At 38.6% G+C, this 57,671-nt stretch carries 63 protein-coding genes, 1 tRNA gene and 1 other RNA gene (1 of these 65 running past the window's edge); 60 read left to right on the top strand and 5 right to left on the bottom strand.

Translation table 11 applies throughout. The features are described 5' to 3' along the window. Positions 1-251: 251 nt before the first annotated feature. Positions 252-1,547, bottom strand: a complete 1,296-nt coding sequence (locus AAIB49_RS12070) for a LysM peptidoglycan-binding domain-containing protein (RefSeq protein ID WP_343458166.1) — start codon at positions 1,545-1,547, stop codon at positions 252-254. Between the two features lie 84 nt (positions 1,548-1,631). Then, a complete protein-coding gene (locus AAIB49_RS12075) occupies positions 1,632-2,165 on the bottom strand; it encodes a cysteine hydrolase family protein (RefSeq protein ID WP_343458167.1) in 534 nt (177 codons plus the stop codon). Between the two features lie 90 nt (positions 2,166-2,255). Here AAIB49_RS12075 and tadA point away from each other — a divergent pair, with 90 nt between their 5' ends. The 6 genes from tadA to AAIB49_RS12105 all read left to right on the top strand — a co-directional run bounded on the left by tadA (position 2,256) and on the right by AAIB49_RS12105 (position 6,193). Next, positions 2,256-2,717: a tRNA adenosine(34) deaminase TadA gene (gene tadA, locus AAIB49_RS12080; RefSeq protein WP_343458168.1), complete on the top strand. Its 462-nt coding sequence runs from the start codon at positions 2,256-2,258 to the stop codon at positions 2,715-2,717. A gap of 65 nt (positions 2,718-2,782) precedes the next feature. Beyond that, positions 2,783-3,049: signal recognition particle sRNA large type (ffs, locus tag AAIB49_RS12085), an RNA gene on the top strand. Between the two features lie 177 nt (positions 3,050-3,226). After that, positions 3,227-4,918 (top strand): DNA polymerase III subunit gamma/tau, encoded by a 1,692-nt coding sequence (dnaX, locus tag AAIB49_RS12090; RefSeq protein WP_343458169.1) that lies wholly within the window; start codon positions 3,227-3,229, stop codon positions 4,916-4,918. Between the two features lie 97 nt (positions 4,919-5,015). Then, positions 5,016-5,336, top strand: a complete 321-nt coding sequence (locus tag AAIB49_RS12095) for a YbaB/EbfC family nucleoid-associated protein (RefSeq protein WP_186871084.1) — start codon at positions 5,016-5,018, stop codon at positions 5,334-5,336. Between the two features lie 17 nt (positions 5,337-5,353). After that, positions 5,354-5,950 carry a recombination mediator RecR gene (gene recR, locus AAIB49_RS12100; protein ID WP_186871085.1) on the top strand — a complete coding sequence of 199 codons (597 nt, stop codon included), beginning with the start codon at positions 5,354-5,356 and terminating at the stop codon, positions 5,948-5,950. Positions 5,951-5,965: 15 nt separating this feature from the next. Continuing rightward, positions 5,966-6,193, top strand: coding sequence for a YaaL family protein (locus AAIB49_RS12105; protein WP_211740786.1), 228 nt, complete (start codon positions 5,966-5,968; stop codon positions 6,191-6,193). Between the two features lie 122 nt (positions 6,194-6,315). Here the strand turns inward: AAIB49_RS12105 and AAIB49_RS12110 are convergent, their stop codons facing one another. Next, positions 6,316-7,167, bottom strand: coding sequence for an MBL fold metallo-hydrolase (locus AAIB49_RS12110; protein ID WP_343458170.1), 852 nt, complete (start codon positions 7,165-7,167; stop codon positions 6,316-6,318). Positions 7,168-7,513: 346 nt separating this feature from the next. On the opposite strand from AAIB49_RS12110, the gene AAIB49_RS12115 reads away from it, so the two are divergent. From AAIB49_RS12115 to rsmI, 12 genes are all read left to right on the top strand, one after another. Beyond that, a complete protein-coding gene (locus AAIB49_RS12115) occupies positions 7,514-7,780 on the top strand; it encodes a pro-sigmaK processing inhibitor BofA family protein (protein ID WP_339217590.1) in 267 nt (88 codons plus the stop codon). Positions 7,781-7,865: 85 nt separating this feature from the next. Continuing rightward, positions 7,866-8,060, top strand: a complete 195-nt coding sequence (locus AAIB49_RS12120) for a sigma factor G inhibitor Gin (protein WP_211740783.1) — start codon at positions 7,866-7,868, stop codon at positions 8,058-8,060. Positions 8,061-8,148: 88 nt separating this feature from the next. After that, complete coding sequence (locus AAIB49_RS12125) at positions 8,149-9,561, top strand: aminotransferase class I/II-fold pyridoxal phosphate-dependent enzyme (protein ID WP_343458171.1); 1,413 nt, start codon at positions 8,149-8,151, stop codon at positions 9,559-9,561. 22 nt (positions 9,562-9,583) lie between these two features. Continuing rightward, positions 9,584-10,219 (top strand): dTMP kinase, encoded by a 636-nt coding sequence (tmk, locus tag AAIB49_RS12130; protein WP_211740781.1) that lies wholly within the window; start codon positions 9,584-9,586, stop codon positions 10,217-10,219. Between the two features lie 17 nt (positions 10,220-10,236). Continuing rightward, on the top strand, positions 10,237-10,566 hold the full coding sequence (locus tag AAIB49_RS12135; protein ID WP_186871091.1) for a cyclic-di-AMP receptor: 330 nt from the start codon (positions 10,237-10,239) through the stop codon (positions 10,564-10,566). Positions 10,567-10,593: 27 nt separating this feature from the next. After that, positions 10,594-11,034 carry a YaaR family protein gene (locus AAIB49_RS12140; protein WP_211740780.1) on the top strand — a complete coding sequence of 147 codons (441 nt, stop codon included), beginning with the start codon at positions 10,594-10,596 and terminating at the stop codon, positions 11,032-11,034. Between the two features lie 119 nt (positions 11,035-11,153). Continuing rightward, entirely contained in the window at positions 11,154-12,140 is a 987-nt protein-coding gene (holB, locus tag AAIB49_RS12145) for a DNA polymerase III subunit delta' (protein WP_211740779.1), read from the top strand. Positions 12,141-12,146: 6 nt separating this feature from the next. Then, on the top strand, positions 12,147-12,974 hold the full coding sequence (locus tag AAIB49_RS12150) for a PSP1 domain-containing protein (protein ID WP_339217585.1): 828 nt from the start codon (positions 12,147-12,149) through the stop codon (positions 12,972-12,974). A 14-nt stretch (positions 12,975-12,988) separates the two neighbouring features. Then, positions 12,989-13,327, top strand: coding sequence for a DNA replication initiation control protein YabA (gene yabA, locus AAIB49_RS12155; RefSeq protein ID WP_186871095.1), 339 nt, complete (start codon positions 12,989-12,991; stop codon positions 13,325-13,327). Between the two features lie 182 nt (positions 13,328-13,509). Next, the gene (locus AAIB49_RS12160) at positions 13,510-14,250 is read left to right on the top strand and encodes a tRNA1(Val) (adenine(37)-N6)-methyltransferase (RefSeq protein ID WP_186871096.1); all 741 of its coding nucleotides are present in this window, start codon (positions 13,510-13,512) and stop codon (positions 14,248-14,250) included. Continuing rightward, positions 14,243-14,536 carry a GIY-YIG nuclease family protein gene (locus AAIB49_RS12165; protein WP_186871097.1) on the top strand — a complete coding sequence of 98 codons (294 nt, stop codon included), beginning with the start codon at positions 14,243-14,245 and terminating at the stop codon, positions 14,534-14,536. Before AAIB49_RS12160 ends, AAIB49_RS12165 begins: the two co-directional genes overlap by 8 nt. Next, a complete protein-coding gene (gene rsmI, locus AAIB49_RS12170) occupies positions 14,514-15,383 on the top strand; it encodes a 16S rRNA (cytidine(1402)-2'-O)-methyltransferase (RefSeq protein ID WP_211740778.1) in 870 nt (289 codons plus the stop codon). Before AAIB49_RS12165 ends, rsmI begins: the two co-directional genes overlap by 23 nt. A 116-nt stretch (positions 15,384-15,499) precedes the next feature. On the opposite strand, the gene AAIB49_RS12175 is transcribed toward rsmI, so the two are convergent. Then, positions 15,500-15,775, bottom strand: a complete 276-nt coding sequence (locus AAIB49_RS12175) for an AbrB/MazE/SpoVT family DNA-binding domain-containing protein (protein WP_343458172.1) — start codon at positions 15,773-15,775, stop codon at positions 15,500-15,502. Between the two features lie 363 nt (positions 15,776-16,138). Between AAIB49_RS12175 and metG the strand changes: the two genes are divergently transcribed. The 26 genes from metG (at position 16,139) to AAIB49_RS12305 (ending at position 41,262) form a co-directional block, all read left to right on the top strand. Then, on the top strand, positions 16,139-18,091 hold the full coding sequence (gene metG, locus AAIB49_RS12180) for a methionine--tRNA ligase (RefSeq protein WP_343458173.1): 1,953 nt from the start codon (positions 16,139-16,141) through the stop codon (positions 18,089-18,091). A gap of 157 nt (positions 18,092-18,248) precedes the next feature. Then, positions 18,249-19,019 carry a TatD family hydrolase gene (locus AAIB49_RS12185; protein WP_339217579.1) on the top strand — a complete coding sequence of 257 codons (771 nt, stop codon included), beginning with the start codon at positions 18,249-18,251 and terminating at the stop codon, positions 19,017-19,019. Between the two features lie 247 nt (positions 19,020-19,266). Further along, positions 19,267-20,448, top strand: a complete 1,182-nt coding sequence (locus AAIB49_RS12190; protein WP_343458174.1) for a ubiquitin-like domain-containing protein — start codon at positions 19,267-19,269, stop codon at positions 20,446-20,448. A 200-nt stretch (positions 20,449-20,648) separates the two neighbouring features. Beyond that, positions 20,649-21,215 (top strand): ribonuclease M5, encoded by a 567-nt coding sequence (gene rnmV / locus AAIB49_RS12195; RefSeq protein WP_339217575.1) that lies wholly within the window; start codon positions 20,649-20,651, stop codon positions 21,213-21,215. Further along, entirely contained in the window at positions 21,208-22,095 is an 888-nt protein-coding gene (gene rsmA, locus AAIB49_RS12200; RefSeq protein ID WP_339217574.1) for a 16S rRNA (adenine(1518)-N(6)/adenine(1519)-N(6))-dimethyltransferase RsmA, read from the top strand. Before rnmV ends, rsmA begins: the two co-directional genes overlap by 8 nt. Before the next feature lie 112 nt (positions 22,096-22,207). Next, a complete protein-coding gene (gene yabG / locus AAIB49_RS12205; protein WP_186871105.1) occupies positions 22,208-23,098 on the top strand; it encodes a sporulation peptidase YabG in 891 nt (296 codons plus the stop codon). Between the two features lie 422 nt (positions 23,099-23,520). Further along, a complete protein-coding gene (gene veg, locus AAIB49_RS12210; RefSeq protein WP_211740774.1) occupies positions 23,521-23,787 on the top strand; it encodes a biofilm formation stimulator Veg in 267 nt (88 codons plus the stop codon). Positions 23,788-23,860: 73 nt separating this feature from the next. Then, positions 23,861-24,211, top strand: a complete 351-nt coding sequence (locus AAIB49_RS12215) for an SCP2 sterol-binding domain-containing protein (RefSeq protein WP_211740773.1) — start codon at positions 23,861-23,863, stop codon at positions 24,209-24,211. 105 nt (positions 24,212-24,316) lie between these two features. Next, positions 24,317-24,490: a small, acid-soluble spore protein, alpha/beta type gene (locus AAIB49_RS12220; RefSeq protein ID WP_281413730.1), complete on the top strand. Its 174-nt coding sequence runs from the start codon at positions 24,317-24,319 to the stop codon at positions 24,488-24,490. 106 nt (positions 24,491-24,596) lie between these two features. Beyond that, positions 24,597-25,448 carry a 4-(cytidine 5'-diphospho)-2-C-methyl-D-erythritol kinase gene (gene ispE, locus AAIB49_RS12225; protein ID WP_186871109.1) on the top strand — a complete coding sequence of 284 codons (852 nt, stop codon included), beginning with the start codon at positions 24,597-24,599 and terminating at the stop codon, positions 25,446-25,448. 67 nt (positions 25,449-25,515) lie between these two features. Beyond that, entirely contained in the window at positions 25,516-26,325 is an 810-nt protein-coding gene (gene purR, locus AAIB49_RS12230) for a pur operon repressor (RefSeq protein ID WP_343458175.1), read from the top strand. Between the two features lie 221 nt (positions 26,326-26,546). Then, positions 26,547-26,834, top strand: a complete 288-nt coding sequence (spoVG, locus tag AAIB49_RS12235) for a septation regulator SpoVG (RefSeq protein WP_047986264.1) — start codon at positions 26,547-26,549, stop codon at positions 26,832-26,834. Between the two features lie 281 nt (positions 26,835-27,115). Continuing rightward, positions 27,116-28,501, top strand: coding sequence for a bifunctional UDP-N-acetylglucosamine diphosphorylase/glucosamine-1-phosphate N-acetyltransferase GlmU (gene glmU, locus AAIB49_RS12240; protein WP_211740771.1), 1,386 nt, complete (start codon positions 27,116-27,118; stop codon positions 28,499-28,501). Positions 28,502-28,516: 15 nt separating this feature from the next. Further along, complete coding sequence (locus tag AAIB49_RS12245; RefSeq protein WP_281413729.1) at positions 28,517-29,467, top strand: ribose-phosphate diphosphokinase; 951 nt, start codon at positions 28,517-28,519, stop codon at positions 29,465-29,467. A 129-nt stretch (positions 29,468-29,596) separates the two neighbouring features. Further along, the gene (locus tag AAIB49_RS12250; RefSeq protein ID WP_186871113.1) at positions 29,597-30,220 is read left to right on the top strand and encodes a 50S ribosomal protein L25/general stress protein Ctc; all 624 of its coding nucleotides are present in this window, start codon (positions 29,597-29,599) and stop codon (positions 30,218-30,220) included. A gap of 482 nt (positions 30,221-30,702) precedes the next feature. Then, a complete protein-coding gene (gene pth, locus AAIB49_RS12255; RefSeq protein WP_343458176.1) occupies positions 30,703-31,266 on the top strand; it encodes an aminoacyl-tRNA hydrolase in 564 nt (187 codons plus the stop codon). A gap of 150 nt (positions 31,267-31,416) precedes the next feature. Next, the gene (gene fin, locus AAIB49_RS12260; RefSeq protein WP_186871115.1) at positions 31,417-31,647 is read left to right on the top strand and encodes an anti-sigma-F factor Fin; all 231 of its coding nucleotides are present in this window, start codon (positions 31,417-31,419) and stop codon (positions 31,645-31,647) included. 125 nt (positions 31,648-31,772) lie between these two features. Then, on the top strand, positions 31,773-35,291 hold the full coding sequence (mfd, locus tag AAIB49_RS12265) for a transcription-repair coupling factor (protein ID WP_343458177.1): 3,519 nt from the start codon (positions 31,773-31,775) through the stop codon (positions 35,289-35,291). Positions 35,292-35,516: 225 nt separating this feature from the next. Next, complete coding sequence (gene spoVT / locus AAIB49_RS12270) at positions 35,517-36,053, top strand: stage V sporulation protein T (protein ID WP_343458178.1); 537 nt, start codon at positions 35,517-35,519, stop codon at positions 36,051-36,053. A gap of 153 nt (positions 36,054-36,206) precedes the next feature. Continuing rightward, a complete protein-coding gene (locus tag AAIB49_RS12275) occupies positions 36,207-37,742 on the top strand; it encodes a putative polysaccharide biosynthesis protein (protein ID WP_343458179.1) in 1,536 nt (511 codons plus the stop codon). A gap of 13 nt (positions 37,743-37,755) precedes the next feature. After that, a complete protein-coding gene (gene yabN / locus AAIB49_RS12280) occupies positions 37,756-39,204 on the top strand; it encodes a bifunctional methyltransferase/pyrophosphohydrolase YabN (RefSeq protein WP_343458180.1) in 1,449 nt (482 codons plus the stop codon). Positions 39,205-39,209: 5 nt separating this feature from the next. Next, complete coding sequence (locus AAIB49_RS12285) at positions 39,210-39,473, top strand: RNA-binding S4 domain-containing protein (RefSeq protein ID WP_339217555.1); 264 nt, start codon at positions 39,210-39,212, stop codon at positions 39,471-39,473. A 53-nt stretch (positions 39,474-39,526) separates the two neighbouring features. Continuing rightward, the gene (gene yabP / locus AAIB49_RS12290; RefSeq protein ID WP_186871122.1) at positions 39,527-39,829 is read left to right on the top strand and encodes a sporulation protein YabP; all 303 of its coding nucleotides are present in this window, start codon (positions 39,527-39,529) and stop codon (positions 39,827-39,829) included. After that, positions 39,826-40,425 carry a spore cortex biosynthesis protein YabQ gene (yabQ, locus tag AAIB49_RS12295; RefSeq protein ID WP_339217552.1) on the top strand — a complete coding sequence of 200 codons (600 nt, stop codon included), beginning with the start codon at positions 39,826-39,828 and terminating at the stop codon, positions 40,423-40,425. The genes yabP and yabQ overlap by 4 nt, the downstream gene beginning before the upstream one ends. A 4-nt stretch (positions 40,426-40,429) precedes the next feature. Then, the gene (locus tag AAIB49_RS12300; RefSeq protein ID WP_339217550.1) at positions 40,430-40,807 is read left to right on the top strand and encodes an FtsB family cell division protein; all 378 of its coding nucleotides are present in this window, start codon (positions 40,430-40,432) and stop codon (positions 40,805-40,807) included. Positions 40,808-40,878: 71 nt separating this feature from the next. Beyond that, positions 40,879-41,262, top strand: coding sequence for a S1 domain-containing RNA-binding protein (locus AAIB49_RS12305; RefSeq protein WP_186871125.1), 384 nt, complete (start codon positions 40,879-40,881; stop codon positions 41,260-41,262). 217 nt (positions 41,263-41,479) lie between these two features. Here the strand turns inward: AAIB49_RS12305 and AAIB49_RS12310 are convergent. Continuing rightward, a tRNA-Met gene (locus AAIB49_RS12310) sits at positions 41,480-41,553 on the bottom strand. Between the two features lie 160 nt (positions 41,554-41,713). On the opposite strand from AAIB49_RS12310, the gene AAIB49_RS12315 reads away from it, so the two are divergent. The 16 genes from AAIB49_RS12315 to dusB all read left to right on the top strand — a co-directional run. After that, on the top strand, positions 41,714-42,181 hold the full coding sequence (locus AAIB49_RS12315; RefSeq protein WP_339217546.1) for a DinB family protein: 468 nt from the start codon (positions 41,714-41,716) through the stop codon (positions 42,179-42,181). A gap of 373 nt (positions 42,182-42,554) precedes the next feature. Continuing rightward, entirely contained in the window at positions 42,555-45,002 is a 2,448-nt protein-coding gene (spoIIE, locus tag AAIB49_RS12320) for a stage II sporulation protein E (protein ID WP_211740766.1), read from the top strand. 89 nt (positions 45,003-45,091) lie between these two features. Further along, positions 45,092-45,826 (top strand): vWA domain-containing protein, encoded by a 735-nt coding sequence (locus tag AAIB49_RS12325; RefSeq protein ID WP_186871128.1) that lies wholly within the window; start codon positions 45,092-45,094, stop codon positions 45,824-45,826. Continuing rightward, a complete protein-coding gene (locus AAIB49_RS12330; protein WP_339217544.1) occupies positions 45,801-46,730 on the top strand; it encodes a protein kinase domain-containing protein in 930 nt (309 codons plus the stop codon). Before AAIB49_RS12325 ends, AAIB49_RS12330 begins: the two co-directional genes overlap by 26 nt. Before the next feature lie 48 nt (positions 46,731-46,778). Next, positions 46,779-48,173, top strand: coding sequence for a tRNA lysidine(34) synthetase TilS (tilS, locus tag AAIB49_RS12335; protein WP_211740764.1), 1,395 nt, complete (start codon positions 46,779-46,781; stop codon positions 48,171-48,173). Positions 48,174-48,183: 10 nt separating this feature from the next. After that, the gene (gene hpt / locus AAIB49_RS12340) at positions 48,184-48,732 is read left to right on the top strand and encodes a hypoxanthine phosphoribosyltransferase (RefSeq protein WP_211740763.1); all 549 of its coding nucleotides are present in this window, start codon (positions 48,184-48,186) and stop codon (positions 48,730-48,732) included. A 111-nt stretch (positions 48,733-48,843) separates the two neighbouring features. Further along, positions 48,844-50,814 (top strand): ATP-dependent zinc metalloprotease FtsH, encoded by a 1,971-nt coding sequence (gene ftsH / locus AAIB49_RS12345; protein ID WP_343458181.1) that lies wholly within the window; start codon positions 48,844-48,846, stop codon positions 50,812-50,814. 261 nt (positions 50,815-51,075) lie between these two features. Beyond that, positions 51,076-51,843 carry a type III pantothenate kinase gene (locus AAIB49_RS12350; RefSeq protein WP_343458182.1) on the top strand — a complete coding sequence of 256 codons (768 nt, stop codon included), beginning with the start codon at positions 51,076-51,078 and terminating at the stop codon, positions 51,841-51,843. A 25-nt stretch (positions 51,844-51,868) separates the two neighbouring features. Beyond that, positions 51,869-52,744: an Hsp33 family molecular chaperone HslO gene (gene hslO / locus AAIB49_RS12355; protein ID WP_343458183.1), complete on the top strand. Its 876-nt coding sequence runs from the start codon at positions 51,869-51,871 to the stop codon at positions 52,742-52,744. Positions 52,745-52,772: 28 nt separating this feature from the next. Further along, complete coding sequence (locus tag AAIB49_RS12360) at positions 52,773-53,672, top strand: peptidylprolyl isomerase (protein ID WP_343458184.1); 900 nt, start codon at positions 52,773-52,775, stop codon at positions 53,670-53,672. 131 nt (positions 53,673-53,803) lie between these two features. Further along, positions 53,804-54,730 (top strand): cysteine synthase A, encoded by a 927-nt coding sequence (gene cysK / locus AAIB49_RS12365; RefSeq protein ID WP_339217537.1) that lies wholly within the window; start codon positions 53,804-53,806, stop codon positions 54,728-54,730. Positions 54,731-54,955: 225 nt separating this feature from the next. Continuing rightward, positions 54,956-55,777 (top strand): dihydropteroate synthase, encoded by an 822-nt coding sequence (gene folP / locus AAIB49_RS12370; protein ID WP_343458185.1) that lies wholly within the window; start codon positions 54,956-54,958, stop codon positions 55,775-55,777. After that, the gene (folB, locus tag AAIB49_RS12375; RefSeq protein ID WP_339217533.1) at positions 55,777-56,136 is read left to right on the top strand and encodes a dihydroneopterin aldolase; all 360 of its coding nucleotides are present in this window, start codon (positions 55,777-55,779) and stop codon (positions 56,134-56,136) included. The genes folP and folB overlap by 1 nt, the downstream gene beginning before the upstream one ends. Before the next feature lies 1 nt (position 56,137). Further along, positions 56,138-56,638: a 2-amino-4-hydroxy-6-hydroxymethyldihydropteridine diphosphokinase gene (gene folK / locus AAIB49_RS12380; protein ID WP_339217532.1), complete on the top strand. Its 501-nt coding sequence runs from the start codon at positions 56,138-56,140 to the stop codon at positions 56,636-56,638. Further along, positions 56,620-56,832 carry a helix-turn-helix domain-containing protein gene (locus AAIB49_RS12385; RefSeq protein ID WP_339217530.1) on the top strand — a complete coding sequence of 71 codons (213 nt, stop codon included), beginning with the start codon at positions 56,620-56,622 and terminating at the stop codon, positions 56,830-56,832. The genes folK and AAIB49_RS12385 overlap by 19 nt, the downstream gene beginning before the upstream one ends. A gap of 3 nt (positions 56,833-56,835) precedes the next feature. Then, positions 56,836-57,671, top strand: partial view of a tRNA dihydrouridine synthase DusB gene (dusB, locus tag AAIB49_RS12390; RefSeq protein ID WP_339217528.1) — the 5' portion only. The gene runs 154 nt beyond the window's last position; only the first 836 of its 990 coding nucleotides appear in the window; it begins with the start codon at positions 56,836-56,838; its stop codon lies beyond the right edge, outside the window.

Raw genomic sequence — 57,671 nt, forward strand, 5'->3', positions numbered from 1 at the left:
TTCTCTGGTTGATATTTACAATGAACATCATTCCCAAAGGGAATAATCATGGAGGAGCCGTATGCGATGACCCGCACGTACGGAACTGCGAGAGGCGCATGAGTGATTCATGCGCCTACTCTATTTATTTGCTACGGTTTACCATTCTACCGTTTATTTTCCCATGGATACGTGTTTGGTTAGGACTACTATAGGTAGAAAACGGACCTTCGATTACCAGGACTCGATTAGATGCCAACCATGAACAACAACTACGCTTCATCATCCTTCGCAATTGTAAAATTATCCTGCAGCAACAGCCAGTTCTGTGGGAATGCAAGACCTAACTTCCAATAGCTAATCCCACGTAGATTAAGCTCCTTAATCAAATCAAATTTTGCTTGAATGGACCGTGCATCCTCAAACCATACCTCATGTTCATTACCTTCCTCATCCCAATAGTTGAAATGGGGTGCTTGTGCCGTAGTGTCATACTCAATGGAAGCATTATACTGCCGAGCTAAGGCAATCGCTTGCTGTGGACTTACCGCACGAGCATATTCTCCTCCTGGTTCGTATGATAATGTCCAATCGTATCCATATAAGTTTTGACCAAGTAATATTTTATTCGATGGCATTTCCGTTAATGCATATTCCACTACTCTACGCACTTGATCTAGCGGAGATACTGCCATTGGAGGTCCACCACTATATCCCCATTCATAGGTCATGAGCACCACAAAGTCTGCAACTGCCCCGTGTGCCGCATAATCATGCGCCTCATACCATGCCCCTTCCTGTGTCGCGCTAGTTTTTGGAGCTAGAGCAGTAGACATGAGTAGCCCTTCCTGGGAAAGACGTTCCTTTGCGGTTGCTAAAAAAGTATTGTAGGCTTCACGATCTTCCGGTGGTAAAAATTCAAAATCAAAATGCACATCTGAAAACCCAACTTGACGGGCGGTATTGACAATATTGTCTAACAACGTATTTTGTGCGGCTTGAACGGTGACAATAATATGCCCAAGTTCCGCACTAAAGGCTCCTTCTTCCAGATTGGTAACCACCATCATTAAGCTAGCGTTATTGGCATCGGCAATTTGTTTGAAATCATTCAGTGGCGGGGCATTTAAACTGCCATCTCGATTGACTTGATAGCTAAATGGTGCCAAGTAGGATAAATATGGGGCGTTTTTTCTTGCGGCGTTTTCTAATGCTTCTGATACAGTTCCACCTAGTGGCTCAATATAAGCATTGGAAATGATTTCAGGTCTCGGTCCTTGGGGAATATATAATCGTAATCCTACTGGTAAAATTCCATTAACGGAAATATTATTGACACGAGCAAGCTCCTGATAGCTCAGCCCAAACCGCTGTGCGATGGTATAGAGGCTATCTCCAGGTTGCACGAAATAGAACTGTCCGGTAATTGGAATGACTAAAGCTTGCCCAACAACCAACTGATTTGGCGTATCTAATTCATTTGCGTTAACGAGTGCCTCGATTGTTGTACCATATGTACTGGCAATGGTATATAAGGAATCTCTTTGTGAGACAACATGGATTTGCATAATCTCCCTCCTTAAAGTCATTCATATAAAAACTTGAATAGGATCTATATTCAACTTTATGAAGGGAGTATGTACGTTATGCTTTTAGATAGGATCAATATTAGCCTTCATGACCGTATTCATTAAATACAATGCATACTCATTGCCTTCTTTCTGTTCCGACGCTATACAATTTTTCGGAATATGCATGGAAAATTGATACATATAAGCATCCTTAGCTGAAAATAGTACACATATATCTCCAGCAATACCGGCCATGATGATATGTGTCTTACCTAATTCGCGGAGGAGAGACAATAATGGCGTTTGAAAAAAGGCAGAATGCTGTGGTTTAATGAGAAAGTAATCACTCGGTTTTGGTTTTACTTTTAAGATAATATGGTGATTGGCATCATTGGTACAATGCTGAATAATGATATCTGGACTGGATTGCCATAACCGATAATGATCATTTACATAAATAATAGGAAGGTTATGTTCTTCTGCAAATTGTCTGAGTTTCAATAGATTAGGTACAATTTCTTCCATGTTGCTACGCAGTTTTTCACCACCATGAAAGTTAAAATCATTGATTAAATCGATAAATAGTACAGCGGTATTCGCTAGTTGGTTATGCAAACAATAGAACACCTCCTAATAGTCTTGAATTGTTATTATGGTAAAAATATAGATAGATTATACAGATGTTGATAGAGAGCGGTGATAAGCATGAAGGATGCGTATTATATGCAACTGGCGATAAACGAAGCGGAAAAGGCTAGAGAGAAAAACGAGGTACCGATAGGAGCAATTATTGTGTATCAGGATGAGGTCATTGCATCGGGGTACAATGTACGAGAACAGTCCCAGGAGACACTATCTCACGCAGAGTTACTTGCCATACAAGAAGCCAATAAAAAAATCGGAAGCTGGCGTTTGGAGGATTGCACATTGTATGTGACATTAGAACCTTGTCCAATGTGTGCAGGGGCTATTGTTCAATCTAGAATCAAACGGGTAGTTTACGGTGCTAAAGATCCTAAGGCAGGATGTGCTGGTAGCTTGATGAATTTGCTAGATGATAACCGTTTTAATCACCAGGTGGAGGTTTGTTCTGGTATTCTGCAAGAGGAATGTGGTCAATTACTGACTAGCTTTTTTAAAACCTTACGAGAGCGGAAAAAACAATAAGCTGGAAAATATTCTTATAGGGCAGTCCATTGATTTTTTTGGTTAACATGTTATAATGGATATTACCGTGCTAGGCGGGGAGGTAGCGGTGCCCTGTAACTCGCAATCCGCTGTAGCGAGGCTGAATTCCCATCACGAGGTGAGTGACCATGTGGTCTGCCTTAAGGGATTGGTGTTGACGTTTAGGTCCTGCGCAACAGGAACCCATGAACCCTGTCAGGTCCGGAAGGAAGCAGCAGTAAGTGGTTACTCCTGTGTGCCGTGGGGTTACCTAAACTGAGCCATGAACTTGAGTAACGCATGGGGTCGCTTCATCGACGTTGGGTGCACGGCATACATAATGAGTTTAAAGCCTCTTGTCTTGTACAAGGGGCTTTGTCGTACCTCATTTTACAATCCTCAAGTAAAATACTTCCAATTACTTAAGTACTAGATTTCTTTTTCATTATCATTCACATTCCAACTTAAAATCGGTATAATTAGGTAGAAATCATAGAGGGGAATCAATTATGAGCTATCAAGCATTGTATCGCGTATGGCGCCCAAGGACTTTTGGAGACGTTGTAGGCCAAACCCACATAACTAGAACATTGCAAAATGCAATTGAGCAACAGAAGTTTTCACATGCTTATTTATTTACAGGCCCTCGTGGAACTGGTAAGACTAGTGCAGCTAAGATTTTTGCCAAAACCATTAACTGTGAAAAAGCCCCAGTAAAAGAGCCTTGTAATGAATGTGCAGCGTGCCGTGGCATTCAGGACGGTTCTATTTCTGATGTCATTGAAATCGATGCTGCTTCTAATACAAGTGTAGATGATATTAGGGAAATACGTGATAACGTGAAATATGCTTCTAGTGTTGTCCCATATAAAGTGTATATCATTGATGAGGTACACATGATTTCTGTTAATGCATTTAATGCATTACTGAAAACCTTAGAGGAACCACCAAAGCATGTCGTATTTATACTAGCAACCACAGAGCCGCATAAAATACCACTGACGATTATTTCAAGATGTCAGCGTTTTGACTTCAAGCCGATTTCCAACCAAGCTATTGTGGAGCGGATGCAAACGATTATAGATGCAGAAGATGTCAAGGTGACAAAGGAAGCATTGGATGCTGTCGCTCTAGCTGCTGAAGGCGGAATGCGTGATGCGTTAAGTATACTTGACCAAGCGATTTCCTATAGTGATGAACAGGTCGAATTAGAGGACGTACTAGCAGTTACCGGTGGTGTTTCACAAAAAATTCTAACCGATATCGTAGCGGCAATGCATGAGAAAAATGTACAATTAGCATTGAAAATGTTAGATCAGCTTATTCAAAATGGAAAAGACCCGGCTCGATTTGTCTATGATATCATTTATTTCTTACGGGACCTACTACTGTACAAAAGTGCCCCGTCGCTTGAAGGGATACTAGAAAGAGCTATTATCGATGACGACTTTAAGCAGTTATCAGAACGTGTACCAGAGCCTTGGATTCAGCATGCTATTATGCAATTAAATCAAACCCAGCAAGAAATGAAATGGTCTAATAATCCGAAAGTATTTATTGAGATTGCCATTATTACCATTTCTAATCGTTATCAGGATAAACTAGAGTCAACGGATTCTGTTTCCTCTGAAGCGGTTATGCAATTAACACAAAAGCTCGCTAATCTGGAAAAAGAAATGACCAACTTGAAGCAAGCACCACCACAAGTAAATACAGGAACAAAAGCTCAGCAGCCTGAAAGACGAAGAACACAAACAGGTAAATCTAAGAATAGCTATAAGATTCCATATGAGCGAATTCGTAATGTCCTGAAGGAAGCAGAAAAGCCGGCACTAAAGGAAGTTCAGTCTGTGTGGGCAAACTTCTTAAGTAAATTAAAAACAACTAGTGCACCAGCACATGCGACCATTCAGGATTCGAAACCGGCAGCAGCATCCGAGACATCTCTTGTTGTTGCATTTAAATACGAAATACACTGTTCATTATTTTTAGATAACTGTGAGCTAGTTGAATCTGTACTAACAAGTGTATTAAATAAACAACTAACCATTATTCCAATCCCGAATAATGCATGGCAAGAATTACGAAGTGAATATATTAATAATCAAGAACCATCTAACCCAGAACAAACGAACACCGACCCAATCGTCGATGAAGCAAGAAAGCTATTTGGGGATGACTTGATTGAGATACATGATTGAACATGAGGCTTTTTTAGATTAGATTGTTGCGTAGGTTGATTAACGACAACGATCAGGCCAAGAGCTGAAAATTAAACTATCAAAGGAGGCGTTTTCCATGAAAGGTATGGGAAATATGGGCAATATGATGAAACAAATGCAAAAAATGCAAAAGAAAATGATGCAGGCACAGGAAGAATTATTCGAAATGGAATTTGAAGCATCAGCAGGCGGTGGCATGGTTACCGTTAAAGCAAACGGAAAAAAAGAAATTATCGATGTTCAAATTAAAGAAGAAGTAGTAGATCCAGACGACATCGAAATGCTACAAGACCTAATTCTTGCAGCAACAAATGATGTGATTAAACAAGTGGATGACAAAACAAATGAAACAATGGGACAATTTACCAAAGGATTAAACATGCCAGGCATGTTCTAATTCTAGGAGGAAACTTCATGTATTATCCAGAACCAATTTCAAAGCTGATTGACAGCTTTACAAAATTGCCAGGTATTGGGCCAAAGACGGCTGTTCGTCTGGCTTTTTTTGTATTAAACATGAAAGATGATGATGTACTAGAGTTTGCTAATTCACTCGTCAATGCTAAGCGAGAACTAACACATTGCTCCATCTGTGGTCATATCACCGACCAAGATCCATGCGCTATTTGTTCGGACACAACCCGGGATAATTCGGTTATTTGTGTGGTTCAGGATCCAAAGGATGTAATAGCAATGGAAAAGATGAAGGAATTCCATGGGAAATATCATGTCCTTCACGGTGCCATTTCACCAATGGATGGAATTGGTCCTGAAGATATAAATGTTCCAGATTTGTTAAATCGTTTAAAGGATGAACAAGTGAATGAAATTATTTTGGCAACCAATCCTAATATCGAGGGAGAAGCCACTGCAATGTACATTTCGCGTTTAGTAAAACCTTCTGGAATCCGTACAACAAGAATTGCACACGGATTACCGGTTGGCGGCGATTTAGAATATGCAGATGAAGTCACATTATCAAAAGCTTTAGAGGGTAGGAGAGAACTGTAAAGTTAGGTGACACTTGTGGGAAAAAAGAGAAAGCAAAAGCAAAAGCGAGAGGTCGATGAGCTTTTATTGGATGCTATTTTCTCCGTCGAAAAGGAATGGAAACAAATAAAATCTCTTATTGATCGTTCCATAGAGCCGACATTCGAGGGAAATAGCACAGAAAAGCTAGCTCGGTCGAAGTATTTATTTTTATTAAAAGAGGCAAAGCACCGAAATATTAGTGCGATACGATATAGTAAATGAGATATAGTAGTAACGAAAACAGAGCGCTTAGAAAATTTGAGCGCTCTGTTTGCATGTTGTCTGTACGACTAGATGTCGTTCGAATAGCTTATTTTTAGTTGGCTTAAATGAAATACCGATTTTTATCGTGACTGAATTCGTTGGTCATTTACAAATGCTTTTAAAAAGAAATGCTCATTAGAATTTGGAGTCCTACTATACGCCAGCTCAAAATTCGCAACGGCCTTTTCTAATGATGTGGAATTGGTTACGTTGCTGGTGGAAATCAGTTCTTTCCAATAGCGATTCATCTCCTCCAAATCACAAATTGATTCATGTCCGAGTAAGTAGTAATTAGCATCATATTTTTGAATATCCTCGATCATAGGCAATAAAAGTGATTGTTTGATATGGAATAAACCATTTGTAGTTGTACCATAAGCACTATCTCCTAAGAAAAGCACTTTATCATCAGGAACATAAATAATCGTTGAATCATTGCTATGAGTACTCCTAATTTTTTCAAGTACACAAACTTTGTTCCCTAAGTCAATAGTAAGCGACTTTTCAAACATAATATCTGGAGCATGTAATCTAAATGATTCTCTCGCTGGTATTTCACTTTTTATCATTTCCATACATTTAGATGACATCCATTTAGAGTCTACATATGTTTGAAGCGATTCATCATCAAATGAATAGTTTTGCCATGTAGTTAAAAATTCATTTGTCCGGTTATTTACGATGATGATGGAAGAATCAAACTCATTTAACCCTAGAAAATGGTCCCAATGTCCATGGGTAATGACCAAATATTTTACTGGTGGTACAGGTAGACGTTTAATTTCATTTAAAAATTCTTGTGCATGTTGAACAGAATTTCCGGCATCTATTACTAAACTATATTTATCTCCACAGACCAGCCCTAAAGTTGGTCTTTCTTTATTATCGTCGTTATCTAAATAATAGATAGATTGATTTAATTTATTTAGCATGTTCCTTCTCCTCTACATTTTAATCATCTGCGAAAAGAGAAAATCTACATGCTTATTATCAAGTTAGATTATATAGATTTTCTCATATTATTTTTTCACCATTGGACGTTACCTCCGCTTTTATGAGTGCCACATCATTTAAAAATCAAACGATGCGGCCTGATTCCATTTATTATATCAATATTTTTCCAATAATTCCTTATTAATTGATTATTTTTGCAAGTGGAGTAAAGCCTTCTACGATGAGAAATTATGTATTTTCTACAATATCCACTAAGTTAGTTCTTTTTTTACCGTTCCAATCATATTTACTTATATAAGGGACAAGTTAAAGGAGTTGATGTAAGTGAATCCGACAATCGTCATTTCTATCATGGTTGGGGTTATTGTGTTATTACTTCTCTTTGGTACTTCATTTAAGCCGATGCGATTTCTTGCGCATGGTACGGTTAAATTAGGAATCGGGATTTTATTTTTATTCTTCTTCAATGTGATTGGTGGCTCGTTTGGATTGCATATTCCAATCAATTTATTCACAGCGATTGTATCTGGATTCCTGGGATTATTTGGACTTGCTTCGCTTGCGGCAATTCATATGATTATTCTTCCCTAATTGAAGATAAAAGTTTCAAAGAATTATAGTATAGCTTCCGTTTATTCTGGTTAAACTAGCTACTAGTTTAACGGAGGTGGGGAACATGGAACAAAGAATAGTAGAATTAAAACATTGTGGTATATGCGAGGAAAAGAAGGAACTTGGGATACATGTATACAACATGTTTATATGCACGGAGTGTGAATACAATATGATTCATACAGAGCCTCGAGAGGAAAAATACCATTATTATTTGCAAAAACTAAAAAATATTAATCAACCTTCACTCTTTTCATAGATTGTGAAATCGGTCTTTGCATTATTTCTTGCAAAGGCTTTTTTAGTTGTTATGATATTGGTATCAGTTTTTGAAAGGGAAATGACCGATGAATCAACAAGCAATGCCTTTACTAGAGCAATTAATTACATTTAATAAACAAAATCCGCTATCCTTTCATGTTCCGGGACATAAGCATGGTGACATTCTATCTAAAGCAGCAGAGCCTTATTTTAAATCGATTTTACCAATCGATTTAACCGAATTATCGGGGCTGGATGATTTACATGCTCCACAAGGGGTTATTAACGAGGCACAACGACTTGCAGCAGAATACTTTGGCGCTGATCATACCTTTTTCTTAGTTGGCGGGAGTACGGCCGGTAATTTAGCTATGATACTTGCTACCTGTGCACCGGGCGATAAAATAATTGTGCAGCGGAATAGCCATAAATCGATTATGAATGGCCTTGAGCTGTCTGGTGCGAAGCCGATATTGATTAGTCCTGTATTTAATGAAGCGGTGGAACGTTTTACAGCACCAAGCCCTCAAACGGTGAAAGAAGCAATCCTGGCCCACCCAGATGCTAAAGCGATCGTATTAACCTATCCGGATTACTTTGGGAAAACCTATGATTTAAAAGAAATGATTGACTTCGCACATGAGCACGAGCTGCCGGTCTTAGTAGATGAAGCCCATGGGGTCCATTTTTCACTTGGGGAGCCTTTTCCAACGTCAGCACTTGCTTTAGGAGCGGATGTTGTTGTCCAATCGGCACATAAGATGGCGCCTGCAATGACGATGGCCTCGTTCCTACATGTCCAATCATCTTATATTTCACAGGAGCAAATTGCTCATTATTTACAAATGATCCAATCGAGTAGTCCGTCTTATCCATTAATGGCCTCTTTAGATATGGCGAGACATTATCTAGCTAATTTATCAGGTGATGAAATCCAACGTGTACTAGAGTCGGTTCAGACACTTCGGAATATATGGAAGAAAGGGAAGCACTGGCACATAGTGGAAAGTGATGACCCATTGAAAATTACGCTACAAGTAAGAAAAGGACTGTCTGGATTTGATTTAGCAAGTGCGTTCGAAGAGCATTCGGTATATCCCGAGTTAGCGACAGATACACAGGTACTACTCATTCACGGAATAAAAGGCTTTGACCAGTTTACACGGGTTGAGAAAATAGTAAATTCGATGAACGAACAATATAAATATAGGACAAATCATGCTACAATAGAGGTAAGTACATTATTTCATGAACCGATGAAAGAACTAGCAGTAAGCTATCTTGATATGTATAGTCTGCCCAAGAAAAAGGTTCCAATAGAGCAGGCAATCGGCTTGATTGCGGCAGAAGCGATTATTCCGTATCCACCAGGTATTCCTGTTATTTTAAAAGGAGAAAGGATAACGGAAGAACAAATTAGACTAATTCATCATTTAATAAAGCAAGGGGCAACAATTCAGCATCAAGATATGGAGCAAGGCATCCAGGTTTTTGGCTGAAAACTAAAGGAGAAGAAATTACGTGAGCGGTTATTTTATTACGTTTGAAGGTGGCGAAGGAGCAGGTAAAACGTCTATTCTTCACTCTATAGCAGATAAGCTACAACAATTAGGGTATGACGTGGTTCAAACACGTGAACCCGGTGGTATTGATATAGCGGAAAAAATCCGTAATATTATTCTTAATCCATCACATACAGCAATGGATGGAAGAACAGAAGCATTATTATATGCAGCAGCAAGAAGACAGCATTTAGTAGAAAAGGTTTTCCCAGCATTAGAACAGGGAAAAATTGTACTATGTGATCGTTTTATTGATAGCAGCTTAGCTTACCAGGGCTATGCGAGAGAATTAGGAATGGATGAAGTGTTTACTATTAATCAATTCGCTATTCAGAATGCAATGCCTAATTTAACCTTATTCTTTGATATTGAGCCGAGAAAAGGCTTGGAGAGAATCTCGCTTAATAAAGATAGAGAAAGAAATCGATTGGATCTAGAAGAAATAGAATTCCATGAAAAGGTTTATGAGGCTTATCAGCTATTAGTAAAGCGATTCCCAGAAAGAATTCAAGTTATTAATGCCGATCAGTCGATAGAAAAGGTAGAGGAAGACAGCCTATCATTAATAACCCAATATTTAAATACTATGGAGTAAAGAAAGGAGGTTAGCGTATGAAATTAGTTATGGCCGTTATTCAAGATAAGGATTCCAACCGCTTAACAGATGCCCTTGGAAAAAATAATTATCAGTCTACCAAGCTTGCAACGACCGGTGGATTTTTAAAAGAGGGGAATACCACTCTAATTATCGGTTGTGAGGATGAGCGTGTCGATGATGTATTACAAATCATCAAAGAAAACTGTTCTCAACGCGAACAGATGGTAGCACCTATTTCACCAATGGGTGGAAATGCAGATTCGTATATTCCACGTCCTGTTAAAGTAGAGGTTGGCGGAGCTACAGTATTTGTATTGCCGATTGAATCATTTTTTCAATTCTAAACTAGAACTTGGAAGGGGGCTGAGCAGATGAAGATAAGTCAAGAAATGCTAAAACAGATTGATACTTCTCAAAAAAGTGTTCGTACGGCGAAACAAGATCAACCATCTTTTGGGTCCATTGTTCAGTCCCAAGCCCAAAAGATGCAAGCTGCAGAACTTCAGAGATTAATGAGTGATATTACGGTTCAAGGAGACCGATTAGCACGATTTCGTTCTTTTAAGGATTTGGTCAAGTTTAAGCGGCTAATTAAACGTTTTTTAGAGGAAGCAGTTTCGAATGGATTGGATTTACAGAAGTCGCTTAGCTTTAGTTATACAGGCAGTAGTCGGAATTTGACGTTAGTGAAAGAGATTGATGAAAAGTTAATAGAGCTTACAGAAGAGATTATGAATCAGGAAAAAAAGACAGTAGATCTATTAGGACTTATAGGTGAGATTAAGGGTCTACTGGTTAACATATATACGTAAATTGGTATGGTGAAGTAATGGTAAGCACGTATCGATCCGTAAAGGCTTAGCCTTTTACTGCGTCATTACCAATAAACAAACATACGAATGAAATGGACTAGTTGTAAGGGAAGGTTTTTATGGAGACGTGGTCTGATGTGGCTGAGATTCAGCCGATGGTTTGTAAGGTTATTACCAATAGTATAAAGAAAAATCGGATTTCACATGCTTATTTACTCCAAGGTGCACGTGGGACTGGTAAGGAAGATATTGCGGTATTAATTGCGAAGGTCCTATTCTGTAGGAATAAGACAGGAGCTGATCCTTGTTTAACGTGTACGGATTGTAAGCGGATTGATTCGCGCAATCATCCCGATGTCCATTGGATTGAACCAGAGGGTCAATCGATTAAAATCGAGCAGATTAAAAACTTACAAAAGGAATTTACCTATTCTGGTCTTGAGTCGGATCAGAAAGTTTATATGATAAAGGGTGCCGATACCCTAACAGCAAACGCAGCAAATCGGATTTTAAAGTTCTTAGAGGAACCAAGTAAACAAACAACGGCTATCATGATGACAGAGAATAGCCAAGCCATTTTACCGACCATCCGCTCCCGCTGCCAGATCATTGATCTGCAGCCGTTAAATCCAGAGCATTTTCAACAGAGGTTAGTAGATTCGGGATTAAATGAGGCAACAGCCAGGTTAATGAGTGCACTAACGAATAATTTGGATGAGGCATTAGAGTGGAGTCAAGATGAGTGGTTTGCCGTAGCTAGAAAAGTAGTGGTACAATTAGTAGAAGCATTTACAGATAATTCAAATGATGTGTATTTATTTATACATAATCATTGGCTTTCTACCTTTAAAGAAAGAAAACAGCTAGAGCAAGGAATTGATTTATTGCTTTTAGCGTTTAAAGATATTCTATATTACCATCTGGATCATGTTGAATCGCTAACCTTTTTCCAGCAGGGGGAGCGATTAGAGCGTTTGGGGATGTACTTTTCACAGGAGAAATTAACGACGATCCTCCATGATTTGCTAGATGCAAAGAGAAAGTTGAAGCAGAATGTCCATCCAACACTTGTGATGGAACAGCTAACACTTCAAATAGAGAGGTGAACTAGGATGATAGGGGTTATTGGTGTCCGTTTTAAAAAAGCGGGTAAAATATATTATTTTGACCCTGCCGGCCTAGACATAGAGACGGATAGCTATGTCATCGTGGAAACGGTAAGAGGGATAGAGTTTGGTAAAGTAGTCATTGCGAATAAGATGGTAGATGAGGAAGATGTCGTTCTGCCATTAAAGAAAGTACTTCGCATTGCGAACGAGAAAGATAAGCTTACCGTAATGGAAAATAAAGAATATGCGGATCAAGCATTTTCCGCCTGCTCTAAGAAGATTGAAGAGCATGTGTTAGATATGAATTTAGTCGATGTAGAATATACATTTGACCGTAATAAAATTATTTTTTACTTTACTGCTGACGGACGTGTTGATTTCCGTGAACTAGTAAAAGATTTAGCTGCAATGTTTAAAACACGAATCGAGCTAAGACAAATTGGTGTTCGTGATGAGGCAAAAATGCTAGGTGGGATTGGACCTTGTGGTAGAATGCTATGTTGCTCTACTTTTTTAGGGGATTTTGAACCAGTATCAATTAAGATGGCCAAAGATCAAAACTTGTCTCTCAACCCAGCTAAAATATCTGGCTTATGTGGAAGACTTATGTGTTGTCTAAAATATGAGAATGATGAATATGAAGAAGCAAAACGTGAGCTTCCGGATTTAGGCGAGCATGTAAAAACGCCACACGGAAGAGGGCATGTGGTTGGTCTTAATATTCTTGATCGCGTTATTCAAATAGAAATTCCATCAAAAGAACGTGTTATTGAATATACCTTGGATGAACTCATCGAAGAAGGAATTGTGACAGCTCAGGGCCAAGAATAATGGAGTGAGTCGAATTGCAAAAAAGACAAATATTTGACCAAGTAACCGATATGGAAAAGCAAATTGGTGAATTATATGAACAGCTAGGTGATTTGAAGGGTAAACTTCGTGATTTACTAGAAGAAAATCATCGCTTAGCTATGGAAAACCATCATTTACGTAATCGATTGGATGGATTGGAGTCTGATCCGGAAACCTCGGGTGAAGAGTTAACGAAGATGCCAAGTGAGGGCTATGATAATTTAGCAAGATTATATGAAGAGGGTTTTCATATTTGTAATTTGGAATTTGGGAGTCCAAGACGGAATGAAGACTGTATGTTTTGTTTAGATTTTCTTAGTAAAAAGAAATAACATATAATATAGCTGTCTGGTGAAGATTAAATCCAGACAGCTTTTCTTTATTTTTTGTTCTTATGCTGTGATAAGACTCGTTACGTTAGCGTATCTTGGCTTACGTATAATTGGAGTTACGGATAGAGAACAACAAGGAATATAATTATAATGTTTCAGGTAGTAGGAAAGGATTTAGAGGTATGGTTAAATTATTTGATGATGAGAGGCTGGACTATTTAGTGGCAGATGAGGGGATGCAGATTATTCAAAGTCCTACTGCTTTTTCCTTTTCGTTAGATGCGGTGCTGTTGGCGAATTTTGCTCAAATACCGATTAAGAGAGGGTCCATTCTTGATTTATGTAGTGGCAATGGTGTGATCCCGCTTTTATTGTCTAGAAAGAGTCAGGCACAAATTGTAGGTGTTGAAATACAGGATAGGATTATTCATATGGCAAAGCGCAGTATTGAGCTAAATGAATTAACCGAGCAGATTACAATGATTCATGGAGATATTCGCAACCTAAAGGAAGAATTAGGACATTCTAGCTTTGACGTGGTAACGTGTAATCCACCGTATTTTAAAACGCCATCTCGTACAGAGCATAATCAGAATGAGCATTTAACAATTGCGAGACATGAAGTGCTCTGCACATTAGAAGATGCCGTGAAAGCATGTAAGCTACATGTTCGGCCAGGTGGAAAAGTAGCGATGGTACATAGACCAGGAAGGCTTGTTGATATTTTAACTACTTTCCGCGCCTATCGGTTGGAACCGAAACGAATCCGTCTCGTCTATCCGAAAAAGGGTCGTGAGGCGAATATGCTACTAATTGAGGGCGTTCGTGATGGGAAAGCAGATTTACATATTTTGCCGCCATTAGTTATTTATAATGAAGATGGTACTTACACAGAGGAAGCAAAGGAGATTATCTATGAGTGATCAAGAACATACGGTATACATCCTGAAATGCAGTGATAATACACTATATACTGGCTACACGAATGATTTAGAGAATCGGCTAAAGGCGCATGAAGCTGGTAAGGGTGCAAAATACACACGAGGACGTGGACCTTTTCAAGTAATGTTTGTGGAGAAATTCCCTACGAAAGAAGAAGCGATGAAGCGAGAATATGAAATTAAGCAATTAACGAGAAAAGGGAAATTCCAGTTAATCCGAGATAAATTGAAAGAGGTTATGCAGTATGATCGTTCAAAAGAGCTTTGAACCCCGTGATGTAGGAACGTTATATGTTGTTCCGACCCCTATTGGTAATTTAGAGGATATTACCTACCGGGCACTTTCTGTATTAAAATCGGTATCGGTAATTGCTGCAGAGGATACGCGGAATACGAAAAGACTATTAAATCACTTTGAGATTTCTACCTCGTTAATCAGCTACCATGAGCATAATAAAATCGGACGAGAGAACCAGCTACTAGAAAAGTTAGCAGGTGGTGAGTCGATTGCATTAGTAAGTGATGCTGGTATGCCGGCCATTTCGGATCCTGGTTATGAGATAGTGAAGGCTTGTGCGGAACAAGAATACCCTGTAGTCGTCTTACCTGGTGCCAATGCGGCATTATGTGCTTTAGTAGGCTCTGGGTTGCCGAATAAGGAGTTTTTATTTTATGGCTTCCTGCCTAGAAAGCAAAAGGATAAAGAAGCGGAGTTAGCACGCTTAGGACGACTCCAAGCAACCATTATCTTCTATGAATCGCCATATAGAATAAAAGAGACCTTAAAAGCGATACAAAAGCAGCTTGGTAATCGTCAAATGGCGATCGCTCGTGAGCTGACGAAGCGCTTTGAAGAATATGTACGTGGAACAGCAGAGGAAATCGTTGCATGGGCTAATGAAAATGAGCCAAAGGGTGAATTTTGTATCGTTGTGGAAGGAAGCACTGAAGAACTTGAACCGGAAGCAGAAGTCTGGTGGGAGGGCATGGAAGTAAATGATCATGTCGAACATTATATTCAGCAGGGTCTCTCTAGTAAAGAAGCTATTAAACAAGTAGCTAAGGATAGAAATCTTCCAAAGCGAGAGGTCTATCAAGCGTATCATATTGAATAAGCTTAATCGTAAGCACAACGAAAAAGCACCGTGCTACCGCTTGGATTTTATACGTTATCTTTTGAAAAAAGAGCTAGAACAGAATCTCCTGTTGTAGCTCTTTTTCATAAGTTGACCTATTTAAATCGGGATTGAATCTCTTCAATTAGAAGCTTTGCTCCCTCAGGGCCAAGAACGATTTTACCGTTAGCCAATGAAATATTTTCATCTGAAGATTCTCCCGTAATTTGGCACGCCATATTAGGTTGATATTTCTTTAAAATTACTTTGTCATTATCAACGTAAATTTCAAGTGGATCCTTGATGTTAATGTCTAATGTTCTACGTAGCTCAATAGGAATGACAACCCTTCCAAGCTCATCTACCTTTCTCACAATACCAGTAGATTTCATTAATATTCCCCTCCTCGAAATAAAAGCCATTTCGTCACTTTTCGACATATTTCTTTGCCTATATTATCAAACCTTTCCTGTTTCTGTCAAATGTGTTGACCTAATTATAGGAAAATTTTATGAATTAACATTCTTTTTTTCATACCCAGTCTAGCATAAACCTAAACCAGAACATACAAAAAAATTTATAAATATTCCATTTTGAGAGTAATTGTAAGCCATCTACAGCCTATTTGTCTAAAATTTGCTCTTAACGCTAATAATTCAAGGTATAGGTGATGATAACAAGTAAGAAAATATGGAAATCTATTGATAAAATCGATACAATAGAAGAATCTTAACAGGTTACGAGGAGGCTATTTGATGAGTGAACAAAAAACATTTTATATTACAACACCAATTTATTACCCAAGCGGTAAACTACATATAGGACATGCTTATTCCACTGTTGCTGGCGATGCTATTTCTCGTTACAAACGTATGCGTGGCTATGATGTTATGTATTTAACAGGTACAGATGAGCACGGACAAAAAATACAACGCAAAGCCGAGGAAAAAGGGGTAACCCCACAACAATATGTGGATGAAATTGTAAGTGGAATCCAAGACCTATGGAAAAAGCTTGAAATTACGAATGATGATTTTATTCGTACGACAGAAGAGCGTCATAAAAAGGTAGTTGCCAAGATTTTCGATCAATTAGTTAAACAAGGCGATATTTATTTAGACCAATATGAAGGCTGGTATTGTACTTCCGATGAATCCTTCTTTACAGAACGCCAATTAGTTGATGGGCACTGTCCAGATTGTGGTGGTAAGGTAGAGATGGTTAAAGAAGAATCCTATTTCTTCAAAATGAGTAAATATGTTGATCGTCTAGTGCAGTACTATGATGAACATCCTGAGTTTATCCAACCAGAGAGCCGTAAAAATGAAATGTTAAATAATTTCATTAAGCCAGGACTTGAGGATCTGGCAGTTTCGAGAACGACCTTTGATTGGGGAATTAAAGTACCAGGCGATCCGAAGCATGTCATTTACGTATGGATTGATGCACTAAGCAACTATATTACTGCTATTGGCTATGGTTCAGAAAATGAAGCGAAATTTAAGAAATACTGGCCAGCAGATGTCCATTTAATGAGTAAGGAAATTGTACGATTCCATACCATTTATTGGCCAATTATGTTAATGGCACTTGATTTACCACTTCCGAAGAAAGTATTCGCACATGGTTGGATTCTGATGAAGGACGGTAAGATGTCTAAATCAAAAGGGAATGTCGTTGATCCTGTAAGCTTGATTGACCGTTATGGTCTGGATGCATTACGTTATTATTTACTTCGTGAAGTACCATTTGGTTCAGATGGGGTATTTACACCTGAAGGCTTTGTCGAGCGTACGAACTTTGATTTAGCAAATGATTTAGGTAATCTATTAAATCGTACCGTAGCTATGATTGAAAAGTACTTTGATGGGGAGCTTCCAGAATATCGCCTGGCGGAAACAGAGGTCGATCAATCGCTAGAAGCGACGATAAAAGACACGATTCAACAAGTAGAAGAAGCATTAGAAGATATGCAGTTCTCTGTTGCACTATCCTCTATCTGGCAATTAATTAGTAGAACGAATAAATATATTGATGAGACAACACCATGGGTTCTAGCAAAGGATGAATCAAATAAAGCAAGACTTGGCAATGTGATGGCGCATTTAGCGGATTCCTTACGCATAGTTGCGGTTATGCTTCAGCCTTTCTTAACCAAATCGCCAGAAGAAATATTTAGACAGCTAGGCGTTCAAGATGATGCATTAAAAGAATGGGATAGTGTATATGAGCTAGGGCAAATTACGCCTGGTACAAAGGTTGTCAAGGGTGCACCATTATTCCCACGTCTTGAGGTGGAAGAAGAAGTAGCAGCCATTAAAGCAATGATGCAAGGCCCAGCAGTGGAGGAAGAAGAAGCAGAGCAAGAGGCAGATAAAAAAGCGGAAATTGTCTATGATGATTTCATGAAGCTTGATATGCGCGTAGCAGAGGTTATCCATGCCGAAAAAATGAAAAAAGCCGACAAACTATTAAAGCTGCAACTCGATTTAGGTAGCGAAAAACGTCAGGTTATTTCTGGTATTGCAAACTATTATTCACCAGAAGAAATGGTAGGAAAGAAAGTAATCTGTGTAACCAACCTAAAACCGGTTAAACTACGCGGTGAAATGTCAGAAGGTATGATTCTATCAGGAGAAGATGAACAAGGTAACCTATCACTAGCAACTGTAGAACAATCCCTACCAAACGGTTCGATTGTAAAGTAAGAAAAAAATGGTCTGTAGACCGTGATTCTAGTGAACAATAAGGAGTCTGGACACTAATCAATGGTATTCGGACTGATAATGAATCAAATAAAGGTCAGCAAACTACACGCCCCGAACGTGTAGCAGTCTGACCTTTTTTCATAGAAAGGACGATAACATGTTATTTGACACACATGTACATTTGAACGCTAGGCAATTTTTAGAAGACCGTGACGAGGTAATAAAACGTGCATTCGATACTGGTGTAACATACATGGTTGTAGTAGGTTTTGATAGCGAAACGATTCCACTAGCAATAGAAATAGCGGAGCAATATGACACTATTTATGCAGCAGTAGGCTGGCATCCAGTAGATGCTATCGACATGACCGACGAAGATTTGACATGGATTGAGGAATTATCACAACATCCGAAAGTAGTCGCGATTGGCGAAATGGGCTTAGACTATCATTGGGACAAGTCACCAAAGGACGTTCAAAAAGAAGTATTTCGTAAACAAATTCAATTAGCCAAAAAAGTGAAGATGCCAATCATTATTCATAACCGTGAAGCAACCGAAGATATTATTACGATCCTTCAAGAGGAGAATGCGAAAGAAATTGGCGGAATTATGCACTGTTATAATGACTCTGCCGAATATGTTCAAACATGCTTGGACATGAACTTCTATATATCACTTGGCGGTCCTGTAACATTCAAAAACGCACCAATGCCAAAAGAAGTTGCAGCTATGGTACCAATCGATCGTTTACTTATCGAAACAGATGCACCATTTCTTGCTCCACATCCCAATCGGGGAAAACGAAATGAACCTGCCTATGTAAAATTAGTAGCAGAAAAGATAGCGGAAATAAGACAAATTTCGCTAGAAGAATTAAGTGAAAAAACAACCGAAAATGCATGCTCCATTTTCAAAATCAAGAGGTAAATAGTTAAATGTAACTAGAAAAAACATATTTTTTTCATTTTTTTAGATAAAAAAGACTAGGGAAAATCTAGTCTTTTTTATTTTTGACAAAGTTAGAAATAGCAAGGGTTTAGCTGGGGTCAATGCTATTTGGACAACGAGCGGATATGGGTGTTGTAATAAAACTGTAAAACAACCGTAATCCTATAATCATTTACTTTTACATAACAGTGTCTATATAATCAATTCGAATAAGGAGGCAAGAAGCATGCGAATTGTTTCAAAGCTATTGCCGGCCTCGAAACGGATGCTGGTTATTTCAAGTATTGGTGTAATTGCACTTTTTGCATTTGGAAGTATGATACTATTTTACGCAACACAGAAAGAAGTAGTATTCGCTGAGAATGGAAAAGATAGAACAATAGCAACCCATGCCAATACAGTAGAAGAGCTACTAGAAGAAGTAGGGATTGAATTCGGAGAGCATGATGCACTATCACATGATTTAAGTGCAGAGATTGCAAACGGAATGAAAATAGAATATAAAAAAGCAAATAAAGTTATGGTTACAGTAGACGGCGAAGAACAAATGTATTATACAGTAGCCGACACAGTAGAAGAATTCTTAAATGAAAATAATCTTTCTATTGCTAAGCATGACGAATTATCCCATCCATTAGACGAAGTGATTAAAGATAACTTGGATCTTTCTGTCAAGAGAGCTTTTCAAGTGACGATTGATGATGGTGGGAAAGAAAAGAAGATTTGGACGACAGGTAGTTCTGTTCAGGAGTTGCTAAACGAAAGTAAGGTCACCTTATCAGAGTTTGATCAAGTAAAGCCAGCTCTAGATAAAACGATTACGAAGGATACGACAATCTCCATCGTTCGAGTTGAAAAGAAAGTGGAAGAAGTAACAGATATCGTTGCTTTCCAAACCGAAACACGTCAGGATAGTTCATTGGACAAAGGGCAAGAAAAAGTCATTTCGCCTGGTGAAGAGGGTGCCGTTGTTAAAACATATGAAGTGACATATGAAAACGGCAAAGAAGTAAGCCGGGATCTAGTAAGTGAAGAAGTGACAAAAGAAAGTCAAAACCGTATAGTCGCAATTGGAACGAAAGAGCCACAAAATCTTGTTACATTATCAGATGGCGGTGGCAAAGAAATTACGATGACTGCAAGTGCATTTACAGCAGAGTGTAATGGATGCTCAGGATATACCGCTACTGGGATTAACCTAAAGGATAATCCTAATTCAAAGGTTATTGCGGTTGATCCAAATGTCATCCCACTCGGTACTAGAGTATGGGTAGAAGGCTACGGAGAAGCAATTGCAGGAGATACAGGTGGTCATATCAAAGGGAACCGTATTGACATCCATGTCCCAACTAAAGCAGATGCCTATAATTGGGGTGTGAAAAAAGTAAAAGTAAAAATATTAGATTAATGTAAACCATGCTCCCGCCATGTTATAGTGGTAAGAGCATGGTTTTTTACTTACAGTCAGGAAAGTATAAAATATATCCCGTAAGCTTAAGAAACTAACATATTCGCTAATGAACGAGAGAAAGCGAAGTACCTTCAAACTGTAAAATACATGATTCTGCTAAGCATATGGGATATTTCGAATAAAGCGAGGAACATTCATTGAAAATAAAAGAAATAATAATCGTCGAAGGAAAAGACGACACGACGAAAATAAAACTAGCAGTCGATGCGGATACAATCGAAACAAACGGATCGGCTATTAACCAAAAAACCATTCAACAAATTAAGCACGCAAAAGAAAAACGCGGTGTGATTATTTTTACCGATCCAGATTATCCGGGAGAACGTATCCGCCATATTATTGACCAAGCTGTTCCAGGGTGTAAACACGCATTCCTAACGCAAGATAACGCCCGTGCGAAGCATCCTAATAACAAGAGCTTAGGAATTGAGCATGCATCCGTAGAGGCCATTAGAAAGGCATTAGCGGATGTCTATGAGCTAGCCGACATCGAACAAACAGATATTACGAAAGAAGATTTAATGAACTATCGGTTAATCGGAGGGCCTGGATCAAGCAAGCGACGGGAACGACTTGGTGAATTATTACAAGTTGGTCATACGAATGGAAAACAATTACTCAAACGCCTTACGATGTTTCAAATTTCAAAGGCACAGTTAGAAGAAGCGATGGAAAAGATAGAGCAGGAGGACATTCATGGATAAGAAATATATTGCCACACCAATAAAGACTAAAGAGATTTTACAAAAATATCACTTCACCTTTAAAAAGAGCCTCGGACAGAACTTCTTAATTGATGTGAATGTGCTCAAAAATATTATTGGCCATGCAGGAATCGATAAGACGGCAGGAACGATGGAAATTGGCCCGGGTATTGGCGCATTAACAGAACAACTAGCTATCCACTCAGATAAGGTCGTAGCTTTTGAAATTGATGGCCGTCTCTTACCGATTTTGGATGATACGCTATCCGACTATAATAATATTCGAATTGTACATCAAGATATTCTGAAAGCAAATGTGCATGACGTGATTAAAGAGAACTTTCAGGAGAATCAGCCTATCCATATCGTGGCTAATCTACCGTACTACATTACGACGCCAATCTTAATGAAGCTACTCCGGGAACGTTTACCTGTTGAAAGTATCACCGTTATGATCCAAAAGGAAGTAGCGGATCGAATGGCTGCACAGCCTAATACGAAAAGCTATGGCTCCTTAACCATAGCGATACAGTACTATACAGAGGCTAAGGTTGTAATGAATGTGCCGAAAACCGTATTCATGCCACAGCCAAATGTCGATTCTAGCATCTTGCAGCTTGTCACGCGAAGCAAGCCACCGGTAGAGGTGGAGGATGAGGATTACTTTTTCACACTTGTCCAAGCCTCATTCGCACAACGTAGAAAAACATTACGAAATAACCTCACTAGCCATTTCAAAGGAATATTGGATAAAGACGAGATTAATGAGCAGCTTGAAGCAATTGGAATTGATGGAACAAGACGTGGCGAATCACTGGATATGCAAGAATTTAGTATTTTAGCGAACGCTTTTTATAAGCTACAGCATCAAAATAGCTAGGTGTCCTTACGAGGGCACCTTTTTATATAGCTTTAAAGCACGTATAAGGCATCTTACTCATAGTCTATATAGGAGAATGCTTTCATGTACATGGAGGCTGTGAGGTGTATATATGGAGCGTAGAGTAGTAGGTGAACTAGTTACAAGGAAATCCTATCATCATGATTTGTTATTTCGGGTTTCATCCATCAAGCAGGATAAAGCAATCTTACATGGGGAAGATATACGTTTAGAAGCAGATGCACCACTAGAGGATTTAACTAAAGTTGAAGAACGAGATTTAGAAAAAAGAAGACAAAAGGGAAAAGAACAGGAAGAGTTTTCCTATCGGTTGTTTCGTCAGGATTATCAGTTGATGAAGGAAAAGCGTGATTATCAATCAACAGACGGTTATCAATATGCAGATTACTTTCAATTGCCAGCGAAAGTATTACATCTAGATGGAGATCAAAACTACCTGCGAAAATGTATTAGTCTCTATCAACGGTTAGGGTTACAAGTACATGGGGTTCATTTGAACGAAAAGGAAATGTCTTTTCATATTCAGACCCTAATTGAAAAGATCCAACCAGATATCATTGTCATTACCGGTCATGATTCCTTTTCAAAAAGCAAAGGGGCTAAACAGGATATACGAGCCTATCGCCATTCAAAATATTTTGCAGAAACCGTTAGAGAAGCAAGAAAGGTTGTTCCACACCTTGATCAATTAGTTATCTTTGCAGGGGCATGTCAGTCCCATTTCGAATCCTTAATTCGGGCCGGAGCGAATTTTGCAAGCTCTCCACACCGTATTAATATCCATGCATTAGATCCAGTTTATATCGCGGCTAAGATAGCCTATACACCTTTTATGGAAAAGGTGAGTGTATGGGATGCGCTACGTAATACGATGACAGGTGAAAAGGGGATGGGCGGAGTAGAGACAAAAGGATTGCTTCGTACTGGGTTACCCTATTTAACAGATGATGAGGAATCGAGCGAATCGATACCAATGGAATAAAGATAGAATCGAGGTTGGGACAAAACGAAAACAAAGGTAATAAAAAACAAACAATCACTACATTAGCCCCGGAAATATACGGAGACTCCTGTGGGAGGAAAGGGCACGGCTGAGACCCCGGAAGAGCTCTAGCTCTGAGGAGGCTCACCAGCCGCCCACTAACCGCAAGTATATTTTTTCGGGGCGGATTTGATGCGCTAACTTTCATGTTCGGTTTATCCGACGTTAGAGATAGTTTTGTCCCAGCATCTTTACGTTATATGCAAAAAAATATACATAATATGTCAACATTTTGTCATAATAATATCAATAAGTGGAATTTACTTGTTGACAGGAAAAAACGTATCTTGTTATAATATAATATTTTCTTTGACTTTTAAACAAGCATATGGTATAGTTAACTTACAGTGAGGTGGAGTGTATTGGCTAAAACATTAACCGAAATTAAGCAAGGTCTCGAGTGTCAAATTGGAAAGCGATTAACGTTAAAAGCTAATGGTGGCAGAAGGAAGACAATTGAAAGAACGGGAATTTTAGCAGAAACGTACCCTTCTGTATTTATCGTTGAACTTGATCAAGATGAGAATGCTTTCGAACGTGTTTCATACAGCTATGCAGACGTACTTACAGAAACAGTAGAATTAAACTTCAATGATGAACATACTAAAGCAATGTTTTTAGATCAGTAGCCCAATGGTTTACTGATCTTTATTTTTGTATATAATTATTAGACAATTTGAAAAAGTTTTCGGGAGGGGATGAATGGTGAGCTTAATCGAGAATGGTACGGTGCAGGAGATTTGGGAAGAGATTGAGATGAAATTACAGGAGAACCCAGATCCGTACGCTACAATAAAGGCTACATACGAAATTCACATTACCGATGAGGCAGTTAGTTATCAATTGAAATTTGAGAATGGGGAATTCTCTATTTTGCCAACGACTGCCTCGAACCCAGATTGTACACTAAAAATGAAAAACGCTATTTTTAGAAAATTTCTGGCGGGTAACTTAAATAGTATGACTGCTTTTATGACAGGAAAGTTAAAAGTGGATGGGAATATTGGGTTAGCTCTTAAGCTAGAGAGTTTGTTAAAGGAATATCAATTTTAGCAAGATTTTCCCTTGGTTTCCTAGATATAACTTGTCTAATCTAATGATTGCTACAAATAATAAACATGTCGTAACAGGTTATAACACGAAAGGGGTTGTTCTTCTTTGGGTAGACGTGGGATTATGTCAGACCAACTAAAAGAAGAAATTGCAAAAGAGTTAGGCTTTTACGACACGGTTCAAAAAGAAGGCTGGGGCGGTATTAAGGCAAGGGATGCCGGGAACATGGTAAAGCGAGCAATTGAAATAGCCGAGCAAAATTTACAGGGCAGATCATAATCGATCTGCTCTTTATATATGGACATAGAATCCGTAAATAGAACAAGTCGCAACCGATTTTAATATATGTTACAATTTCCATACATGAAAAAAGTAGGTGACGGAGATGACTCACTTTGAGAAAGCGCCTGCCAAAATCAATCTATCTCTTGATGTTTTGCGAAAACGTGAGGATGGTTATCATGATGTGGAAATGGTTATGACGACGGTTGATTTAGCAGATCGAATTGAGTTAAATACCTTGGAGGAAGATCGAATCGAAGTTTCTTTATGGAGTAGATATGTTCCAAACGATGAACGGAATTTAGCCTATAAGGCAGCTAAGGCATTTAAACAAAAATATAATATAAACAAAGGGGTACATATTAAAATTGAAAAGGTTATCCCAGTTTCTGCAGGGCTTGGCGGAGGCAGTACGGATGCTGCGGCTGTATTAAGAGGCTTGAACCGTTTATGGAATATGGACATTCCTATTGAGCAACTAGCAGAGCTTGGATCAACCTTGGGATCAGATATACCTTTTTGTGTCTATGGTTCAACGGGTATTGCTAAAGGCTTCGGGGAAATCATTGAACCACTGCCATCACCACCCCCGTTTTGGGTGGTATTAGCTAAGCCAGATATTGGTGTCTCAACACGAACGATTTTTCAACGTGTAAAAATGGACGAGATTATTCACCCTAATACCAATCAGGTAGTGGAAGCATTATATGAAAAGGACTTTAACAAGCTATGTCAGAATATCGGTAACTCACTAGAAGCTATCACCACCGCATTACATCCTGAGGTGCTACGTATTAAAGAAAAGATGCTCCAAGCGGGTGCGTCCGGTGTATTAATGAGCGGTAGTGGTCCTACAGTATATGGCTTAGTAGAACAACAAAGTAAAGCACAACGAATCTATAATGGAATGAAGGGCTTTTGCCAGGAAGTGTATTTAGTTCGATTAATCGGCTGAGGTGCTTGCTAAATGCGTATGATGGTGGTATATTTATATGAAATAATTCGGTTTTAGAGGTGAAATCATGAAAAGAAGTGGGAGATTAGTTGCAATAACAAACTATTTTCTAGAAAATCCGAGAGTTCATAAAAATCTGCCATCATTTGCAGAAAAGTATAAAGCCGCAAAAGCATCCATCAGTGAAGACCTAGACATCATTGATCAAATGTTTCGAGCGGAAGGATTAGGACATTTAAAGCGCATAGCAGGATCAGCTGGAGGCGTCATGTATATTCCAGAGTCCCCTATGGAAAAGGGAATGGTATTTGTTGATCAGTTATGTGAACGACTGAAAGATCCAGATCGAATATTACCCGGTGGTTATCTTTATATGAGTGATTTATTAGGAGAACCTCACACAGTTCGTGAAATAGGGAGAATTTTTGCTTCTAACTTCTCCAAACTAGATATCGATGTTGTCGTAACGGTCGCAACCAAAGGTATCCCACTTGCATATGCGGTAGCTTCATTCTTGAATGTTCCTGTTGTTATTGTGCGAAGAGATCCTAAGGTAACAGAAGGCTCTTCAGTAAGCATTAACTATGTTTCTGGCTCTTCCAGAAAAATTCAAACAATGGTCTTACCGAAGCGTAGCTTGGAAGAAGGGTCTAATGTATGCATTATTGATGACTTTATGAAAGCAGGCGGAACGATTAACGGTATGGTAAGTCTATTAAAAGAGTTTAACACGAATGTGAAGGCAATTGGAGTTCTGGCTGAAGCGGATGATGAAGAGGAAGAACGAGTTGTGAATGATTATATGTCACTAGTAAAAATATCGAATGTTGATATTAAAGAAAACTTCATTTCTGTACAGCGTGGTAATTTTATATAGGGTAAAGAAGACTTTTCCTAGTTAGGGAGGTCTTTTTTTAATGGTGTGAATCAGCTAAATGTAGCTTTCGAGTATAGGCTTCTTTTCTACGAGACCTAGTAAAACCCCTAATTTTTTACTTTTTGTGTAAATTATTAAACTTTTTTCAAATATAAGCAGGAATTTTTAATTTTTTGTAGAATTTAATAACTAACTCAAAGAGGAAAAGGTGGTGAATCAGCATGGAAGTAACTGACGTAAGATTACGCCGTGTCAATACGGAAGGTAGAATGCGTGCTATCGCATCTATTACGTTAGATCAGGAATTTGTAGTTCATGATATCCGAGTAATTGATGGGAATAATGGACTATTTGTAGCAATGCCATCTAAACGCACTCCTGATGGTGAATTCAGAGATATCGCACATCCGATTAACTCTAATACGAGAGCAAAGATCCAAGATGCCGTATTAGAAGAATATCGCCGTGCAGGTGAAGAAGTGGAATTTGAGGAAGCAGGAGCTTCCTAGAAATGAAACCCTTTTCAACAAGAGGTCTAATCTCCAAAGGATTAGCCTTCTTTTTTTGTTCCCCAACGAATAATTCCTCAGGACGTACTAGTCAGGCTCATCCTCCTGTGTAAGGGTTATCCATCGAATACATCTCTTTTTTGATTTACAACGAGTCAAAATAGTCCCTCTGGTTCGCTTTCAATTGGTTGAAATTAGCCTTTTTTTAGGATATAGTCAAAATGGATATTTATTAGAAGCATTGATGAAAACATCGATTATAGATATTGGAGGCTACCCTCATGAAGAAGCGTTATGCAATTATACTTGCAGCAGGACAAGGTACGAGAATGAAATCCAAGCTATATAAAGTACTTCATCCCGTATTAGGTAAGCCTATGGTACAGCATGTGCTGGAACAAGTAAAGGCAGTAGGATTAGAGGAAGTTGTAACCGTTGTTGGATTTGGTTCAGATAAAGTGAAAGAACATCTCGGCAATGATTCAAAGTTTGCTTTACAAGAAGAGCAGCTAGGTACTGGACATGCTGTGATGCAAGCGGAAGAATTATTGAAGGATAAAGAAGGTACTACCATCGTTGTATGTGGAGATACCCCATTAATTACGAAGGAAACCTTTGAGCAGTTATTTGAACATCATGAAAAAGAAGGCTCGAAGGCTACGATTCTAACCGCTAAAGCCCCTAACCCATTTGGATATGGGAGAGTAATCCGTAATGACCAAAATGAAGTGGAACGAATTGTAGAGCATAAGGATGCAAGTCCAGAGGAACTACAGGTCGATGAAATTAATACAGGAACGTTTTGCTTTGATAATAAAGCATTATTTGACGCATTAAAAGACGTCTCAAATGATAATTCCCAAGGTGAATATTATTTAACAGATGTAATTGAAATCCTTAAGAAAAAGTCGGAAAAAGTAAGTGCTTATATGATGCCTAACTTTGATGAAACACTAGGTGTCAATGATCGTGTTGCGTTAGCACAAGCTGAAAAAACGATGAAACGTCGTATTAATGAATATCATATGCGCAATGGCGTGTCTATCATTGATCCGGAGAATACATATATTCAGTCGGATGTTGTGATTGAATCCGATGTTGTGATTTACCCAGGAACCATGATAGGTGGTAAATCCATCATACGGGAGAATGCTATTATTGGTCCTAATAGTGAAATTCACAACTGTGAAGTAGGTGAAGGTACAGTAATTAAGCAAAGTGTGGCAACAGACAGTAAAATTGGCGCACGGGTAAATATTGGTCCTTTTGCTCATATTAGACCGGATGCTAATATAGGTGATGGAGCAAAAATTGGTAACTTTGTCGAAATTAAAAAAGCCGAATTAGGTGAAGGAAGCAAAGTATCCCATTTGAGCTATATTGGTGATGCAAAAGTCGGAAGTAATGTTAATATTGGTTGTGGTACAATTACAGTAAACTATGATGGCAAAAATAAGTATTTAACGACTATCGAAGATGATGCATTTATTGGCTGTAATTCGAATCTAATTGCCCCAGTAACCATTGGCAAAGGATCTTATGTTGCTGCAGGCTCGACCATCACAAAGGATGTTCCTTCAGATGCATTGTCTGTTGCTCGAGCAAGACAATCAAATAAAGAAGGATATGCATCACGATTAAAGAACAGATTGAAAGAAAATAAATAACGGAGGGGTATCTTCATGTCTCAATACCAGAACTCAAATATGAAAGTTTTTTCACTTAATTCAAACCGGAAGCTTGCAGAGGAAATTGCAGAGCATATCGGCATTTCTTTAGGAAAATGTACGGTAACATCGTTTAGTGATGGCGAAATTCAAATTAACATCGAGGAAAGTGTTCGTGGATGTGATGTTTATGTTGTGCAATCAACAAGTTCACCAGTAAACCAACATCTAATGGAATTACTTATTATGCTAGATGCACTAAAACGTGCTTCTGCTAAAACGGTTAATGTGGTAATGCCTTACTATGGTTACGCAAGACAAGATCGTAAAGCACGTGCAAGAGAGCCAATCACGGCTAAGCTAATTGCGGATTTAATCGAAACTGCAGGAGCTGATCGTGTTATTACACTTGATTTACACGCACCTCAAATTCAAGGCTTCTTTGATAGCCCAATTGACCACTTACAAGGTGTACCATTACTATCCGATTATTTTGAAGCAAAAGACATTGATGATATTATTGTCGTTTCACCAGATCATGGTGGTGTAACAAGAGCAAGAAAAATGGCTGACCGTCTTAAAGCACCAATCGGTATTATTGATAAAAGAAGACCACGTCCAAATGTTGCCGAGGTTATGAACATTATCGGAAATATTGAAGGAAAAACAGCTATTTTAATTGATGATATCATTGATACGGCTGGTACCATTACATTAGCTGCTAATGCCTTAATTGAACAAGGGGCAAAAGAAGTGTATGCATGCTGTACACATCCGGTATTATCTGGTCCAGCAATTGAACGTATTCAAAACTCACAAATTAAAGAATTGGTTATTACAAATTCCATTCCATTACCGGAAGAGAAGAATATAGAGAACATTACCCAATTGTCTGTTGCACCTCTTATCGGGGAAGCAATTATCCGTGTACATGAGGAACAATCCGTTAGTATTTTGTTTGATTAATGTTTAAGCGAATAGTTTTAAGGGGAATATACTATATTAGATAAATGATTTAGCTCTACAACCTGCATATACGAGAAAGTTGTCAGTACTAGATGATATACTAGTTTTTCGAGTGGAAGGATGATATGGATGTCAGTAACCTTAAATGCTATGAAACGAGAAGATCATACAAAGTCGACAACAAAACAACTGAGAGAAAATGGACAAGTTCCTGCAGTTGTTTATGGGAAAGAGAATGGCTCTAAATCAATTTCTGTAGATAGTATAACCTTACTTAAAACCGTTCGAGATGAAGGGAAAAATGCTGTCATATCACTGCAAATCCAAGGGGAATCACCTTTGGATGTTATGCTACATGATTATCAAACAGATAAAATAACGGATGATCTCTTACATGCAGACTTTTATGTGGTGAATATGTCACAGGAATTGGAGACAACTGTACCAGTTCGTGTGGTTGGAGAACCAGAGAACGGTGTCGTACAACAACCGCTATACGAAGTAAATGTACGAGCAACTCCAAACCATATTCCGAACGAAATTACAGTAGACATCTCGAATAAAAGTATCGGCGATATTGTCACAGTAGCGGAGATTGGAGAATCATCGACCTATCAAGTAACGGATGATCCAGAGACAGTAGTTGCAAGTGTACTTGCCCCTACGACAAATGCCGATATGGAAGGTCAAGAGGAAACAGGTGAAGAACCAGAATTCACTGGAGAAGCACAATCAGAAGCTAACGAAGAATAACATCCAATTCATATGAAAACTATACAAAACAACGAGGCTGGGACAAAACTAAAACAAAGGTAATAAAAAACGAACTATCACCACATTAGCCCCGGAAATATACGGAGACTCCTGTGGGAGGAAAGGGCACTGCCTGAGACCCCGGAAGAGCTTTAGCTCTGAGGAGGCTCACCAGCCGCCCGACGGTAAAGTAGACACTGCGATGGTCTTTTCGAGCAGATGTCACCCCTGTACAGGAAGTAACCGCAAGTATATTTCCGGGGCGGGTCTGATGCGCTAACTGTCATGTTCGGTTTATCCTATGTTAGAAATAGTTTTGTCCCAGCCTCGATTGTTGTATTTGTTATGAAAGAGAGCCTACATGGGATGAAGGTTTTACGTTAGCGCATCCTAACGGTAAATAACTGTATGGTTAAGTAGGTGTTCAAAAGACACTACGAGCCTGTATAGATAGATTAAATACTAAAAAAGGAAGAAATAATATGAAATGTATTGTCGGTTTAGGAAACCCGGGGAAGAAATATCAAAATACTCGGCATAATATCGGTTTTATGGTGATAGATGAATTAGTGGCACGTCATAACCTAGATCTTAACAAGACGAAATTTAAAGGGCTTTACACGATTACAACCTTGAAAGGGGAAAAGGTGTTACTGCTTGAACCACAAACCTATATGAACCTTTCAGGAGAATCACTTCGGCCGTTAATGGAATACTATGATATTGAGTTAGAAGACGTCCTCGTAATCTATGATGATTTAGACTTACCAACTGGAAAAATCCGATTACGACAAAAAGGTGGTCACGGCGGTCATAATGGCATCCGCTCCATTATTGATCAACTGGGCACGAAAGATTTTAAACGAATCAGATTAGGCGTAGGTCGCCCGGTATCACCAATACCAGTAGTTGATTATGTACTAGGTGCATTTCCAAAAGAGGAAGAGGCACTAGTAAAAGAAAGCATTACCAATGCAGCTAATGCATGTGAAAAATGGTTGGAGCAATCGTTTGAAGAAGTTATGAATGAATTTAATGCTCTCTGAGTAAGATAAATAAAGTGAAATCATGTTCAAGGAAAAGTTAGCTTCTAGAACGTGTAACACATAAGGGATAATTTTGTTCTACTCGTATAAAATATCTCTTTTCGGATAAACCTATTAACTAATCATGTGTTTATTCGAGGAGGTACTTCTATGGCTATTGTCTATACTTGTAGACATTGTGGGCTAAAACTCGGTGAAATAAAAGAACAAGTTGTCGATACTACCGTGTTAGGTTGGAATAAGCTAACAGATGAGGAAAAAAGAGAAATGATCCAGTATAAAGAGAACGGAGATGTTCAAATTCATGCAATTTGTGAGAATTGCCAAGAATCGTTAGGACATCATCCAGAATATCATGAATTAGATTATTTTATCCAATAGCATATAGAGTGCAAAGCTTTGGTTCTTAACCAAGGCATTTTTGCGCTTTATTTAGTAGATTTTTAAATGCTATTAATTTAGTAAGATATCGTGCTTGAAGGGGAAGTCATAATGGGGGTTTTGATGTGAAGGCTTTTAATCAATATTTACAATCACAAAAGGATGTACAATCTATTATAGATGGCGTAGAAGGTGGCTTGAAGGAACAGTTAGTTGCTGGTTTATCTGGTTCTGCTAGAAGTATGCTAGTATCAGCTGTTGAGGCATCGCTCCATCGCCCAATACTGCTTATTACCTATCAATTGGTACAGGCACAACAATTATATGATGATTTAACTGCTTTTTTAGATGAGGACCAGGTACACTTATATCCAGTAAATGAATTAATAGCAACGGAAATTGCAATCGCAAGTCCAGAGCTACGCAGCAGCAGAATTGAAGCATTGACGAAGTGGTCTAACCAAAAATCAGGTGTATTAATTGTGCCTGTAGCTGCCTTAAAACGGATTTTACCCCCAATAGAATATTGGAGTAAGTATCAATTATTATTTAGAGAAGGAGAAGAAATTACCATCGACTCCTATCTTAGCTCTTTAGTCGATATGGGATACGAACATGCCTCCATGGTAACAGCACCTGGTGAGTTCAGTAGACGTGGCGGAATTATTGATGTGTATCCAGTAACAGAGCCACACCCAATCCGAATCGAACTATTTGATGAAGAAGTGGATTCGATTCGATATTTTGATGCAGATTCACAGCGTTCTATGGACCGCTTACAGGAGGTAACCGTAGGACCAGCAACCGAATTACTTGTAACAAGTGAAGACATCCTTCGTGGTGCAGAGCGATTAGAGGATGCCTTTTCCAAAACGCTAACAAAGATCACGACTAAAGAAGGAAAGGAAGCATTAGTAGATGCCATTGAAGGGGATATTGAACGATTAAAAAATCTCGAGCATTATCCTGAAATGCATAAGTATATCGGTTACTTCTATGATCGTCCTGCTAGTTTATTAGATTATTTACCGCATAATGGTTTAATCATACTCGATGAAATGAGTAGAATTCAGGAGACAGCGACCAATTTAGACCATGAGGAAGCAGAATGGTACAGTAGTTTATTGGAAGCAAATAAGATGGTTATGGATAGTAAGTTTTCGTTTGATTGGCATACCATTTGGGGCAGGATGAATGCAACACGTATTTACATGTCTGTGTTCCTACGGCATATTCCAAACACAAACCCGCAAAACATTGTCAATCTTTCATCGAGAGCGATGCAAGATTTTCACGGGCAAATGCATTTATTTAAAAATGAGTTAAAGCGGTGGGAAAAGGGTGATTACTCCGTTGTTGTAATTGTGCCAAATAAAAATCGGGCTGAAAAGGTCCAATCCATTTTGGATGATTACGACATTGAAGCAGCGATTTCAGATCACATACAGTTACCGGTGGAAATGCCTACTATCATCGTTGGGAATATAACAAGTGGTATTGAGTTACCAATGCATAAGCTCGCTGTCATTACAGAGAATGAGCTCTTTAAGAAACAGACGAAGCGCTCTAGGAAGAAACAAAATATCTCTAATGCAGAACGTATCCAGAACTACCAAGAACTTAAGGTAGGCGATTATGTCGTTCATACGAACCACGGAATTGGCCGTTATTTAGGGATTGAAACGTTAGAATTACAAGGTAAGCATAAGGATTATATGCTAATTAAATACTCTGGTGATGATAAGCTATTCGTTCCAATTGAGCAGATTGATTTAGTGAAGAAATATGTCGGTTCAGAAGGAAAAGAACCGAAGCTATATAAATTAGGTGGCAGTGATTGGACAAAAGTAAAACGAAAAGTACAGTCCTCTGTAGAGGATATTGCTGATGATCTAATAAAGCTTTATGCAGAAAGAGAATCTCGCAAAGGATATGCTTTTTCACCAGATGGAGAAATGCAACGTGAGTTTGAGGCATCCTTCCCGTACCAAGAAACAGAGGATCAATTACGTTGTATTGAAGAAATCAAACAAGACATGGAAAAAGAAAGACCAATGGATCGACTGCTTTGTGGAGATGTAGGTTATGGGAAAACCGAGGTTGCTATTCGTGCTGCCTTTAAAGCGGTCTCAGACGGTAAGCAAGTAGCGATTCTAGTACCGACCACGATCTTAGCACAACAGCATTATGAAACGATTCGTGAAAGATTCCAGGACTACCCAATTAACATTGGATTATTAAGTAGATTTAGAACACCGAAGCAACAAAAGGAGACGATTGAGGGCTTAAAACGTGGCGTAGTGGATGTCGTAATCGGAACACATCGCCTTCTTTCCAAAGATGTTGTCTATCATGACCTAGGGTTATTAATTGTCGATGAAGAGCAACGTTTTGGCGTGAAGCACAAAGAGAAAGTAAAACAGATGAAGACGAATATTGATGTGTTAACCTTAACCGCAACCCCAATACCGCGTACCCTTCATATGTCCATGCTAGGGGTTCGTGATTTGTCTGTTATCGAAACACCACCAGAAAACCGCTTTCCAATCCAAACCTATGTCATGGAATATAATCCGGTGCTAATTCGAGAAGCGATTGAAAGAGAGATGGCTCGTAATGGTCAAGTATTTTTCTTGTACAATCGTGTAGAGAACATTGATAAGATGGCTCGCGATATTGGCATGTTAGTTCCAGAGGCTCGCGTTACCTTTGCTCATGGTCAAATGAATGAGACCGAGCTAGAGAACGTGATGTTTGGATTTTTAGAAGGGGAATTTGATGTTCTTGTCAGCACAACCATTATTGAAACTGGTGTTGACATACCGAACGTGAATACGTTAATTGTCTATGATGCTGATCGCATGGGGCTTAGTCAGCTCTACCAGCTAAGAGGAAGGGTAGGACGCTCTAATCGCGTGGCCTATGCATACTTCACTTATAAGAAAGACAAAGTTCTCAATGAAGTGGCGGAGAAGCGACTACAAGCTATAAAAGAATTTACTGAACTAGGCTCAGGCTTCAAGATTGCCATGCGTGATTTATCGATACGTGGTGCAGGGAATTTACTCGGATCCCAGCAGCATGGATTTATTGATTCTGTCGGATTTGATATGTATAACCAAATGCTAACGGAAGCAATCGAGGCAAGAAAACAAGGGAAAGAAATTGAGGATGTTAAGCCATTTGATCCAGAATTAAACTTGTCAATCGATGCGTATATTCCGGATACCTATATTGAAGATGAAAGACAGAAAATCGATATGTATAAACAGTTCCAGACCATATCGTCAAAAGAAGACATACAAGATTTACAGGACGAGTTACTCGATCGTTTTGGTGAATTTCCTACTGAGGTGGAAAATCTATTTATTGTTTCAGAGCTCAGATGGTTAGCTAAACGAGAGCGAATCGAATCCATTACGGAGAAAAGCAATAAAATTGAATTACTTGTATCGGACGAGAGAAGCAAGCTAGTAGATGGTGCGAAAGTATTTGAACTGGCGAATGAATATGGGAGAGAAATTTTATTAGGAACCGAGCAAACGAAACTAAAGGTTATTTATCGTTTCTCAAGAGATTCCTCCTTCACTCGATACGATACAATAAAAGATTTTATTGGTAAAATGGATAAAATTAATCGCTAAGTACAATAAATGGTATTTCATGTATAGTTCTTCCAAGATGATTCATACTACTAAAACACAACTGGAGAATTTCTCATGACAGATAATAAGCATGAAGTTGTGTACGTACCGGTTATGAGCAACCTTTGCATCCTAACCAACATTTTATAACCGTACGAGTGACATAATAGGCTTAGCTTCTATATTTGGCACGAGAAATCATCATAAGAAAGCGAGGCTTCTTTAATGAAAGCAACAGGAATTGTACGACGGATTGATGATTTAGGTAGAGTAGTCATCCCGAAAGAAATCAGAAGAACTTTACGAATTCGTGAAGGAGACCCATTAGAAATATTCATTGATCGTGAAGGCGAGGTTATTCTAAAGAAATACTCACCAATCAATGAATTAGGCAATTTTGCCACAGAATATGCCCAAGCGCTATTCGATTCTCTTCATCACCCAGTATTTATTTGTGATCGTGATGAAATCATTGCGGTAGCAGGGGAATCGAAAAAAGATTACTTAAACAAAAACATTGGACCTAAAATCGAAAAGGCAATTGAGAGTAGACTGCAAACACTGGAAACCGATGCAAGTACATTAGAATTACTTCCGGGGAAAGAGGAAGAAGTAAACTCTTACTGTATCAGTACGATTATAGCAAATGGAGACCCGATTGGCTGTGTCGTCATGTTTTCACGTGACGGGGGTAAATTAAGTGAAGTGGAGCAAAAGGCATTAGAAACCGCAGCTAGCTTTTTGGCGAAGCAAATGGAGTAAATTTTTTAAAAGAGTAAGAATTAGTTAGGAAGCAACTAATTTTTACTCTTTTTTTCATGTGAACAAGTCGGTTCCCTTTGTTTTGTAATACGTATGGTATAATGTAGTGGAATTTTACCAGCATGAGAATTGTAATAAAGGAAGTTATGGATAATGGAATCGAATAAATTTGTTAAGGGTGCTTTAATCCTTACATTAGCAGGAGTGATTAGTAAGGTATTAAGTGCAGGGTATCGAATTCCATTGCAAAACCTTACAGGCGATATAGGTTTTTATATTTATCAGCAAATCTATCCGATTATTGGTATCATTTTGATACTAGCTTTATATGGGTTTCCAACAGCTATTTCGAAGCTAACAGCAGAAACAGAAGACACTTCTATGAAGTATTTTATGCTTCCTATTTTGGCGATCCTGTTCGGAATATGTGGGGTATTTGCACTACTCTTATACATCAATGCGGATGAAATGGCGCTATTCGTAGGGGATGAACAGCTTACTACGGGATACCAAGTGGCAAGTCTACTATGGATTGTTATTCCTTTTACCGCATTGTTACGTGGAATATTTCAAGGAAAGTCCGAAATGAAATCAACTGCTTATTCCCAGCTCGGTGAGCAGCTTTCTCGTGTATCGATAATTATTGGGATTGCCTGCTTCATCGCTATATATGGAGTGGATGTCTACTGGGTGGGAATCTTTGCTGGGATTGCTGCTATCGTTGGATCTGTAGTTGCTTTTTTGATATTAATTATTTTCTTTGTAAAGAATAAGCCAGTGAAGAAGGGAACTGGTCCGGTTCCTTGGAAATACTATAGTAAAACCATTATCGTATATGGGTTTATTGCAGCATTAAGCCATATGATTTTGTTAATTATTCAATTTGCAGATTCATTTACCGTTGTACCTGGGTTAATCGAAAGTGGGTTATCAGATCAAGAGGCAATGGAAGCAAAAGGTGTATTTGATCGGGGGCAGCCACTGATACAAATTGGTGCTGTATTGGGCTCATCATTTGGCTTAGCCTTAATGCCGAGTATTACAAAGGGCATGCAGTCATTGGATCAAGCACCAATACGTGCCCATATTACAAGCTCATTAAAAATTAGCTTTTATTTAGCTTGGGGTGCAAGTATAGGATTAATCTTCCTATTTCCGGAAACAAACCGCTTATTATATCAGGACAATCAAGGCCAAATAGCGTTAATGATTCTGATGTGGGCGGTGCTTTTAAGTGCGATGGTGATAACTGCTAGCTCTATATTACAAGGACTAGGTTTTATTAAATGGACAGCATTATATATTGCAATGGCATTTATCGTAAAGTGGGTTATGAATACCTTACTCGTTCCGTATTGGGGCATTATAGGAAGTGCAATTGATACAGTGGTTAGCCTGTTGTTTCTAGCCATCTGTACCATTAGAAAACTGAAGAAAAATAGCCATCATGTATTTTCTATCCATTGGAAGGCCTTTATGATAGCGAATAGTAGCATGGTTGCCTTTTTAGTCTTTGCTGATTGGCTTCTTCCGACAGAATCCTTCTCTAGATTGGCATTGCTTTTCACCGTTTTAATGCTATCGGGAGTTGGAGCTGTAATCTATTTCGTTTTATTAGTGCGATTTAAGGCGTTTACGGATAAGGAAATGGAGCTTATACCGTTTGGAAAGAGATTGACAGGACGTTAAAGGAGGTCTATCGATGAGTAAAAAAATTGAAGTAATCGGCCTTGGGGCAGGGGATATAAATCAGCTACCACTTGGCATTTATCGTAAGCTAACAAAGGAGAACACGGTTCTTTATGCACGAACACTAGATCACCCAGTAATAGAATCGTTACAAAAAGAAGGTGTCCAGTTTATTTCATTTGATTCTTTATATGAGCAGAATCAGGAGTTTGCATCGGTTTATCAAGAGATTGTTCGTGTTCTTTTAGAAAAGGCAAAAGAAAATTCATTAATTTATACCGTACCAGGCCATCCTATGTTAGCAGAAAAGACCGTTCAGCTATTGTTAGAGCAAGATGAAGTAGAAGTGGACATTATTGGGGGACAAAGCTATTTAGATGCGTTATTTACCTCCTTACAAATAGATCCAATCGATGGATTCCAATTTGTTGATGCAACTGGATTTGAACGAAGCCAGCTCGTTTATCAGCACCATCTTGTATTTTGTCAGGTATACGATCGCTTTACCGCCTCTGAGGTGAAGCTAGCGTTATTAGAGGATTTACCACCGGACTATGAGATTACCATTATTGATGCAGCAGGAAGTGATCAGGAGAAAAAGGTAACTATTCCATTAGAGGAATTAGATCATTCTGTAGAAGTTAGTAACTTAACGAGTGTATATGTTCCACCGGCACCGAAGCAGTTATTAAATCATACCTTCAATCGACTTAGAGAAGTAATTGCTACGTTAAGAGGACCAAATGGATGTCCATGGGACAAAGAGCAGACCCATGAATCATTAAGAGAATATGCGATAGAAGAAGTGTATGAGCTAATTGATGCAATCAATGAGGAAGATGACGAAGGAATTGTCGAGGAACTGGGAGATGTACTCTTGCAAATCATGCTTCATAGCCAGATTGGTGAAGATGATGGGTATTTCACGATCGATGATGTTATTCAATCCATCACCGATAAAATGATTCACCGCCATCCCCATGTTTTTTCCAATGAAACAGTCGATTCTGTTGATGATGTCTTGACCAATTGGGAGGCATTAAAGCGAGTGGAAAAAGGAGAAACACGGAAGTCGATATTAGCTGGTATACCAAAAGCTCTACCAGCCCTACTAAAAGCCTATAAATTGCAAAAGAAGGCAGCAAAAGTAGGGTTTGATTGGGATCAAGCAGCGGATATTTGGGACAAGCTTGATGAGGAAATAAAAGAAGTACAAAAGGCCATTGAAGCGGATGATAAAGTGGAAATAGAAAAAGAATTTGGTGACGTACTATTTGTACTAGCCAACTTAACAAGATATTATAAAGTAAATCCAGAGAATGCCCTAAGCCTGACGAACCAGAAGTTCATCGAACGCTTTTCCTATATAGAGCAACAATTACAAGAAAAAGGCTTCGATATAATGGAAACTAGTTTAGAAGAAATGGATTACTATTGGAATCAAGCAAAGGAAAGAGAGTGAGATCATTGCGTTTAGATAAATTTTTGAAGGTATCTCGTTTAATTAAAAGAAGAACATTAGCAAAAGAAGTAGCCGACCAAGGTAGAATCACGATTAACGGTAATCAGGCTAAAGCTTCTTCAACTGTAGCAGTAGGGGATACGTTACAAATACGGTTCGGTCAAAAACTAGTAACGGCTGAGGTTACATCATTAAAAGAAACCGTACGAAAAGATGAAGCTAGTATGCTTTATAGAATTGTAAAAGAAGAAAAAATCGAATCAGAGTAGTTCTATACTTGTCCCTCCTTTCATAAGTTATTAGTGATAAGGAGGAAGCGGATATGAATTATTATGAAAAAGAAAATAGTACAAGAGTACAACAGCAAGATCATCAATTAAAACTGAATAATCGTAGACTATTAGAAATTACTGGTGTAAAAGAAGTGGATAGTTTTGATAATGAAGAATTTCTGCTAGAAACTGTGATGGGATATCTTATCATTCGTGGTCAAAACCTCCAGTTAAAAAATCTAGATGTTGGCGAAGGTGTTGTCTCCATTAAAGGGAAGATTTATGAGATGTCCTATGTAGATGAACATCACCAGGAGAAGGCTAAAGGATTCTTTAGCAAGCTATTCCGATGACACTTAGTGTCCAATTTTTAACCATGGTTTCCATGATAGGTGGAGGCCTTTATCTTGGTATGGCATTAGATACCTTTCGCCGATTCCATAAGCACTGGAAACAGAATGTGTTTTTAGTGTATGTGATGGAAGTAAGCTTTTGGCTCACCCAGATGTTTATTTTATATTTTATTTTATTTCAAGTGAACGCTGGGGAGCTACGATTGTATGTTTTCGCTGCATGTTTTTTAGGGTTTGCGGCATATCAAGTATTTGCCGCAAAGCTCTATAAACGCGTATTGGAAAGTCTAATTATCCTGGTTAATAAAATTTATCAAGTTGTTCGTAGTCTAGTAAATGGATTATTTATTACGCCAATAAAATATATCGTGAAGATAATCATAGCTAGCATACTCTTCCTCTTTAATATGATTATGCTAGTTTTAGGCTTTATTATAAAATGCCTCTTTATACCGATAAAATGGGTTTTGATGAAGATATACCAGCTACTACCTAAAAAGTTCAAATTATTTTTACACCATTTAGCAGGATTTTATAGTAAAATACAGAATATATGTAGAAAAGGCTTAAGGTATATCACATCAAAGAGGAGGTGACGCTATGCAAAAGAAGAAAACAGTGACGAAACTGAACTCTCAATATATGGAGCAATACGATGCGCATGTAGAAAGACAGAAGCGGAAAAAGAAAAGACTTGTTCGCAGGCTGGTTCTTTTTATGACGCTTATCGCATTCATTGCTGGCAGCATGGCGGTCTATCACTTTCAACAACGAACCTTACATACGGAAAAAATGGAAGAATATAAGCAGTTACAAGAAGAACTAGCAGACTTAGAACAAAAAGAGAAGAAGTTCAAAGAAGAGATTCAATTACTGAATGATGAGGATTATATTCTAGAGATAGCACGTACGAAATACTTCCTATCAAAGGAAGGAGAGCTAATTTTTAAAACTCCGGATGAGGACTCGTCTTATTGACACACTTTTACTGGCTTCGCTATAATATATAAGTAAAGTATTTTAATTTCTTAAGGAGGAGCATTTTTTTTATGTCAATTGAAGTAGGCAGCAAGCTGCAAGGTAAGGTAACCGGTATCACTAATTTTGGGGCTTTTGTTGAGCTTGGTGAAGGAACAACAGGACTTGTTCATATTAGTGAGGTTGCCGACAATTATGTCAAAGACATTAATGAACACCTTTCTGTTGGTGATCAAGTAGAGGTTAAAGTAATTAATGTTGAAAAAGATGGTAAGATTGGTTTATCCATAAAGAAAGCAAAGGAAAAGAAGCCAGTCCGTCAAAATCCTAGAGAACGTACGGAAACATTCGAAGCTAAAATGAACCGTTTTCTCAAGGACTCTGAAGATCGCCTAGCCTCTTTGAAGAAGCACACAGAATCCAGACGTGGAGGTCGAGGTGCTAAAAGAGGATAGTAGATGCTGTCTACCAGATAATGCTCTAGAATTTTTATCATATAGGTTAGTTACGAAAAAATAGCTATCATCAAGGTAGCTATTTTTTTTATGTATGTACACCAAAAAATGATTCATCGTGTGGGAAGTAAAAGCACCGTGTAGAGTGGATGCGGGGCTAGTAGGTTTAAAGTAAAAAAACCTGTTATCAAAAGAGATAACAGGTTTTTTAAAATGATAGCGGCGGAGGGGATCGAACCCACGACCTCACGGGTATGAACCGTACGCTCTCGCCAGCTGAGCTACGCCGCCATATAATCTATATTAAGTTGATGTCAAAGACGATTTCTTTGAGTCAACAAAAATCATCATACAATACGTTTCGATTCATGTCAATATTTTTAATTAAAGAGGATATTTTCAGATAATGTCGAATATATTAGCAAAACGACATGAAATGAGGTGAAAACAGGTGAAGGCACATCATGAAGTATTATTTAACCAGCTGCATGCATACCGAAAAGAAACATTACGACTAGTCGAGGAGTTGACAGAGGAAGAAGCAAACATGATACCAGAGGGGTTTCATAACAATATTAGATGGAACTTAGGTCATATTTATTTAGATCAATACCTTTGGATCTATGCTTTAACCAAAGAAACATCTGAAGAGACGAATCAATTAAATCAATGGTTTGGTTTTGGGACTAATCCTAATAACTTTACCGAGGAAACACCTAATCTAGCAGAATTAAAGGAACGATTAACGTATCAAATTACCGATATTAAAGCGAAATATGAAGAGCGACTAGAAGAAGAATTCCCTCCAACCGAAATGGGCATGTACACCATCGAACAAGTCCTAACCCGAACCATCTACCACGAAGGGCTACATACTACCGCTATACAATATCTAAAACGGTTTATAAACCAATACTAAGTCTATGTATTTGCAAAAAAAGAATCTCGTATCTGACGTGATTCTTTTTTATTTGCCAATTTAAGAATGGATTATTCACTAGTCATTCGCCTTCTATTCTAGTAACAAACCTACAAGAAATCCCTTGTTATAGGCGCTGGCGGTCTATGACAAAAACGACACAGCAATATAAGGAATATGTAGAATCACCCATCACCCACTAGATTTCAGTCGAACGATTTTTAAAATCTATCCTCTTCTTTTGACAAAAAAAAATAACCTTTTATGGTTTACTGTTATGAAAGAACACCTGTCCATAATGAGTATATGTATATAATCCCTCAAGTTAGAACAAAAAAATGAAATAAATAAACCGTCAAAGAGGAGTGGTTGAATGGAATCGGTAACTAGAGTCCAGACAAAAGCAATTGAAGTAGAGAGCACATTCTTGGAAAACATAAAAATGAAATTATATACACAAGGGAAAAAAATCTTACTGGATCACGGATTATTATTTGTGCTGGTAGGTTTTTTACTCGGACGAGCTGTTATTCTATCGGTGGTCTCCCCCTTCGCAGTAGCCTTTTTAGCAACCTTATGGCTAATGCATAAGGATAAAGCCGCTAAAACACTCTTAGCAACCATGATTGGTGCATTTACTATATCGTTAACGCATGGTGTATTTGTCGGTATTTCCCTATTTTTCTTCATCATTATTTCTACTATCTTTCAAAACGTGAAAAGTGAACAAATTAAAATTCCTATATTTGTGTTTCTTGCAACTGTTGCACCAAGAATCTTCTTATATTCTATTTATGGACAGCTTACTTCTTATGAATGGATGCTAATACTAGTAGAGGGAGTACTTGGAACAGTATTAGTCCTAATCTTTATGCAAAGTGTCCCATTGCTTTCCAAAAGAAGGTATCGGCCAACCTTAAAAAATGAAGAAATTGTCTGTATGATAATTTTAATTGCCTCCATTCTAACCGGAACAGTCGGATGGGAGCTTTATGGCGCATCTATTGAACAAGTTTTATCACGATATTTTGTCTTATTATTTGGCTTTGTAGGTGGAGCGGCCATTGGATCTACCGTTGGGGTTGTGGCAGGGTTAATTTTATCGCTAGCAAATGTAGCGAACTTATATCAAATGAGTTTACTAGCCTTTTCTGGTTTACTCGGAGGTCTATTAAAAGAAGGAAAAAAAATAGGTGTTGGAGCAGGTCTATTAGTCGGAACATGTTTGGTAGGAATTTATGGCGATTCTAGTTCATTAATTCCTTCCTTAATGGAGTCATCAGTCGCTATCCTATTATTTTTACTTACGCCAGGTAGCTGGTTTAAACAATTATCACGATACATTCCGGGGACAGAGGAGCATGCCAATGAACAGCAACAATACTTGCAGAAGGTCCGCAATGTAACCGCTAAACGTGTAGAGCAATTTTCCGAGGTCTTTGAGGCGTTATCCAAAAGCTTTAGCTCGGCGGAAAATTACTCCCTTGAGGAAGAGGAATCGCAGCGAGAGACCGATTACTTCCTAAGTAATGTTACAGAAAAAACCTGTCAAACCTGCTTTATGAAAGAAAGGTGTTGGCAACAGCAATTCGACACGACATATTCGTTAATGGATATGCTGAAACAAAATGTTGAAACTGGAAATGAACCGAACAGAAAGGTTCTTCGAGAGTTTGAAAACCATTGTATTAAATCGCGAAAAGTAATCGATACGATGAAGGAAGAAATGTCCTATTTTGAAGCAAATCGCAAGCTAAGAAAGCAAGTGGTGGAGAGTAAGAAGCTTGTTGCCGAACAGCTTCAAGGAGTATCCGATGTGATGGAGGACTTTGCTAAAGAAATTTTAAAGGAACGGGAGCACCATGAAAAACAAGAAATACAAATTGTCCATGCACTAAAATCGATTGGAATTGAACTAGAGAAACTAGATGTCTATCGATTAGATAAAGGAAACGTTGATATTGAAATAACAGCCCTATTCTATGATTATCGCGGCGAGGGAGAAAAATTAATTGCCCCAGTTTTATCGGATATTTTAAATGAGACGATTGTTGTCAAAGAGGAGGATATTTCGCCGTTTCCAAATGGTTATTCCTTCCTTGCATTTGGCTCGGCAAAGGAATATACGGTAGAAACTGGTGTCGCCCACGCAGCAAAAGGTGGAGGTATTATTTCTGGAGATAGTTATACGATGATGGAGCTTGGAGAAGGAAAATATGCCATGGCCATCAGTGATGGCATGGGCAATGGTGTACGGGCTAATGAGGAGAGTAAAGAAACATTACGGTTATTACAACAAATACTCCAAACCGGTATCCCAGAAAAAGTTGCGATAAAATCAATCAATTCTATTTTAGCATTACGGACAACGGATGAAATGTTTGCAACCCTAGATTTAGCTGTGATTAACCTACATAATGCGTTTGTCCGCTTCCTAAAGATTGGGTCGACACCAAGCTTTGTCAAGCGTGGCGACCAGCTGTTAAAAATAGAGGCGAGCAACCTGCCAATGGGAATCATTAGGGAATTCGATGTTGATATTGTTAATGAACAATTACAGTCCGAGGATATCCTGATTATGATGAGTGATGGTATTTTTGATGGTCCTAAGCATGTCGAGAACACAGATGTTTGGCTGAAACGAAAAATCCGCGAGATGGAGACAGATCAACCGCAGGAGATAGCCGACCTTTTACTAGAAGAAGTGATTCGAACACGTTCCGGTGAAATAGAGGATGATATGACCGTGTTAGTTGCAAAGGTGAAAAAGAATGTTCCTCGTTGGGCGACGTTTCCAATCTACCAAACAGAGGCGCTCTAAATAGAATTGCTAGATTCCTTCTTTGAAAAAGGTATATCTCGAAGCATTTTTGTCAATGATGGTAAAGGAATAATATGGAGGTGTTTCGTATGAAGAAGGGGACTTTAAAGCAAATTCTATTAATTACAGATGGGTGTTCGAATAAAGGGGAAGACCCAGCGGCAACAGCTGCATTAGCATTTCAGCAAGGGATAACAGTTAATGTCATTGGTATATTGGAAGACGATCAAACAGAAGATCCTGAGGGTCTACAAGAGGTAGAAGAAATTGCCTTATCAGGTGGCGGAGTAAGCCAGCTAGTATATAAGCAGGCATTATCACAAACCGTACAAACGGTAACAAAACAAGCCATGACGCAAACAATCCAGGGATTTGTTAATATGGAGCTGAAGCAAATATTAGGTAAAGAGCAAACGATAGAAGATTTAGACCCTGAAAAACGAGGAGAAATAATGGAAGTAGTGGAGGACTTGGGTGAAACAAGTGACCTAGAGGTATTGGTACTTATTGATACAAGTGCAAGTATGCATGATAAATTACCTACCGTTAAGGAAGCATTAATTGATTTATCTATTAGCCTTAACTCCAGAGTTGGAAGAAATCGCTTTGCAATTTATAACTTCCCAGGAAAACGTAAGGATATTGATAAAGTACTAGACTGGTCTCCGAAGTTGGATTCCATTTCATCTGTATTTCCGAAGCTTACAAGTGGTGGAATTACGCCAACAGGGCCAGCTATCCGTGAGGCAATGTACCAGTTTGGTAAGAAAAGCTTGTTAAGGAGCTTTAGAGGAAATCATGAACAAGACATCGAGAACGCATGATACTTTTCTAAAGCCTGGGATGACAATCACCGGTAAATGGCATCAAAAACGATACGTTATCATCCGAAAGATTGGAAATGGTGCGATTGGGTCGGTTTATCTATGTGATGCAGGTGGAAAAAAGGCTGCATTGAAGATTAGTGATAAAAGTTCTTCCATTACAATGGAGGTCAATGTATTAAAATCACTAGGGAAGGTCCAAGCGAAAAGTCTTGGACCTTATTTATTGGATGTAGATGATTGGGTAACGCCCCAAGGTACGACCTTTTCATTTTATGTCATGGAATATATCCAAGGGAGAACCTTACCAGAATTTATTAAGCAGCATGGCAACGAATGGATTGGCGTCTTTATGCTGCAGCTATTAGACGACCTTGGAAATTTACATCAATCTGGCTGGATATTTGGTGATTTAAAGGTAGACAATTTATTGGTTAGCCATGCACCACCGCGCATTAGATGGATTGATGTCGGTGGTACCACACAAGTTGGTCGAGCGATAAAAGAATATACAGAGTTCTATGACCGTGGCTATTGGGGACTAGGAACGAGAAAGGCTGAGCCAAGCTATGATCTATTTGCGTTAGTTATGGTGTTTATTAGTGTATATTATCCAAGGCATTTTCCTAAGGGGTCCAATCCACAAGCTACGTTATTTAAGAAAATTAATGACGTCAAAGCACTTCAACCGTATACTTCATGTTTTAAGAAAGCATTGCTCGGGAAATATCATACCAGTGATGAAATGAAACAAGAAGTATCTGCTGTAATTTATCATTTGCAGAAGCAATCCAAAGCATCTACAACGAGAAGGAAAGAAGACAATCCTTCACTAGCAGTAGAGTCTGTAGGGTTTTTAATCGTGGCGCTAGGGTTTTATCTTTCTTCGTTGTTCATCCCTTAATTAGAGTGGTAAAATGAGAAGTACTTAAGAATAAGAAGGTGGACATGAGTGAATGAAGTAGTAGAATCCTTTATTCATAAGCATCAACTACTTTCCCCGGAGTCTACTGTATTAGTTGCTGTATCAGGTGGGCCGGATTCTTTGGCACTTTTACATTTTCTCAACAGGATGCAGAAGCAATGGAGATTACGGATAGTCGCACTTTCTGTAGACCATGGACTTCGTGGAGAGGAAAGTGTGGAGGATCTTCACTATGTGGAGGATATTTGCCGAAAGTGGAAGATAGAATTTGTGGGAACATCGATTGATGTGAACGAATATAAAAAGAAAATGCACTTAGGCACCCAAATAGCAGCTAGAGAGTTGCGCTATGCTTTTTTTGCAGAGCAAATGCAGCATTTCCAAGCGGATTATTTGGCTTTTGGTCATCATGGTGATGATCAAGCAGAAACGATGGTAATGCGAATGGTTCGTATGGCTGATTCCAGCTCTCTTGCCGGTATCCCAGTTAAACGTGAATTTGCTGGTGGGTTTATCATACGACCATTCCTATGTGTAACAAAGAAAGCAATTGAGGATTACTGTAAGGAGAATAACATCGTACCACGACTTGATCCATCGAACGAAACGATCGATTATACTCGGAACTATTTTCGGCATAAGGTACTCCCTTTATTAAAGGAAAAGAACCCTAATTTACACAAGACGATTCAACATTTAAATGAATCATTAGAAATGGATGAGACATTCCTACAATCAGAAGCAAAAAAATTGTTTGAGGATGTTGTTATTACAGAGGAAAAACCAATAAAAGTCATGTTTCGTATTGATCAGTTTCAATCACGTGCATCTGCTTTACAAAGGCGAGCCTTTCATCTAATATTAAACTATCTATATCATGAGGACGTACCTAAAGATTTATCCTATGTCCATGAAGAGCAATTCTTTATGTTAATGAGTAGAGAAAAGGGAAATGTCCAAATTGATTTTCCTCGTCATTTAAAGGTAGAAAAAGCATATAATAAACTTATCTTTTATTTTCAACAGAAAGAAGAAAATGAACCTTTCCATGAAGTGTTAGCAGTACCGGGTGAGGTGCTATTACCTAATGGTGATACAATACGTGCTACATATACAAATGAAGTTGCTATACAGAATGAACATACATATATTTGTTTGGCAAGCCAAGTAGTACTGCCTTTACATATTAGGAACCGGCAGGACGGGGACCGAATGACGTGGAATGGGTTAAATGGAAGTAAAAAGTTAAAAGATATTTTTATTGATGCAAAAGTACCTTTACATGATCGGAATAGATGGCCAGTAGTAACGGATAATAATGGGGATATACTATGGCTTATTGGTATAAAGAAACGCGACTCTATACCAAAGCAAAAACATTCCTTATATATACAACTAAATTATCAACAAGGTAAATTGTAGGAGGATTATCGTGCATAACGACATTAAGGAAATACTTATTACAGAAGAAGAAATAGCGGCGAAGTGTAAAGAGTTAGGAGAACAATTAACAAAAGAGTACGAAGGGCGTTTTCCATTAGCAGTTGGTGTGTTAAAGGGAGCATTACCATTTATGTCTGATGTGTTAAGACAAGTACAAACACATCTAGAGATGGACTTCATGGATGTATCTAGTTATGGTGGAACGAGTATGGTTTCCTCTGGAGAGGTAAAAATCTTAAAAGACTTAAATACGAAAGTAGAAGGTCGCGATATATTAATTATCGAGGATATTATTGATAGTGGTAATACATTACGCTATTTAGTGGATTTATTTAAATATCGCAAGGCAAATTCAGTAAAAATTGTAACCTTACTCGATAAACCTTCTGGAAGAACGGCAGAAATTGAAGCCGACCTAGTTGGGTTTGAGGTTCCGGATGCATTTGTAGTCGGATATGGGTTAGATTATGATGAAAAATATCGAAACCTACCATATATCGGGGTATTAAAACCGGAAATTTATGGTGGCGAAGAATAAAAAGTGGTCTAATGAATATTGTTTGAAATGCAAAGAGCAATTAGTTGTAAAATTTAAATTTCATGTGATACTATTGTTAATAGTTTTTCCCGTTTGGGAGGAGGTAGGGCATTGAACCGAGTTTTCCGTAGTGCGTTTTTTTACTTAATTATATTTCTGGTTATTATAGCCGTAATTAGTATGTTAAGTGGTCAGCATGATCAAGCAGAAGAATTAAATGTGAATGATTTCATGCAATCACTTGAAGCAGGTAATGTCAAAGAAATGACGATGAAGCCTGTGAACGGCATTATGCGTATCACTGGTACATTAAATGACGACAAACAATTTGTTGCTCAAGTACCTGATAATAACGATATCGTCACCGATATTACAACAAAGGCAAGAGAACAAAGTGCCTTAAAAACAGAACAAATGGATCAGCCTAGTATTTGGGTTACACTCCTAACTACAATGATTCCGTTCTTAATTATTGGTCTTTTATTCTTCTTCTTGCTTAGTCAAGCACAAGGCGGCGGTGGCGGCCGAGTGATGAACTTCGGTAAGAGTAAAGCGAAAATGTATAATGAAGAAAAGAAAAAAGTTCGTTTTACCGATGTTGCTGGTGCAGATGAAGAAAAGCAAGAATTAGTCGAAGTAGTTGAATTCTTAAAAGACCCACGTAAATTCTCAGCAATTGGGGCAAGAATTCCAAAAGGGGTTCTTTTAGTTGGACCTCCAGGTACTGGTAAAACATTACTTGCACGTGCTGTTGCTGGGGAAGCGGGTGTTCCATTCTTCTCCATTAGTGGTTCAGACTTTGTTGAGATGTTTGTTGGTGTCGGTGCAAGTCGTGTTCGTGATTTATTCGAAAATGCGAAGAAAAATGCACCTTGTATTATATTTATCGATGAGATTGACGCGGTAGGTCGTCAACGTGGCGCAGGTCTTGGTGGTGGCCATGATGAACGTGAGCAAACACTAAACCAATTACTAGTAGAAATGGACGGTTTCGGAGCAAACGAAGGAATCATCATCGTAGCTGCAACGAACAGACCAGATATTCTAGACCCTGCATTATTACGTCCAGGACGTTTTGACAGACAGATTACTGTTGATCGACCAGATGTAAAAGGTCGTCAAGAAGTACTTAAAGTACATGCGAAAAATAAACCATTAGATGCTTCAGTTGATCTAAAAACAATTGCAATGCGTACACCTGGATTCTCAGGTGCGGACTTAGAAAACCTTCTAAACGAAGCTGCACTAGTTGCGGCCCGTCAAGATAAGAAGGAAATTGATATGACCGATGTGGACGAAGCAATCGACCGTGTCATAGCAGGTCCTGCCAAGAAAACACGTGTTATATCAGAAAAAGAACGAAATATCGTTGCGTATCATGAAAGTGGCCATACAATTATTGGTATGGTGCTCGATGAGGCAGATGTTGTTCATAAAGTAACGATTGTCCCTCGTGGGCAAGCTGGTGGATATGCAGTAATGCTTCCGAAAGAAGACCGTTACTTCATGACGAAGCCAGAGCTATTCGATAAGATTACCGGATTATTAGGTGGTCGCGTTGCCGAGGAAATCGTCTTTGGCGAAGTAAGTACTGGGGCATCCAATGACTTCCAACGTGCAACCAACATTGCACGCAAAATGATTACGGAATATGGTATGAGCGACAAACTAGGACCGCTTCAATACAGTAGTGGTGGTGGAGAAGTGTTCCTAGGTAGAGATATTAATAATGAGCAGAACTATAGTGATGCAGTTGCTCATGATATCGATACAGAAATGCAAAACTTCATCAACTATTGCTATGATCGTGCGAAAACAATTCTTACAGAAAATCGCGATAAGCTAGAATTAATAGCACAAACACTTCTAGAGGTAGAGACATTGGATGCAAGACAAATTAAGTCTCTATTTGAAAAAGGTGTTCTTCCAGATCCAGAAGAATACGATGAAGTGGATGATATGAAAGTAAATATTAATGCGAAGAAAGATGACGAAACAGTTGACTCTTTTGAAGAAGCAAAAGAGAAGGCAGACGAAAAGCTTCGCGAAGAAATAGAAGAAGATAAGAACAAAAACGACTAACCATATCGAAACAAGGTAGCCTTCTAATGAGGCTACCTTTTGTTTTGGGTTAGGAAATTTCACTTACGTAATTGATTTTGGTATATTATTAAGGACTTAAATTTTTTACACTAGCGCTGGCTGGTAATAATAGTGCTGCTTTCAGGCCTAAGTATACTTATTTTTGTAAAGTATAGACCTGTTCGGAAAATATCACATTACCTTAAGTCAGCTGGTTCTAATTTTTAAAGGACCATATTATTGGTAGGAAGGACTTATAACATGCTTTTTGTTCTAGATGTGGGAAACACAAACACAGTATTAGGCGTTTTTAATGATAAAGAACTAGCATATCAATGGCGAATCAAAACCGACCGCTATAAAACAGAAGATGAATTTGGCATGCTTATCAAATCATTATTTGATTTTAGTGGAATCAAATTTGCCGATATCGATGGCGTGGTTATCTCCTCTGTAGTACCTCCCATCATGTTTGCTTTAGAAAGAATGTGTAACACGTACTTTCAGATTAACCCGATTATCGTCGGTAAAGATACCGTAAAGACTAATTTAAAAATGCGATATCCTAACCCTAAGGAAATTGGTGCCGACCGGATAGTAAATGCAGTCGGAGCAATCCAGGAGCACGATACACCGCTTATTATTATCGATTTTGGAACGGCAACGACCTATTGCTATATCAATGAATCGAAGGAATATTGTGGCGGCATCATTTCTCCAGGAATAAATATTTCCATGGAAGCATTGTATCAACGAGCCTCTAAGCTCCCGAAAATAGAAATAGAAGCACCAGATAATGTCGTTGGTAAATCAACCGTCGAAGCGATGCAATCTGGCGTGTTTTATGGATATATTGGTCAAGTGGATGGTATTGTGAACAGAATCAAACAAACTGCTGGTCAAGAAGCAAAAGTAATTGCTACTGGTGGGTTAGCCTCATTAATTGGGGAAGCTTCAGAGACGATAGATTATGTTGATCCATATTTAACATTAAAGGGCTTATATGAAATTTATAAAATTAATCAATAACAAATGAAAAGGAGCAAAACACAACATGTCAGATTACTTAATAAAAGCAACAACATTTAACGGAATGGTTCGTGCTTATGCCATTCGTTCCACCAATATGGTAGAGGAAGCAAGAAGACGACAAGACACGTGGGCTACAGCTTCGGCAGCAATGGGGCGTACGATGACAATCTCTGCTATGATGGGTGCCATGCTAAAGGGAGATGATTCTTTAACGATAAAGGTTGAAGGTGGTGGCCCTATCGGTGCTATTATTGCAGATGCTAATGCATTGGGTGAGGTTAGAGCCTATGTAACGAATCCGCATGTGGATTTTGATTTAAATAGTAAGGGTAAGCTAGATGTCGCAAGAGCAGTTGGTACGACAGGAAGCTTAAGTGTTGTGAAGGATCTTGGACTTCGTGAATTCTTCACCGGCCAAGTCCCTATTGTATCTGGAGAAATTAGTGAAGATTTCACGTACTATTTTGCTACATCAGAACAGGTTCCTTCAGCAGTAGGTGCTGGGGTGCTGGTAAATCCTGACCATACCATTCTTGCTAGTGGCGGATTTATTGTACAAGTAATGCCTGGTGCAGATGATGAAATTGTTGATAAATTAGAGAGCCGTATTACATCATTTCCTCCTATTTCTTCTCTTGTACAAGCAGGTAAAACACCAGAGGAAATTTTAACCCAATTATTTGAAGGCGAAGAAGTGAAAATACATGAAAAGATGCCAGTCCAATTTAAGTGTAAATGTTCAAAGGAAAGGCTAGCAAATGCCATTATGGGACTAGGGAAAGAAGAAATACAAGCTATGATTGATGAAGATCACGGGGCGGAAGCGTCTTGTCATTTTTGTAATGAGAGCTATCACTTCTCAGAAGAAGAGCTAAATGAGTTAATGGAACAGCTATGAGCTACCAGGTAATTGGAAGGAGTAAACGATGACAAATAAACTACTACTAAGTGTTATTGTTGTTCTTCTCATAACAAATGTCGCAACCATGTTGCTTTGGAAGAACGACAGATCAGACGAATCGATAGTTGAAGATGAAGAAGTTGACACTCAAAAACCAGTTGCATCTATTGGTGGCACGGAAATATCTTTTCAAGATTGGATGAAATCGTTACGAGAAAGTTATGGTAAGAAAGAGCTAAAAACTATAATTGATCAAGAGGTTGTAAAAAAGCTAGCACAGGAGCAAAATATTACCGTGAGTGAAAAGGTAATCGAGCGTGATATGGCCTTATTAACGACGATGCAAGGATTGACAACAGAAGAAGAGTTGAAAGGGTTAGAAGAAAGTTGGAGAGAGGACATCATCTATCGCTATCAATTAGAAGCATTACTAGCCCAGGACGTTCAAGTGCCTGAAGAAGATGTCCAAGCATATTTCACCAAATACGATAATCAATATCAGTTTTCCGAATCCTTTCAGCTATCTCATATTCTAGTTGCCAACAGAGAAACAGCTAATAAAGTATATGATGAATTAGAAGCAGGGGCTTCGTTTTCCTTACTTGCTAAGGAATATTCCATCGATGAGGACACGAAAGAAAATGGTGGCTATTTAGGGTTTAATTCTTCGACTACAGAATTTATCCCTAGTAATTACTTTGATTTTGCTAAGGAACTGGAAGAATATGCGTATAGTGAACCATTTGTTACATCCAATGGTGTGGCGATTTTATTCCTTCATAAAAAATTACCGGACATCACATTTACTTATGAAGAACTGAAACCATATATTCGAAATGAGCTTGCATTACAATCAATCAATCAGAACTTGGTTGCCGACCCGCTATGGGAAAAAGTTGATATAGAATGGGTATACGACGAATAAACTAGAGTAGGAACTTATTTGTATTCTCCATAGCCCATTTCTAGACGTTTGGTTTGACAATATTTGGCTTAACAATTACATTATATATAAATCCTATCTGTTTAGTGGGAATTATGAGGAGGTAATTTGGAATGAGAGTTGCAGATAATATTACTGGCTTAATCGGCGAAACACCTATTGTTAAATTAAACAGAATAACAGACGGAGATAGTGCGGATATTTATGTGAAATTAGAGTTTTTCAACCCAGGTAGCTCGGTAAAGGATCGTATTGCACTTGCGATGATTGAAGCTGCGGAAAAAGAAGGAAAGCTAAAAGAAGGAGATACTATTGTCGAACCAACTAGTGGAAACACAGGTATTGGTTTAGCGATGGTGGCTGCAGCAAAAGGATATAAGGCAGTACTCGTTATGCCTGATACGATGAGTCAGGAGCGCCGTAATTTATTACGTGCATATGGAGCAAACTTAGTACTTACTCCTGGTGCTGAAGGGATGAAGGGTGCGATTAAAAAGGCGGAAGAGCTTGTGAAAGAAGAGGGTTACTTCATGCCACAGCAATTCGAGAACCGAGCGAATCCAGAAGTTCACGCTCGTACAACAGGTAACGAAATTGTGGAACAAATGAAGGACGGTCTTGATGCATTTGTTTCTGGTGTCGGAACAGGTGGAACGGTAACGGGTGCTGGTAAAGTACTAAAAGAACATTTCCAAGATATCAAAATTTATGCCGTAGAACCTGTTGATTCACCAGTATTATCTGGTGGAACTCCTGGACCTCATAAAATCCAAGGAATTGGGGCGGGCTTTGTTCCGGGTGTACTAGATACAGCGGTTTATGATGACGTTATTCAAATCGAAAATGAAGAAGCATTCGCAACATCCCGTGAAGTTGCGAAAACAAATGGTATCCTAGGTGGTATCTCTGCAGGTGCTGCGGTTGCTGCTGCGAAGAAGATTGCCAAACAACTAGGAAAAGGGAAAAAAGTACTTGCGGTATTCCCTGATAATGGGGAGCGTTATTTATCCACTGCGCTTTATCAATTTGATGAAGAATAAACAATGAGATAAAGGCTAGCATCATTCTTGATGCTAGCCTTTATTCATTTTTACTTTTCTTATAGAATATCGAACTATATTTATCCGAATTAATTCACTCTCTAAAATCGATTACCATAAGGTCTCTAACCGATTTGATAACTTAAGGCGGCATTAAATTAATACCTTAATTTGTTATGTGATAGAATGATACTAGATATTTCAGGGTGAAAGGAAACGAATGATATGATATTAAAGACAAAATCAAAAGTATATAACTTATCCGATAGAACACATATCATGGGTATATTAAATGTCACACCGGATTCCTTCTCTGATGGGGGAAATTATACTTCTGTTGAAAAGGCTGTTCAACAAGCAGTTAGGATGGAGCAGCAAGGTGCAGATATTATCGACATTGGCGGAGAGTCAACCCGACCGGATCATGACCCAATCTCAGCTAAAGAAGAGCTCAGCCGAGTATTACCTATGATTAACGCGGTTAAGGAGTCTATCCATATACCAATTTCTATTGATACGTATAAAGCAGAAACCGCAAGACAAGCAGTAGAAGCGGGTGCAGAAATCATTAATGATGTTTGGGGAGCAAAGCGAGATCCAGAGATTGCTTCTGTTGCTGCAAATTATAACGTTCCGATTATTTTAATGCATAATCGTACGAATGAGAATTATACTTCACTTATCGATGATATGAAACAGGATTTAGAGGAGAGTATTGATATTGCTCTTAAAGCGGGAATTCCAAAGGAAAATATCATTCTTGACCCGGGGATTGGCTTTGCGAAAACTGCTAAAGACAATCTCGTTGTGATGAAGAATCTAGAAAAACTAACCGCAATGGGATTCCCGCTTTTACTAGCAACTTCACGCAAACGATTTATAGGTAGTGTATTAGATGTACCACCTGCTGAAAGAGATACAGGTACAGGAGCAACAACATGTCTTGGTATTACTAAAGGCGCACATATGGTACGAGTACACAATGTGAAAGTTAATGTAGAGCTAGCTAAAATGATGGATGCGATGCTACGGGTGGAGGATAAGTAATGGATAAAATTATGTTGACCAATATGCAATTTTATGGGTACCACGGGTTGTTACCAGAGGAGAAAAAGCTAGGGCAACGTTTTTTAGTAGATGTAGAGCTCTATTTAGATACGAAAAAAGCAGGTAAAAGTGATGACATGTACGATTCGATTGATTATAGCCAAGCCTATGCGCATGTACAAAAAATCGTCGAAGGCAGTTCAAAAAATTTAATAGAAGCAGTTGCAGAGGAAGTGGCATCTGATTTATTAGCTTCATTCTCCCTACTAGAAGCATGTCGAGTGAAAGTAATAAAACCAGATCCGCCAATACCAGGGCATTACCAATCTGTAGCTGTTGAAATCTATCGGGAGAAATGAAATGAATAAAGCATATATCGCATTAGGAACAAACATAGAACCAAGAGCAGAGTATTTAGACAAAGCGATTAATCTATTAGAGCAGCATGAACATATCCAGCTACTCAAAGCGTCGTCTATTTATGAGACTGCCCCAGTTGGATATACCGATCAAGCCGATTTTTTAAATATGGTAGTAGAAGTAAATACCGATTTACCTTCAGAAAACTTATTAGATGTATGCCAAGGAATTGAAGCCGAACTTGGGAGAGAGCGAACGATTCGGTTTGGACCGAGAACAATCGACCTTGACATTTTGGTCTATAATAACGAAAATAGGGAAACAGATCGATTAACCCTCCCACATCCGAGAATGGGAGAACGAGGATTTGTATTAATCCCACTTCACGAGATTGCACCGGGTCTGAATGTACCAGTGTTAAGCAAAACAGTAGCTGAATTATTACGCAATCTTCCAGAACAAGATAAAGAGGAGATTCGTGTATGGAAAAAGGCCGAATAGGAAGAAGAATCAAGGCATTCCGGAAGCTAAAAGGGTATACACAGGTCCGTCTAGCTAAGGAACTGAATATATCCCTTAACACACTTGGTACAATGGAAAGAGGTACACGAGAAGTATCTGACAAATTAATCCAACAGATAGCGGAAACGCTAAACATAGATATAGAAGAATTAACAGGTAGGAAGGAGGAATAAGATATGTGGAATATAGGGGACATCACGATCCCAAACCGTGTAACACTTGCTCCAATGGCTGGAGTAAGTAACTGGGCATTTCGTTTAACCGTGAAGGAATTTGGTGCAGGCCTAATTACAGCTGAAATGGTTAGTGATAAAGGAATCTTAAATCGAAACCAAAAAACAATGAAAATGCTATATATCGATGAACAAGAGATGCCAATGAGTCTTCAAATTTTTGGCGGAGATAAAGAATCCCTTGTTCAAGCAGCACAATATGTTGACCAAAACACAAATGCTTCTATTATTGATATTAATATGGGATGCCCAGCACCGAAGATCACCAAGATAGATGCTGGATCTCGCTGGCTATTAGACCCAGATAAAATTTATAACATGGTGAAGGCCGTTGTAGAGAATGTCGATAAACCAGTTACGGTAAAAATGCGTACCGGATGGGATGAAGATCATATATATGCTATTGATAACGCAAAAGCTATCGAAGCGGCAGGCGGAAGTGCCATCGGTCTTCATGGACGTACTAGAAAGCAAATGTATGAAGGTTATGCGAACTGGGATATCATTAAAGAGGTAAAAGCAGCTGTTCATATTCCCGTAATCGGAAATGGTGATATTGATAGTCCTGAAATTGCGAAGAAGCGTTTAGAGGAAACGGGAGTAGATGCTGTAATGGTCGGACGTGCAGCACTAGGAAATCCATGGATTATCTACCAAATTGTTAAATATCTAGAAACTGGTGTCTTAATCGATAATCCAACTCCACAAGAAAAGGTAGATATATGTTTGCTGCATATGGATCGTTTAATTAAGCTAAAAGGTGAAAAAGTAGCGATTAT

The sequence above is a fragment of the Ornithinibacillus proteolyticus genome (genome assembly GCF_039581225.1).
In the GTDB taxonomy this organism is placed as follows: domain Bacteria; phylum Bacillota; class Bacilli; order Bacillales; family Amphibacillaceae; genus Ornithinibacillus; species Ornithinibacillus massiliensis.

Bases quoted from the DNA above. Each gene is read 5' to 3' on its own strand.
- AAIB49_RS12070 (WP_343458166.1), bottom strand. From the start codon at position 1,547: ATGCAAATCCATGTTGTCTCACAAAGAGATTCCTTATATACCATTGCC.
- tadA (WP_343458168.1), top strand. From the start codon at position 2,256: ATGAAGGATGCGTATTATATGCAACTGGCGATAAACGAAGCGGAAAAG.
- dnaX (WP_343458169.1), top strand. From the start codon at position 3,227: ATGAGCTATCAAGCATTGTATCGCGTATGGCGCCCAAGGACTTTTGGA.
- AAIB49_RS12095 (WP_186871084.1), top strand. From the start codon at position 5,016: ATGAAAGGTATGGGAAATATGGGCAATATGATGAAACAAATGCAAAAA.
- recR (WP_186871085.1), top strand. From the start codon at position 5,354: ATGTATTATCCAGAACCAATTTCAAAGCTGATTGACAGCTTTACAAAA.
- AAIB49_RS12110 (WP_343458170.1), bottom strand. From the start codon at position 7,167: ATGCTAAATAAATTAAATCAATCTATCTATTATTTAGATAACGACGAT.
- AAIB49_RS12120 (WP_211740783.1), top strand. From the start codon at position 7,866: ATGGAACAAAGAATAGTAGAATTAAAACATTGTGGTATATGCGAGGAA.
- AAIB49_RS12125 (WP_343458171.1), top strand. From the start codon at position 8,149: ATGAATCAACAAGCAATGCCTTTACTAGAGCAATTAATTACATTTAAT.
- AAIB49_RS12135 (WP_186871091.1), top strand. From the start codon at position 10,237: ATGAAATTAGTTATGGCCGTTATTCAAGATAAGGATTCCAACCGCTTA.
- AAIB49_RS12140 (WP_211740780.1), top strand. From the start codon at position 10,594: ATGAAGATAAGTCAAGAAATGCTAAAACAGATTGATACTTCTCAAAAA.
- holB (WP_211740779.1), top strand. From the start codon at position 11,154: ATGGAGACGTGGTCTGATGTGGCTGAGATTCAGCCGATGGTTTGTAAG.
- AAIB49_RS12150 (WP_339217585.1), top strand. From the start codon at position 12,147: ATGATAGGGGTTATTGGTGTCCGTTTTAAAAAAGCGGGTAAAATATAT.
- AAIB49_RS12160 (WP_186871096.1), top strand. From the start codon at position 13,510: ATGGTTAAATTATTTGATGATGAGAGGCTGGACTATTTAGTGGCAGAT.
- AAIB49_RS12165 (WP_186871097.1), top strand. From the start codon at position 14,243: ATGAGTGATCAAGAACATACGGTATACATCCTGAAATGCAGTGATAAT.
- rsmI (WP_211740778.1), top strand. From the start codon at position 14,514: ATGATCGTTCAAAAGAGCTTTGAACCCCGTGATGTAGGAACGTTATAT.
- AAIB49_RS12175 (WP_343458172.1), bottom strand. From the start codon at position 15,775: ATGAAATCTACTGGTATTGTGAGAAAGGTAGATGAGCTTGGAAGGGTT.
- metG (WP_343458173.1), top strand. From the start codon at position 16,139: ATGAGTGAACAAAAAACATTTTATATTACAACACCAATTTATTACCCA.
- AAIB49_RS12185 (WP_339217579.1), top strand. From the start codon at position 18,249: ATGTTATTTGACACACATGTACATTTGAACGCTAGGCAATTTTTAGAA.
- AAIB49_RS12190 (WP_343458174.1), top strand. From the start codon at position 19,267: ATGCGAATTGTTTCAAAGCTATTGCCGGCCTCGAAACGGATGCTGGTT.
- rsmA (WP_339217574.1), top strand. From the start codon at position 21,208: ATGGATAAGAAATATATTGCCACACCAATAAAGACTAAAGAGATTTTA.
- yabG (WP_186871105.1), top strand. From the start codon at position 22,208: ATGGAGCGTAGAGTAGTAGGTGAACTAGTTACAAGGAAATCCTATCAT.
- AAIB49_RS12215 (WP_211740773.1), top strand. From the start codon at position 23,861: ATGGTGAGCTTAATCGAGAATGGTACGGTGCAGGAGATTTGGGAAGAG.
- ispE (WP_186871109.1), top strand. From the start codon at position 24,597: ATGACTCACTTTGAGAAAGCGCCTGCCAAAATCAATCTATCTCTTGAT.
- purR (WP_343458175.1), top strand. From the start codon at position 25,516: ATGAAAAGAAGTGGGAGATTAGTTGCAATAACAAACTATTTTCTAGAA.
- spoVG (WP_047986264.1), top strand. From the start codon at position 26,547: ATGGAAGTAACTGACGTAAGATTACGCCGTGTCAATACGGAAGGTAGA.
- glmU (WP_211740771.1), top strand. From the start codon at position 27,116: ATGAAGAAGCGTTATGCAATTATACTTGCAGCAGGACAAGGTACGAGA.
- AAIB49_RS12245 (WP_281413729.1), top strand. From the start codon at position 28,517: ATGTCTCAATACCAGAACTCAAATATGAAAGTTTTTTCACTTAATTCA.
- AAIB49_RS12250 (WP_186871113.1), top strand. From the start codon at position 29,597: ATGTCAGTAACCTTAAATGCTATGAAACGAGAAGATCATACAAAGTCG.
- pth (WP_343458176.1), top strand. From the start codon at position 30,703: ATGAAATGTATTGTCGGTTTAGGAAACCCGGGGAAGAAATATCAAAAT.
- fin (WP_186871115.1), top strand. From the start codon at position 31,417: ATGGCTATTGTCTATACTTGTAGACATTGTGGGCTAAAACTCGGTGAA.
- spoVT (WP_343458178.1), top strand. From the start codon at position 35,517: ATGAAAGCAACAGGAATTGTACGACGGATTGATGATTTAGGTAGAGTA.
- AAIB49_RS12275 (WP_343458179.1), top strand. From the start codon at position 36,207: ATGGAATCGAATAAATTTGTTAAGGGTGCTTTAATCCTTACATTAGCA.
- yabN (WP_343458180.1), top strand. From the start codon at position 37,756: ATGAGTAAAAAAATTGAAGTAATCGGCCTTGGGGCAGGGGATATAAAT.
- yabP (WP_186871122.1), top strand. From the start codon at position 39,527: ATGAATTATTATGAAAAAGAAAATAGTACAAGAGTACAACAGCAAGAT.
- yabQ (WP_339217552.1), top strand. From the start codon at position 39,826: ATGACACTTAGTGTCCAATTTTTAACCATGGTTTCCATGATAGGTGGA.
- AAIB49_RS12300 (WP_339217550.1), top strand. From the start codon at position 40,430: ATGCAAAAGAAGAAAACAGTGACGAAACTGAACTCTCAATATATGGAG.
- AAIB49_RS12305 (WP_186871125.1), top strand. From the start codon at position 40,879: ATGTCAATTGAAGTAGGCAGCAAGCTGCAAGGTAAGGTAACCGGTATC.
- spoIIE (WP_211740766.1), top strand. From the start codon at position 42,555: ATGGAATCGGTAACTAGAGTCCAGACAAAAGCAATTGAAGTAGAGAGC.
- AAIB49_RS12325 (WP_186871128.1), top strand. From the start codon at position 45,092: ATGAAGAAGGGGACTTTAAAGCAAATTCTATTAATTACAGATGGGTGT.
- AAIB49_RS12330 (WP_339217544.1), top strand. From the start codon at position 45,801: ATGAACAAGACATCGAGAACGCATGATACTTTTCTAAAGCCTGGGATG.
- AAIB49_RS12350 (WP_343458182.1), top strand. From the start codon at position 51,076: ATGCTTTTTGTTCTAGATGTGGGAAACACAAACACAGTATTAGGCGTT.
- hslO (WP_343458183.1), top strand. From the start codon at position 51,869: ATGTCAGATTACTTAATAAAAGCAACAACATTTAACGGAATGGTTCGT.
- AAIB49_RS12360 (WP_343458184.1), top strand. From the start codon at position 52,773: ATGACAAATAAACTACTACTAAGTGTTATTGTTGTTCTTCTCATAACA.
- cysK (WP_339217537.1), top strand. From the start codon at position 53,804: ATGAGAGTTGCAGATAATATTACTGGCTTAATCGGCGAAACACCTATT.
- folP (WP_343458185.1), top strand. From the start codon at position 54,956: ATGATATTAAAGACAAAATCAAAAGTATATAACTTATCCGATAGAACA.
- folB (WP_339217533.1), top strand. From the start codon at position 55,777: ATGGATAAAATTATGTTGACCAATATGCAATTTTATGGGTACCACGGG.
- folK (WP_339217532.1), top strand. From the start codon at position 56,138: ATGAATAAAGCATATATCGCATTAGGAACAAACATAGAACCAAGAGCA.
- AAIB49_RS12385 (WP_339217530.1), top strand. From the start codon at position 56,620: ATGGAAAAAGGCCGAATAGGAAGAAGAATCAAGGCATTCCGGAAGCTA.